The sequence below is a fragment of the Moritella sp. PE36 genome (assembly GCF_000170855.1).
Classification (GTDB): Bacteria; Pseudomonadota; Gammaproteobacteria; order Enterobacterales; family Moritellaceae; genus Moritella.
Genome location: NZ_ABCQ01000009.1, coordinates 1 through 57671, shown reverse-complemented (window position 1 = coordinate 57671; position 57671 = coordinate 1). Strand labels below are relative to the sequence as shown.

Genomic DNA, 57671 nt, shown 5'->3' with positions numbered 1-57671 from the left:
GGTGAATACGCCAGCTAGTATTAAGCCGATGAACAACCCCGCCTCTGAAGCGCGTCAGCCTTTTCAACCAACGCTCAGCCGCCAAGGCGTTAGGCATATCCAAAATCAAAGTGGTTTTATGCCGAACTACCATCAAATTAGGCAAGATCCACAAAAAATGGCGGATATTAAACAGGTCTATGACTATTGGTTTAGATCTAAACGTTTACAGCAATCACAATATATTGTGCCAAAGCAAGCCCATTTTGAGAAGTTACACAGCCTATTAATGTTACATTCTATTGCAGAGCTCAAGCGTGCGGTAGATGGGGTTGACCATCGCCGTGACTTGGTGAATAAGGGCCGTAATTTTAATGATATTTTTACTAACTCGGGCAATATTGAGAGCCTGATTAGTTTAGCGGATAGCATGGAAGTCAGCCAAGCTGATTCTCCAGCGTTACGCATTTTTAATTATTGGCTTGAACGTACCCAGACTGCAGTCGGCATTAATTTACGTATGACCGCAGAGCAACGTGATAAGTTATTACTGCGCTTGGAAGTATTCTCCGAAGCTGATCTTAAATTAGCGATTGATGGTGCCCAGGTTGACCCCTATTATCAATCGGTTAACTTTGCTTTTGGTCTATTATTTAAAGATGATACGAGTGTGCATAGCCTGATATCGTTAGCATTGAATGGTAAGCAAACTGTGTCGAGAGCCAGTCGTAAAGATAGCAACTTAAATAAAGCCTTAGCTGATATGGGGATCAGTAAGTTAACCGTAGGCATGACAGCGCAAAACGGCGGACAATCACGACCTTTGATGAATGAGCGAACGGTAACACAAGCGCCATTAAAAACATTACCAGCACACTTTATTGATCCGGGTTTTACCGACGGTGATGATTAACGCATTTAAACACTAAATTTTAATAGTAGGGCGTATGGAACAAACAATTAGTTTAACTCAGCCACAAACAGAAGCGATTGCAACTATGTACACCATGCTTGCAAGTAGTTTTCCGTCATTTAATTATGATTATGATTCGGCACAATTTAATATCTGGAAGCTGACATTTACCAAATATGCGCCAGAAGCGGTTATCAAGGTCGCAGAGCAGATCCCAACACTGCGTCGCAGCAATGGTTTACCTTATGATTTCCCGCCGAGTTTACCTGTGGTCGCGGATATGATCATGCGCGAGTCTATCGTATTAATGGGCCATTCCGACCATGATAAAGCTTATGAGCGTTTGTTTAAATTTAAACGTAAGAGTCCGGCGGAGCGTGCTGCGACTGGGGATAATTTTGTGTATACCCTATATCGCCAATTAAACAATTACATGGCGATGGACGCTGATAAATTCCGCCCTATTTTTACCCGTGAATATTTGAAACTGGCAGATGGTGTCACCAAAGGCACCACGGTGTTAGACGAAATACCACTGGCGATTGAGAGTAAATAAGCATTGCTGGCTAGTGTATGCACTGGCCTTTGATGTCGGCGATTCGAACTAATCTGATACTAAGCCTGTCTAGAGCAGGCTCCCCCCAACTTTGTCATCTTTTGTTATATACCTTTAATTGAGACCAAAAATATATTAACAAGTGTTACTCGGTAATATTTAATATGTTGTAACAACAGAAATGCTCTATCATTTTAATATAGTGTAATGATCAATCAGATTAAGTGATATGGATCAATACCAGAGCGCACCGAGCTAAGACTAATCTTCTATAGTTGCTCGTATCCTATCTCTAATATGTAACTTATTTTATTGAGGATATTCATGAAGCAATCCCGCCCTTTGAATCACCAAAGCGGAAAACCAGGTTATACCGGTTTGAAACGAATATTTAAAGCGACTGGATATTCTATGCAAGGGCTACATGCAGCGATTAAATATGAACCTGGAGTAAGACAGGAATTACTGTTATTGCTGATATTGACGCCTGTTGCATTAATGCTGGAGGTGGCTAATGTTGAGAAGATATTATTGGTTGGAAGCCTCGTATTAGTGTTGATTGTTGAATTATTGAACTCTGCAGTTGAAAGCACGGTTGATCGCATTGGCAGTGAATACCATGAGTTAAGTGGCCGTGCTAAAGATATAGGGTCTGCCGCGGTATTTGTGAGCCTCTGCCTTGCTACATTTGTATGGTTTATGATTGTGGTTTTATAGTGATAATTATAAAAGGGACCTGCATATGATTTGGAATGGCATTACTAAGGTAGATTCGAATATTTTAAAAGGTTTGGGTATCTTAATGATTGCTATTCATAATTTCATGCATCGTTTTCCTACCCCTAGCGAAAATGAAATGGAATTTACGTCGGGAAAAGTGCTCAATTTATTTGATATTTTATTCACTGAGCCCGCTGGTATTATTCGTGCACTATTTAGCTATTTCGGTCATTTTGGCGTGCAGATATTTATCTTTTTAAGTGCTTATGGCTTAATGAAAAAATACGCTAAAAATGAAAATAAGCTGTTATATATAAAATTTATTATCGAGCGCGTTGTAAAAATTTATCCGATGTTTTTACTCGCAATCGTGTCATACTTTGTTTTTATGTTTACCTTTAATGTTGTTTATAATGGTATGGGGTTTGCTGAATGGTTTGTCCCTCTTTCAAAACCACTTATTTTAAAATTATCTCTGTTATATAACTTTTATCCTAATCAAGGTTTATCGATAGTTGGACCCTGGTGGTTTCTATCGTTTATCTTTCAATTTTACTTAATATTTCCATTTATACTGGCTATGTTCAATCGGTTTGGAAATGTATTTTTAATCGCTATTAGCTTAGTCTGTATAACTATTTCGTTGCTGACTAACGGTTATTTATATAGTGATGTCAGTGTGTTCATTACCGTTATTGGTCACATGCCGGTATTGTGTTTAGGGATTTATTTAGCGCAAGATAAGCCGGTAAATTTACCAAATTGGTTGTTTGGTATTTCAATTGCAGCATTCGCCGCAGGCAATTTTAATGAATATGCCTTCTTAGTGAGTCATTTCTTTTTTTGTATTATCTTGCTCTTTGTTTTTAGTTTTATATTGAAACACATTGAAGAGGGCAGTTTGGTGTTCAAAACATGTATGTTTTTTGGCACGATCTCAATGCCGTTATTTTTGGTTAATGGCTTCTTAAGAACGCCTTGGGAAAGTATGGCCCGTGGGATAAACAATGAATTAATAACCATTGTATTATGTTTATTGTTTATGACAATCGCGTCGCTTTATTCGGTGTTTTTGTTGAAGGTTAATAATAAATGTCATGCTATATTAAAACGGTAAATCTTCGACGTCATGCCTTATACCCTCTGCTTTTGATTTACTGATTGTGCATCTTGAAGTCGCTTGGCTATATAACCTCGTGTCACTTTCAAACACGGCACCAAGAACGAGAACTGCTCACCTGACTGATTTGTCGTGGTAGCGACTATTCTTTGCTTATGTTTAAAATATCTATTTGGTAAAGTATATTATTTCTGAAGAATCATTCAGCACATATTTTTCTTGCTTAATGCCTGGGTAGAAAACAGATTTAGTATAATCAATTTGTGTTGCAGTAATGCCTAACCATTCTGCGAAAGTATGTGGGAAATCTCTCATGTAATATGTTGTATTTTGAACGTCACTGTTGGTTTTGCTACTGGAAATAAATATAAGGGGTACTTCAAGTGCTTTTCTCTGAAATAAATTCCCCACACCATGTGTTTTATATGGTTTGTTTTCTATATCCACTAGCCCGTGATCTGAAAAATAGATGACTTCATAATCTAAAGAAGTCGATTTGAGCAGAGAAATTACTTTATTCATAAATATGCTCGTGTTTAAGATACTATCATCATAACAATTTTGGTCATTGCTCAATTTTGCTCTATAGGAATCGTCTAATTTTATTGCGTTTTTTGTTCTTTCACAAAAGTCGAAATGAGAACCAATCATATGAAGAAAGTAAATATTATTTGCATTACCATCTAAATGCGTTGCTAAATCCTCGATTAACACTAAATCAGAATTTGCTTGTTCATAATTCTGATTGTGAAATATGGTTAAATCTGTTCTTTTCGCAATATTAGTGATGGGGCTATCATATACCCCAATCTGACCTTGATTAGAAAACCAGAATGTATTGAAACCAGAAAGGTTTGCTAAGTCGATAATGTTTAAGTTGTTATTAATATTAAGTTTATTATTGATGGCTAAAATTCTGCTTAAGGCCATACCAGTTTGGGGGGCCGGTGCAACAGGATCTGAAATTAAGGTCATACCCCTTGTTTCTGTTAGAGGTTTAGTCGTCTTCCTATGATATCCGTATGAGAATAAAGACGATTTTTGTACTGACTCACCAATAATGACTACATAATTTTTACTCTTGGATGCATTTGCAACCGTGATATTTTCCCATTCTACTGTGATCGGGCTATTTTCAATTTCTTTCAATTGTGAATATGAGTGTGATAAGGGAATGGGTTTTAATAAGGGCATATTAAATAAAATGTAATAAACTCTACTCATAGGGGTACGCACAACTTCTCCCGTAGCAGAAATCGATAATATAGAGTTGTTCTTAGCTTGAGATGACGATATACCAATTAATAAGGTTAGTGTGGAAATTAGAATTAAATTTTTTTTAAACCCGAATGAATGTTGGTTTATTTTAAATAAAATAACCGGCGTTATAATAAGTTGTAGAAATACAATTAATGGAATGTCAAAAGAATTAAACATTTCCATACTTTCTTTCGTATTTGTTTCCATGATGCTGGTATAACTACCAAGTTCAAAACGACCATATTTAATACTAACGAATAGCGTTATTGATGAAATGGCACTGATAATAATAAATAACAACAAATTTAGATATTTTGATTTGAAAATGGAAGATATGATTAAAATGAAAATAGTGCTAATGCTGGCTTTAAGTGTAACGCCAATAATGTATTTCATATTTTCATAGTTAAAAACGTTGCTTAAATACTTCACATCTACAATTATGAAAACATAATATATATAAATCAATGAAATATAAACCGTTAAATATATTATACTTTTAGATGAATTAAGTGCTTCTTTTTTTAACATTTAATGTATAACCAATGTAACGATATGTATACATAATATTAGGCGATAAAAGTGGAAGTGAAGCTTAGAATGTGAACTGGCGTTGTTGACTAAATCAGGGAACCTTTCGTAAATCTTGTGATCCGATCATTATCACTGATTTAAAAAGGTTCATCTGATGAGTAAGTCGAAGAACAAAATCACAAACTGGCCAGAGTATAATCGTGCGTTAACTCAACGGGGCTCGATTACATTTTGGGTAGACGAATCCGCCATATTGCCATCGATTCAACGGGCTTAAAAGTGTTTGGCGAAGGTGAATGGAAAGTTAAGAAGAGGGAAAGGAATTAAGTAATCGTTGTTGAATTTTATTAACATCAGGTAAAGAGCTTGGTGTAACAGATAGCGCCTCGTTCAATGAAGTACAAACTGGAAAATCACTTCTCCCAGACCCCAGATAATAATCTTGGTATTTCTCAATTCCTTCTCCATTATTATCTTTTAATAAAACAGCTGGAATGCCAAACGACTCAGCGATGATAAGACCATGTAGCGAACTAGAAATTACTTTTTTTGTTCTTACTATTTGAGACATAAATTTGGGGACGGAACCTTTTGTTTCTAAAATGAATTCAGCGTTGAATTTATGTTTATCTTCATTGTAATGGGGGATCATAAGATACTCAATATCTTTGACTTCCGATGCAGCAAAATATTTAGACGATAATAGGCCAGGGTCACCGAATACCTCAGGAACATATATTCCTCTATTTTCTAAAAACATTTTTGTTAAAGGACCTCTAACAGCCCTAACATCTAACTGAGTGAAGTTATAGTCCGTATCTTGTTTATTTGAATTATAACCAGAGCCCCAAATGACATCACCATCGCTTGCATTATCCAAAATAGATCCTATCGCAAGCATTTTTTTATCAACTTTAAGTTTTTCATTTTTTTCACGCATAACATGCCAAACTATATATGCGGATAAAATATCACCTACGTTAAACGCCCTCTGAATTACTCTATATTTATTACCTGGATTCCACCAATATAAAAAATCTGTATCTTTTAAAATCGTTTTCAACTCCCTGTTTAGAAATGGCAACATGTAATATCCATCCTTTAATATCGTTATGATTATGAAGTTATATTTAATATTAGGCGATAAAAGTTGAAGTGCAGCTCAGAGCGTGATCTTATTAATTGAATGCAGAAATTACAGCAAAGTTAGCACTATCCAGTGCGTAGTACCTCATTCTGGTTGGCTTTCAACTTGGAAACGGAATCGTTACATCTAACCTGTTACAAATAAACATTATTTTTATGTTGTGCTAACCTCACTTTTGTATATTCCTGCTTTACTTATTATGTTGCTTCAGCATTAGGTCAATAAGCAGGGATGTTTAATGATAGATCTCAATACGTCTAACCCACGTTTACAAATACTACTCAGTTTGATACTAACCCTTGTGGTTGGCCTATTGTGGTATAAAACCAAAATGTGGTTAGTGCCTGCGGTATTTGTGGTTACGCCGTTAGTGTTGATTGCGTTGTTAAGGTTCCCATTTTATATTGTCATTACCTTTATTATTTTTTCCTACTTTCGTATTCATGAAGCCTTTCCGGTACTCATCCCTTTACATATTCCTTTAGCATTTTCGCTAGCGTCTTTTTTCGTACTGGGTTGGCATATATTCTTAAGCAATAAAATTAAAATTTACTGGTCGACAGAACTGACCTTAGTCTGTCTATTCTTAGGTTGGGCCACGTTTGGGATCATGTTTGCTTATAATAAAGCTGCCGCGTTTAGCACCTTTAGTGGCGTATTAAGTAAAGTCTGGGTGATGACGATCGCGATCTGTTGGCTGGTACGTACTATCCATCATTTTCGTATTGCTACTTATTTATATGTGGTCGCTGGCGTGATGGTTGGCTTAAAAGCAATTAGCAATAAACTACAAGGGATTGGGCTTGTTGAGGGGACGCGGGTAACTATTTCTCGAGATATAGGCTCGTTAATTGGCGACCCTAATGATTTGTCATTAGTGTTGATGTTCCCCATGTCGTTTACCTTATCTAACTTGCTACAGCCGAAAATAGGTAAATTCCATCGCGCATTATTAGCGGTTGCGTATGTTATTTTATTTTGGGCAATTATCGCAACGCAAAGTCGTGGTGGGTTAATGGGGATCATGGCTGTGACGGGCTTTTTTGCCTTTAAACGGATCAAAAATAAGATATATATATTAGCAGGCGGCGCTATGTTATTGCCTATTTTATTAGTGATGGCGGGGGTTTCCGACCGCTCGTCAGGTGGTGCTGCAGAAGGAGGGGTTGATGAATCCGCAATGGGTCGTATTTATGCGTGGATGGCCGCATGGGGTATGGCGGTAAATAACCCCTTTACGGGCGTGGGCATAAATAATTTCTACCTTAATTATTATTTTTTTAGTCCGCATTGGGATGGTAAAAACCATGCTGTTCATAGTACTTGGTTTCAGGTGTTAGCTGAAACGGGGTTTGTCGGATTAGGACTGCTTATTACCCTTATTACGCTGCTGTTTAGACGGTTGTGGCGCACTGAAGTAGAGAGCCGAGTGTTACCTATTAATGAACGTAATACTATCGTAACCTGTAACGATGGTATTTTTGCTGGGTTGATAGCATTTTGTGTGGCAGGGACATTTTTGACACAAGGTTTTACCTGGCCCCTGTATATCTTATTATCGATGACCGTGGCTTTAGCTAAAATCTTGTCGGAAAGACTCGCCGATGAAGATCTAACTAAAGTAGTCAAAGATGCTGCAAATTAGTGATAAAATTAACCTCATGAGTTAAATAATACGGGGGTTTGTGCTATGTTTTACCTACTGTTTTTTATTGAGTCTATCTGCATTGCCTGACTATTCTTTTTCTACCTTCGCACAACTATTAGGGGCGAATTGTCGCACCTTATCATTTCGTCCAGAAGGTGCTGTGTTTACCACTAAACAGCAACAAATTTACCACTATACTTGGGCAACATTTGAGCCTCGGCTGAAACATTATCGGGGATCATTTTTTGATACTTTAGTGGTGTCTTGGGAAAATCAACGGGTGCGGTTAAATGGCATTGCCAAGGCTGAGGTTGCTGGACTTATTGATGATTTGTATTTCTATGCATTAACGGGAAAAGAAGCCGATATCCTCGAATTATATCAGCAACTGACACAGGTGATCGAACGGGGGTATATACCCTATTCAAAATGGATTTTTTTACAAACCCAGCTAGCACCTTGGGCTGATTGGTTGGAAATATTACCGAAAATTAATAAAGTCCCTGCAGCACTTAAATTACCCTTAGCACGTTTACGTTTTTGGCAGCAAAGCCAGGTCGAAAATTTAGATAAATATAACCAAGCAGTGATGAATAAGCACAAGGAACGTTATAAAAGCTTGTTTGATGGCCTTGAACGCCACCCTCTGACAGAGCAACAACGTGATGCCTGCATTGTCGCTAATGATGCAAACTTGGTGTTAGCGGGCGCTGGGTGTGGGAAAACCAGCGTAATGCTAGGGCGCTGTGCTTATTTATTAGAGTCACAGCAAGCAACTGCCGATTCAATCTTGATTTTAGCCTTTGCCAAAGATGCGGCGCAAGAGATGAAGACAAGACTTGCCGAGCGCTTACCCAATGCCAAGATAACCGTGAAAACCTTCCATGCCTTAGCGTTAGATATTATTAAGCAGGTGGATAATGAAAGGCCGAAAGTCAGTAAGTTAGCCAGTAGTGATAGTGCCAAGCAGCAGTTTTTCAAACAAATCATCAGCACACGGTTGCTTGATAAAAAGTTACTTGAAAAAGAGCTACTTGATAAAGAATTGCTCGATACTAACTTTAATAACTTGTTTAGCGAGTATTGCTACGCGTATGTAGCTTGGTTAGGCAAACTGCCTGATGATAAACATGACGCCGAGGTGAAACGGTTATTGGCAGGTAAAGGCGGTTATAAAAAACTGTTAGGTCAGCTGGTCGAATTGACTATGCTATATAAAAATACCCTTACAGTTAAATCTGAGCAAAAATTAAATGCGTTACCTGATACCGACTTTGCCGCATTAACGCATGAGATTGTGGAGATACTGCTTACTCATTACCAGCATGAATTAGACGAAAGCAATGAGATAGATTTTGATGAAATGATCATTAAGGCAAGTGATTATGTGCGTAATGGTCAATTTAGCTCTCCTTGGTTACATATCCTTGTTGATGAATTTCAGGATATTTCGCAAGCGCGCGCAACCTTAGTTAGACACTTACAAACCCAACACGATGACAGTAAGCTATTTTGTGTTGGTGATGATTGGCAGGCTATTTATCAATTTGCAGGCAGTGATATTGCGGTGACAACGCGTTTCAGTGATTATTTTGGTATCACCAGTACTTTACCACTTAATACAACATTTCGCTTTAACGATCAGATCAGTGCGGTTGCCAGTAAGTTTGTGATGGCGAATTCAGAGCAAATGCATAAACAGATAACCACGCATACGAAAGCCAAGAAGGCCTGTATACAGGTCAGTTATTATCAGCTTGGTAACGATCATAAAAGTAGTAACAAGCAAGATGATGCAGCGACATTATTGCTGGAAAAGAAACTAACCCAATTAGCGGCGGCTAATAAAGGTGTAAGTAAAGGCGAAGGCCAACAAAAATCGGTGCTATTACTGGCACGTTTTAATTTTCAACTACCTGATAGCAAGACGCTGACGGCATTATCCACGCAATATCCGCAGTTAGATATAAAATCAATGACGGTGCACAGTTCGAAAGGGCAGGAAGCCGATAATGTCATCGTATTAGCAATGGAAGCGGGAGAGCATGGTTTCCCTTGTCATAAACGTCGTCATCCATTTTCGCTAATATTACAACCGGAACCCACTGGTGTCCCTGATGCTGAAGAGCGCCGACTGTTTTATGTTGCGTTAACACGCGCGCGTCAGCAGGTATATTTGCTGTGTAATAAAGACAAACCATCGGCGTTTATTGAAGAGTTGGTGGCTGGCGATTACGCCATCACAATCGCAAAGTAATGCAGGACTGCTGTTGTTAATCGCGCTTAGCTGCCTTCAGCTTCAAGTTTACGCTGGAAGTCTTGCTGTACGATAGTTAATGCTTTCACGACTGTTTCTGTCGGCATCTGGTTTTCTTCCAGTAATTGGATGAGATCTACTGCTAGTTTTATATGTTTTGGCGCGTTTTCTAGCGACATGATAAAGAATCCTTCATTATTTTAGTAACTTATTTAATTGGTTTACTTCTAGGGCTAGAGCTAAACTAGCTAAGGTCTTTCTTTTGTTCATAGCGTTGTAATTGCTGGCGAACTTTTGCTGTCGCGACCTGACAACGCTGTAACCTTTGCTTCGTTTGCTGCAATTGAAGTGGCTCGCGTTGCTGATCTATAATTGCTTGCAAACGGCGTTCATAGTCTATTTGTTGCGCTAGTTTTTGATATAAATAGTGTGATTTCTGCAATAATTTCTTCGCGATCACATCGTAATTCTTCGGCTCTTCTTTTACTTCACCACGTCTAAAATGACACTGTTGTAATACGCCGTTAATCGCTCTAAATTGATGCGCGACCTTTTCTAATAATACTTGTTCTATTGATAACGTATCGTTTGAGGATGATATTGATGGTTTATCAAAACTCTTATCAAAACAATGCTGCAAACGGATCATGCTTTTTTCTAATTCAGCCACGTATTGATGAATATCGTGATTTTTATTGATGAATAACCCCGGATAGAACAAGGCGCGATCACGTAATTTATAGTTGATCGTAGCGGTGTGATTCGAGTTGACTTGCTTACTCAACGCACTCAGCTGTTGAACACGCTGAGCGAGTTGGTTTAGCTGTTGCTGCTGACGGTTTATTGTAGCCATGCTTGATAAGCCAGTTTACAAGCGATAATGATCACCACAGTAATAAATAATGGGCGAATGAATTTAGCACCAAAATGAATAGCGGTATGCGCACCAGCAATAGCGCCTACCATAATACATAACCCCATACTTAAACCCAGATACCAATTGATATGACCAAGATAAATAAAAGTCAGTAGTGAGGTGAAATTACTGGTAAAATTCATTGCTTTAGCAACGCCCGAAGCAAACAGAATATTGAGTTTGTACAACGCCATCGTTGACACGGTCCAAAATGCACCGGTACCTGGCCCTGCTACACCGTCATAGAAACCTATAATATAACCCTGTAAGCCCTGTTTCTTATGCAGCGCGGGATTATCATCGGGCAAGGTTTCACCAGTATGTTCTTGGGTTTTGCTAAAGATAGAGTAGATAGCCGTAAAGATAATAATCACCGGTAATAACTTGTCTAACCAAGCAGTGCTGATGACGTTAACAACGAGGGTACCGCATATTGCCCCGATGGCTGTGAATACAAATGATCGCCACCAAAATTTGGGATTGAACAAACGCTTCTTATAGAAGGTAATAGCTGCAGCGCATGAGCCAAAGCTTGCAGCCAGTTTATTGGTACCTAATGCCAAGTGTGGTGGTAGGCCAGCACTGAGTAATGCGGGCACTGTTAATAAACCACCACCGCCTGCAATAGCGTCAATGAAACCAGCAACTAATGCAACGCTGCATAAAATTATAAAAACTGAAGGTTCTAAACCAAGCTCTAACATCAAAATTCTATATTTCTTTTATAAGGGGGAAGCGAATTAAGTAATGCTGGTCCATAGCGTTTACTAATAACTCGACGGTCAAGTAGCGTGATTCTACCAGAATCTTTCTCTTTTCTCAGCAATCGGCCACAAGATTGGATCAATTTTTTACTGGCTTCGGGTACCGACACTTGCATGAATGGATTACCGCCCGATTTGGTGATCCATTCTGACTGCGCTTCCTCTACTGGCGAGGTGGGTACTGAGAATGGGATCTTAGTGATAATTAAATTGGTGAGCAGGTCACCGGGTAAATCAAGCCCTTCAGATAAGCTGCTAGTACCAAATAAGATACTGGTTTTATTGGCTTTGACATTTTCGGCGTGTTTTTTTAATTGCTCGCTGCGTGAACTTTCTTTTTGTACCAATAGCTCCAGCTGAGTGGTACTACGAATAATTTCTGCTACTTGGTTCATTTGACGATACGAGCTAAACAACACCAATGAGGCTTTTTTGTCTGGTAACAAGCTAGGGAGTTTTTCACCTAATAATTCAGTAAAGCCTGGTTCATTTGGTGCCAGTGCTAAGTTAGGGATATACAGCTCTGCTTGTTCAAAATTAAACGGTGAGTCGAGTTGCAGATGCTGGGTGGATTCATCATTCAATAAGCCAACTTGGCGGCGGAAATAATTAAAATTACCGAGTGAGGTTAATGTTGCAGAGGTTAAGATCGCTGCGCCACATTGCGACCACAACATGTGTTCTAGCTTACTATCAACATCAATCAAGCTGGCAGCAAAGACATGATCGTCTTGGCGGCTGCCGCTTTTCTCAACCCATTTTGCCAGTGGTGTACCTTTGGTTTCTTTAATCAGCATGTTCCACACTTGATGGAGATTTTCGATACGCTGTAAGTAGAAACCAACCTCGGCAATGAGTTTGTTCGCTTTGGCTTGCGGTAATTGATCTTGCTTTAATTGTTCAGCCAGAATATCAATGATTTTAGCAGTTTGACTCACGCCTCGTTTGGTTTCGTGATTCATGTTTGCCGCTAATTCAGCTAATGCTTCAGGCAGTTCACCATCGGCAAACCGCCATGAATCGTTGGTAAATTGGTTGTCATTGGCCGCCATTAAACTGTGGATCTTGGTAAGCTCTTTATTGATGCTATTGATTGAGCTGAGCAGTTTAGTGACCGGATCCGATATCTCACTTGACGCAATGGCTTGGGTGAGTTGGCGCATTGCTACTGCCATGGTTTGTAACCAAGCTTTCGCACCTAACACTGACGCATGTGCTGACGAGAAGTCTCGCGTAATGCGCGGTAAGTGATGGGCTTCATCAAGTACGTAATAGCAGTCTTCAGGCTTGGGTAAAATAATACCGCCTCCGAGCTCTAAATCGGCCAATAATAATGCGTGGTTAACAATGAGTACATCACACTGGTCTAAGGCTTCACGCGCTTTATGAAACGGACAGTTACGGTGTGCACTAAATGATTTACTGCAACTATGACGATCAGATACGACTAATTGCCAGATATCATCGGGGATCTGAGTTGGCCAGCTATCGATATCACCTTTCCATTTTCCTGCAGCATAAGCAGTAAACAAGCGCTTGATAAGTTGTAAGTCGCGCTTTTTCGGTATCGTCGCTAAGTCAGCAAGCAGCTCCATTTGATCGTCGGCTTTGGCAAGCATCGCCAGTTTTTGTTCACAGCAATAACGTTGGCGACCTTTTACCAAGGCAAACTCAAATTGCAGTCCAGATTGACGGCGAAAGAAAGGTAACTCTTTGTGCAATAACTGCTCTTGCAAGGCGATCGTTGCAGTCGATATGACTAACGTCTGTTTCGCTTCGGTAGCGAGTGGGATCCCTGCAATCAAATAAGCCAATGATTTACCTGTGCCTGTTCCTGCTTCAGCAATAATCAAACGGCGGTTTTTATCAAAATTACCGGCGAGGGTTTTTGCCATTTCAGCTACAAGGATATTTTGTGATCGTCGGACTACGAAGTCAGGTAGTGAATCACGGATGTTTTGATAAACATCACGAATAGCTTTTTTACTCTTATCTGAAAGCATGTTTACTCTTATCTGAAGAAAAATCGTTAGCACTGTCTCACGCTATTTTAGCGCAATAATAAAATCTGTATAGATATTACGTCAGTGAACACTGATAAAATTACAGTAGTTTATAAAAATGCTGACCGAAAGCTTATTAAGTACTGACAAAGCTTACAAAACTGACAAATTAGAGACTGAATGTTGTTGCTTGGTTTTATATGATAACGCTGTTATTCACATATCATGGAACAAAGAGGTTTGCTAATTTCATAGTTATATATTGTGATTTCATAAATAAATTTGTTATAACACTGCTTTACTTAATTGATAATGACATAAGGTTTCCTGATACATGTTAGAAGATGACAAAAAACACATTTTAATTGTTGAAGATGATTTAGAGATTTGTCGCCTTCTTGACATGTTTTTACGCAGTAAAGGATACCAAGTATCGCTCAGTAATAATGGCATTGATGGGCTCTCTGACATCGTCCGGTTGCAACCAGACCTCGTGGTATTGGATATTATGATGCCAGGTTTGGACGGTATCGAAGTATGTAAGCAAAGTCGTGAGCACTATAGCGGGCCTATTATCATGCTTACCGCTTGCAGTGAAGAAATATCCGAAATTGCAGCGTTAGATACGGGGGCCGACGGTTATTTACACAAGCCTCTGCGACCACATATTTTGTTATCGCATATCGAAGCATTTTTACGCCGTGAAAACAGAACTAAGAACAACAATAGTGCGCTAAATCATACCGGCAGTTTAACCATCGATACCTTGAAGCGATTGGTGATGCGTGATAGTGAAGAGATCATCTTAACGGGTGCAGAATATGAAATGTTAGAATATTTAGCCAAACAAGCGGGGACAATTGTCAGTCGAGATGAGTGTTATCGTGCATTAAAAGGCGTTGAATTTGATGGCTTGGACAGAGCCTTGGATATGCGTTTATCAAGCTTACGTAAAAAGATAAAAGATGATGTGGCACCGTATCAAATTATCAAAACAATTCGTTGTAAGGGTTATCTGTTTGTTAAGCAATGATATGTTTCCCGAACTGAAGAAATTCATCAGTGAAAATTCGCCGAATACGCTTTTTTTCAAGCTGTATATCAGTGTGACCGCTGTCATTATTGGCAGTATTGTCCTTGTTAGTATATCGATGGATTATTACTACGAGAACCTTGATGATATTACATTTGTCCATGATGCGAGTTTTGCGGCTAAGTTACTTGATGATTTTGTCGAAGATACCGAGCGTTGGAATATGGAAGTTGATCTATTGAGCCGATTTACTGGCTTTACCATTGAAAATATCTCGATGAAACAAGCATTACTCTATCATCAACAACATGAGTTATTGGATGTGGTTGATATAGAACCCAATAAAAATTATCCCCCGTTACCTGCTGGCATAGGCAAGTGGGGGGTATTTGTATACAAGCATGATGAGGAAGATGATCGTCTTGCCGTGGTCCTTCCGCATCATGATGGACTATTGCTCATCATTGATAGTTCTGAAACTATGTACCCGATAGATGGCCCTGAAGATTGGGAAGATGATTATGCTGAGTTATTTTTATTAGGTTTTATCTTTTTAAGTATCGCTTTAGTGCTGTATTCGACCGTTAGAAATATATCCAATCATGTCTATCGGTTAAGTGCTGCTAGTTTAGCGCTGGCAAAGGGGGATCTAGATACCCGAGTCAATGATAAAATTCCCGCGCCTTTGAATCAAATGGCGGCAAGTTTTAATAAAATGGCTGAATCGTTGCAGCATTCACAGCACCAACAACGTGTAATGGCTAATGCAATTGCTCATGAATTACGTACGCCTTTAACGCGTATTCAATTGGTGATGGGTTTATTAAGTGATGAACAACATAGTGAATATACGACAGCGTTACATCATGATTTAAGTCGTTACTCAGTCGAAATGGAAGCTTTGGCTAATGATATTTTGATGTTACAAACGATTGAACATAATCCGTCGTCAATAAATAAGACCATTGATTTAAGCTGTTTGATGAAATCACGTGAAAGTGAATTTCAGCGCCAATACCCTCATGTCTGCATTTCATCAAGTATTGATTTGGTGAGTATTGATGGCAACCCGCGCTACTTTCAGCTTATTGTTGATAATCTTGTAAAGAATGCCTGTTTATACGCAGACTCAAACGTTAAACTCACGCTTAAAAAGTATGCTGATTGTTGCTGTATTATTGTCGAAGATGATGGCGATGGGATTTGCCCACTGCAACGTGAGCAAGTATTAGATGCATTTACCCGTTTAGATAACAGTCGAAGTCGGCAAACGGGTGGTTTTGGTTTAGGTTTAGCGATTGTGAATACGGCGGTTAAGACCATGAAAGGGGAAATAGAAATTAAAACGAGTGAATTGGGTGGGGCGTTGTTTGTGGTGACATTTAAGCACTCAAACTGATGTTGAGTGCTTATACTATAGCTTGTTAATTCAGTATCTTGCTAATAAAGTACCTTGTTCACTGTTAACTAAACAGTACGCAGCTCTCGACGTAGAATTTTGCCAACCGCTGTTTTTGGTAATTCATCCATAAACACAATTTGCTTCGGTACTTTGTAGGCAGTTAAAAATTCTTTGCAGTGAGAAATGACATCTTGTTCTTTAAGGTCTTGGTTGTCTTTAGTTTTGACAATAAAGGCTTTAACGGCTTCACCGGTTTTCTCTAGTGGTACACCAATCACGGCGGCTTCTAAAATACCCGTGTGATTTGATAAGATCTCTTCAACTTCATTAGGATAAACATTAAAACCAGATACGATGATCATGTCTTTTTTACGATCAACAATTTTGTAATAACCATTGTCTAATTGTTCTGCAATATCACCTGTTTTGAAGAAACCATCATCAGTCATGACTTCGGCTGTTGCTGCTTCACTACGCCAGTAACCTTGCATCACTTGTGGACCGCGAACAGATAATTCACCAGCTTGACCGGCCTCGACTTCATTATCATTGTCATCAAGTAGCTTAATTTCAGTACCTGGTAAGGCTGCACCAATAGAGCCGACTAAGGTTTCTCCTGGGCGGTTGAAGGTAACAACTGGCGATGTTTCAGATAAGCCATAACCTTCACAAATGTCGCAGCCAGTCACTTCTTTCCATAACTTGGCGGTTGAACTAGTGAGCGCGGTGCCACCCGAGGTTGTTATTTTTAAATAGCTGAAATCTAATGCTTTAAATTCAGGTAGGGTACATAAACCAACAAATAAGGTATTTAGCCCTGAAATAGCGGTGAATTTCACGTCTTTGATGGCGTTTACAAAGCTTGGCATATCACGCGGATTGGGAATTAATACGGTGTGAGCACCCGTACTGAAGTACAGCAATAAGGTGATGTTAAATGCGTAAATATGATACAGCGGTAATGGCGATATCAGTATTTCTTCGCCTTCTGCGATCTCGTTGGTCAAACGATTCTTCGTTTGAATAGTATTACTTAATACATTGCGGTGGCTTAGCATTGCGCCTTTTGATAAACCTGTGGTACCGCCGGTGTATTGTAAAACGGCTAAATCATCCATGTCGCAAGCAACGGGTACGTAAGGGTTATTTTTACCGAGTGCAATAGCATCAAGTAATGAAATGGTGTCTAGTTGCGTAGAGCCTTGTTCTTGTGGCGCGAGTAAGTCTGCTGCGTGGGTAGTAATAATTGTCTTGATGTTGGTATCAGGTAGTACTTTCTCTGCGACGGGTAGTAGGTCAGATAAGATAACTAATGCAGTGGCTTCAGAGTTGTTAAATTGATGTAACATTTCTCTTGGGGTATATAGCGGGTTGGTATTGACTAATACTAATCCTGCGCGAGTTGCACCATAAGCAACAATCGGAAATTGGGTAATGCTTGGCAATTGGATCGCAATCTTATCACCGGGCTTTAGGTCGGTATGGTTTTGTAAATAAGATGCAAAGGCAGCAGAGAGTTGATCAATCTCTTTAAAAGTAAGGGTTTTACCTAAACAGGTATAAGCAGGTCTATTCGCATATTCTTCACATGTGTCTTGTATCAAATCAGCAATACAATTGATTCCATTCAATTCGATTTTTTCTATAGCAGTATCCGATAACATATAATTCTTCCTATACCATTAAGTTGTGTTGTGAATATAAGGTGACACCTAGTTTCTTATTTTGTTGCAACATACTTGTTACAAAAACCTATTTAACCTAAATTTATTTGAACAAGGAATTTAAACAGTCGTATGATTTATTATATTACTGCTGAATTTTTGGATTGCCACGATCAATACGATATTTTTATAAATAGGTTAACTGGTCGGTTTAGTCGAGGTGCATTTTAAACTTCAGCTGAATAGCAGGTTTAGCCGTTAGCAACTAGGCTTTTATATATCGTTTTAATTTAATTCACGCAGCATATGCTAAATAATAGGTTGTAAGAGGTAATATTTATGGCTAATGGTATGATTAACATCATGTTTATACTGTTTCTGATTTATCCATTGAATAGTTTTTCTAAACAACAAGTGGGTATATTTTTGGGTAGTCCAATGTCAGGTTTTCAGTATCAGCAGGATAACTTACGATTCTCTTTAGGTATTAAAGACTTTGGCTTTGCGGTTGATCAGACTTTCAGTGTTGCAGCATTATTGAAGAAACCTAAATTGGCCCCTCTATATGTTTTTTTAGGGGGACAAATTGTTGATCACCATAAGCATAAAATAGCAGTGCGCTCTGGTATTGGTTTTCAGCAGCCATTTGAGCAAGTTATATTTTATGGCGAACTGGGCCCGAGCTTGTATGTTCTAGAAGATGTGGATATTAAGTTAGAAGCGAGCTTAGGCATAAAAATAGACTTTTAAGCATACTCGCTGCTGAGGCTATTCAGCATTTTATATTTAATGTATCGATATTATAAATCGAGGTACATTAATGCCGGAATGAGGAGAATATTGGCAGCAACGAGATAGCTGGCCAAGGTAAATATTTTTTTTACCTTATTGCAACGATAAATAAAATATTCGTCAAAATGATGCAAATGTTCATTGCGGCGAATGTAATGGAATAGTTGCATTTGTTTGCTGTAATTGCCCTCAGTATTAAAAAACACGCGTCCATTAACACGTTGGTAAAGTAGCGGATCAATGTCTTTCATTCGATATAATAGGCAACGTAACGAGGATACCGCCCGTGCGACATTTATCAGGGTAATAATGGAAAATGCGATAAAGATGAGATCACTATTATTCATATCATACTCCTTAGTGAGTGCTGCCACCGTGTCCAACTGATAACTCACCCTACTTTAATGAGTTTAATATAAATTCTAATTTTCGGTAGCCGTAAACCTGAAAAGGAGCGTTAATATTGTTTAATAGCACTATTTACGGTAAATAATGCTGAATGGAGTTCTGGGTGTGATTGTCGTGCTGCAATCGTGAAACGATAATCTTGTCCTGCTATTGGGTTATACCAGCGTGCTTGGTATATGCCCATATTATGGTCGGTATGAGTGAGGTAGCGGATTTCAATATCATAACCTTCATCCGAAATCGGCATTAGGCCTTTTTTGATGTTTTTCCATTTACCTTGTTGTTTCTGTTGTATTTTAACGAGGGGCAGGTGAAAGGATATTTCAGTGCTATTAACATCAATCCATTCAAACACGACGTAGTTTTCTTGGCTGTTATCTGAGTTCGATATGCCTTGCGCATTCGTTATTATTTTCAGGCTGGGTTGTGCGTGAACAGTCCGTCGGCCTAAGCTCTTTTTTTGATGAGGTAACGCCGAGTTAACGACCACATCATAGCGCCATTCGGGCAGGATTTCATTGATGCTGTTGTTGATGGCATTGTGCTGCATGTCTTGAGCCAAGGCGTTTAATTGGGCACGAAGATAGGCAGTTGTATACTTTCCATAAAGCGTATGCCCGCCTTCATAATATTGCTGGGAGTACTCTTCCTCGGTGGTGCTATAACCAAAGTAACCATTGGCATTACTCGTCACCCAAAGATGTTCGATGGGGTTATTCCTGTTGTTGGTGTTAGTGCTGTTGTAGCTATTGCTAAAAGCGTTTGCCACACTGTTGGCAATACGTCGTCCAGCTTCTGTGGTTACTTCAAAAGGTAAAGGTATGATGGCAGCATCGTTAATCTTGATGAGTTGGAATAAAACGGTATTGGGGAAGCTTTCACTGGGCGCGAATAATTGTTGTGGGTATTTATAACCGAGATAGGCTTTATTGCCCTGGCAACCATCGTTAAAAAACCAACTGCCGCCATGGAAAAATGGGTTTAAGCCAAGATAGGGAGTACGGCGTTCATAGGCTCCTCTGGCTACGGGCGCGCCGACCGCTGGCGACTGACAAAGCGTGATATTAGCAATGGTATTATCGCGTTGAATATTTATCTCTCTTGCTGCTGTGGTCACATTAATGATACTGGTTAGCCGGGGCGAGAGGGAGTTAAACAGACTAATGGCTTCTTCACCTATGCCTTTCCCTAAGTGTTTTGCTGCAGGCCAGTCGACATCAAAATGGCTAAACATATTATCTCCCTGATCCGGTAATGCAGGTGCCATATCGCCTTGAGTACCCGTTGTTAAAGCATGCACGATAGGCCAAGGTGTCTGGTATTGATCTTGAATGTACCATTGCAGATCTTTTTGTGCGTAAGCAAATAGGTCGGCATTGTAAACGTCGACAGCAGGGCTTAATGCCGTTGCATGTACCGAGAAACTGGCAAAGGCGGCAAGGGGTTTAAACTGTCCTGCATTGTCTTTTACATCAATACGAAGCATATATAATGCGGGATTGACGGCGCTAAATATGGATTGCGGATCAGTAGGGTCTATGTCGTCGATATTATCGTTATGTAAATAAGCATTTAAAGAACGGTTGCGATTATAACCGTATATATCACGCCGTCCCGTGGCTATTTTAGCTGGTCGTTGTTGGACGATTGCTTGTTTTATTCCGTCACTAATTTGCTGGGTTAAAAACCTTAAATACTGTTCATCTAAGCCGGCCTGACTAGACATATGTTTATTGTAAAAATCATTTTCAAAATGGTTTGCAGGTGCAGAGTGGGTATGGCTTGCGGTGATGGCAATATCACTTACTTTTAATCCGCTACTGGCTACCGCCAATGCGACCTTGTGGTGTAACAGTAATGACGCTGAAGTCAGGTCTGTTTGCACTAATGCTGTCGCGTTACCCTGACCATCATTAATGTAAATCACCCTGGCTTTGAGCCTAGTCCTGAAACCAACACTGTTATTCGCCATGACTGAATAGCCACCCATCGCCATGCCCGGAGGAGGGGTTATATCAACAGATATTGCTCCCGCTGTTGCGACGCCTGTTGGTGCGATAAATAGGGGGGGTGGTTGTACTAAGTTGAGCTGTGTTGTTGTCGAACATGCAGACAGCAAGAGTGTGATAACGAAGAAAAAGAACGCGGTGATATACGGTTTTATAGTGAAAATCATGTGACTGTCCGTAGCCTTAATTATGCAGATAAAGGCATCCTTGCCTTTGTTGTTCCTGAAATTATAGGAAGACTTAACCCCACTTTCAATGTAATAAAAACCAAGTAGCAGTAATGAACAAACCGTGGTGATATTCGACGTAGTTCATTACATTGAAAAGCATTAGATAAACTAATGCATTACAGCTAAAAAAGTACGGTGTCAATACTGTGTTTTTGCTTGCGATAGTGTGTTTTCAAGATTACTATGCCGCCTGAAATGCAGAGTAAGATATTGCGTATATGGATTTAGCCTGTCACCAATCTTTACATTATCAATCCAACTAGAGTTTATCTCTAATTATTGCGGTTTTTAGCCTTAATTACCGTTTTATATTCGTATATTATTATGAGGGTATGGTTGTGCTACAACAATCGTCTTCTGCCAATATGGCAAAGTTACTATTTCTAATTATTATTCTGACCGCTGTTGGGCAAATGACACAAACGATGTATGTGCCATCAATTGCTGCAATGGCCAGCGATTTTGCTGTTCAGCCCACGTATTTACAGGCTGTTATGGCTGCTTACTTGATCCCTTATGGGTTATCACAGTTTATTTATGGACCATTATCAGATCGCATTGGCAGACGTCCTGTGATCATGGTAGGTATGCTGATATTTTTACTTGGTACATTAGGGGCGTTGTTTGCATCGTCTTTTGAATTGTTTCTATTAGCCAGCTTTATCCAAGGTTCAGGAACGGGTTGTGCGGGCGCAATGTCGCGAACTGTCACACGTGACTGCTACGATGGCGCAGCGCTGCATAAAGCCAATAGCTTAGTGAGCATGGGGGTGATCTTTTCACCGTTATTGGCGCCAGTTGTTGGTGGATACCTGTCAATGGCGTTTGATTGGCATGCAAGTTATGTATTTCTACTGGTTTTTGGCGCGCTGGTCACATTAGCTATGTTTGTGATGTTTGATGAAACATTGCCGAAAGAAAACCGTCGTAATGAACGCGTTTGGACAAGTTATAGTTATGTACTGAGTAACCGTCAATTCCAAGGTTATGTATTTTGCTTGATTGCGACATTTGCGGGTATTGCGGTATTTGAAGCGGCGGCTGGGGTATTACTGGGTAGCGTGTTAAAACTCGATCCCACCACAGTAAGTTGGTTGTTTGTATTACCACTGCCGGGGTATTTATTGGGTGCATGGTTATCAGCCACGTTATCGGCGCGACTTGGTCAACGTCATCTATTCAATATTGGCATGGCGGCACTGATCATTGGTGCCTTGATTATTTTTATACCCGGTATGGCAGGACTTGTTACTGTGGTATCGCTGATCGGTGGTGGGTTTGTGTCGTTTATTGGTGCTGGCATTATATTCCCAGCAGCAACGACCGCGGCTATTCAACCTTTCCCACATCATGCTGGCACAGCGGGCGCTATTTTAGGTGGTATGCAAAATTTAGGTGCGGGTCTTGCGACGCTAGCTGCATCCTTAATGGGCGCAAAGGATCAATTTAACCTTGGTTCTGTGATGCTGGTGGCTGCGGTGTTAGTGGTGATTAGCCTACTTTGGGTGCGTCGTCGCTTCGCTAATGATGCTGCAATGACACCAAGCTTATAAAAGAATACATCGGGAACAGGACGTTCCCGTTTGAATTAATGTTCATGTTCTCGGTAATGAGGATCGGTCCAGCAACGTGGCAGCTCTTCGCCTGATAGGAAAAGCAAATCTGATTTATTAAATGATTCAGGGTCTTGCTGTTCTTCACCAACCTGATAACGACCTAATACAGTATTATGGAATAGATTAGTAAGGTCATCTTGTCCTATCACCTCTATCATATCGTTATTGCCTCTATGTTTAAAAAACATGATTCGCTCCACTCATTAGCTGCTTTCTACTAGTAAAGTATAGCTTGAGATAACCTTTTATCATCTTGATTATCAGTTAAACTGTTAATGCGAGTAATCATGGTAACGGACAACGGATACAGGTGAAATATGACAAAACCTTTCTCACAATCTTGTGAAAATAATAAACAAGCTATTTTAAGTGCACTCACTGGCGAGTTTCCTCAACCCCTGCGAATATTGGAAATTGGTACCGGAAGTGCGCAACATGCGGTGTATTTTGCGGCTCAATTACCACATCTAACTTGGCAAACGAGCGATTTAGCCTGTAATCATGCTGGTATAAACAGTTGGCTAGACAGTGTGTCCTTGGCTAATTTACAACGCCCTATATTATTAGATCTAAACCAACCTTGGCCGATTGAAAACGTGGATGGTATTTTTACTGCGAATACCCTACATATTGTTAGCTGGCCCTTAGTTAAAAATTTCTTTCAGGGCGTTGGTGAGCATTTGTCATCAGGTGGGAAACTGTGTATTTATGGCCCGTTTAATTATCAGGGACAATTTACGAGTCAAAGTAATGCTGATTTTGATGTGTGGCTGAAGAATATCGATGTTGAGCGTGGTATCCGCGATATTGAAGCGATTAGCCAGCTTGCAAATCAACAGGGTCTGATATTAAGGGATGATCACGCTATGCCCGCGAATAATCGGTTATTAGTGTTTGTTAAGTCCTAGCGAACAGATTAACGTGGCACCAATACCAATACCAATACCAATACCAATACCAATACCAATACCAATCGCTTGTAGCCAAATCAATATTTCCATTCGATCCCCCTTAATTGTATGTCGTCTTGAATTTGTTAAATTGGTAAACGCGATACAACTTTAAGTTAATGGTAAATTTATGGAGATTGCAGAGGTGTCTAGTTAATCAGGGGGAGCCCCTTCAACACTGAGATATTATGAAAAGCTTGGACTTATGCGGTCTATTACTAGGAAAGGGTTGCGACGCCAATATGCCCCCGCCATCTCACTTCGCATGTCCATCATTTCAAACGCTGATGACATCGATTAAGCGCTATCTGCCTTATAACCTGTGTCGCATTTCACCATATAAAGGTAAGATCTAGATTGATTAATTTGCCATTGCGAGATAATAAGGAGTTTTCAAGCTGATATTCAACTGATTCATAACTTTCAAATGCAATTATTTACATTTAATTAGATCTCATTAAATTTCACTGCATTGCATCACACTTGATCATATTTGATCACATTTCATTTAATTTTAATTTCATTTCGTGTTTCATTTCATCGGATTGCATTTCATTTTGCGTTTCATTTTGCATTTCACTGTGTCTTATTGAGTTTCACTTCATTGTACTTCGTTGTGACTTATCGATTTTAGACTCATTTCGTTTCATTTCGTCGCATTTCGTCGCATTTAGTTGCGTTTTATCGCGTTGCATTTTGCGTTGCATTTTGCATTGCATTTTACAGAATTACTTTTATTTTGTTCTTTTTTTACAAAACATTCCTAACACTCTACTTTTAATTGTCAATCGTAATAACCAGATTTATCTATGAAAAAATAATTTTATCTATTATTAGAAAAAATGGTATTGCGCTTGCACATGCCCTTGTGCTTGCAAATAGCAATACACAAAGGCGATTCGTTCAAAGGATGCGCTTGTGAACAATTATTTAAATCATTGGAGAAGTAAAATGTTATTCAATAAAAAAGTAGTTATGGCTGTAACAGCAGTATTAGGTTTTGTGTCTAGCAATACATTTGCATTAGGTAATGGAGTGGCGACTACAGACATCGCTCTCAGTACTGTAGTGGATTCAGAATGTACTATCGAAACCAGTACATCTAGTTTTTCACCTAACCTTTCAACGGGTGAAAGTAGCACCCTAATTGCGAGCATTACTGAAATTTGTAATGACTCGAACGGTTACACAGTTACATTTAGCTCTGCCAATAATGGCGAGTTACAACACGCTGGCACCTCAGCAAAGCAAGATTATAAAATCAGTTATGGCAGCATTAATAACAAGCAACTGAATAATAGTAAATCCTCGAGTTATTCAGGTGGGACCTTATTGAATGCAGTTGCTCTGACAATGAATCTCGATGCAATCAGTGGCGTTATTGCTGCTGGTACTTGGTCTGACACTATCACCGTGACGGTAGCTGTTAATGATTAATCTTTATTTGTAGTCCTACTGGCTATACGGGTGTATCTCAGACATTCCCCCTTCAGTTACTTGTGATACGCCCTTCTTACTTAAAGAGGGATATATTATGAAAACACTTACTTATCACTTATTAATGCTTTCTCTGGCTCTGACACTCATTATTCCCATTACGGCACAAGCATTAAAGATGGTGCCTATGTCGGTAAAGATGTCGCCTTCAGGTCGTGGTGCAAACGAGACATTCGTCATTGGTAACAGCGGAGCAAAACCTGTTGCTGTTGAAATGAAGGTATTTATTCGCAGTATGACTGAAGATGGTGAGGAAGTCCTAACAGAGTCAGAAGATGACTTTATTGTATTTCCTGAACAAATGATTGTCATGCCAGATCAATCTCAATCGGTTCGTCTACAGTGGATAGGACAGGAACCCGATAAAGAACTTGCTTATCGATTAGTGGCCGAACAACTGCCTCTTAACTTAGAGGAGGAAGTCGTTGATGGCAGTCGTATCAATGTTATATTCCGCTATATGGCCTCTGTTTACGTTTTACCTAAACGTCGAGTACAAGCAGATATAAAAATAACGGATGCTTATATCGAAGAAAGTAATAGAGACGGTGATATCAAAAATTTAATTATCATTGCGCATAATCAAGGGACGAAACACACCATACTGAGAAAGCCAACACTAACGTTAACAACGGCAACAGAAACGTTTATTTTGAAAGCAGAGCAATTGCCCGGGCTCAGCGGTGCAAATATGCTCGTCGGGCACACAAGAGTATTCAAGTTACCTAAACCAGCAGGATTACACACTGGTTCGTTTGAAGCTGATCTTCAGTTCTACGGCAAAAAATAACCGATATTAATTCGATGAAATCGAATGATTACAATCATAAATATTATTCGTTCATCAAATATATCATCATATTAATCGCCTACATTAGTATGTTGATATCTTTAATATTGAATAATGCTTATACACAAGAAGGTGATCTTTATTTAAAAGCCTTTGGTAAGAAAAAAAATAATGTAAGTCAATTATTAACTGTGCCTCTTATTATAAATGAACGTGATCGAGGCGATATTGATATTGTGTTCGATGGGAAAAAAGAAAACACTCAGATTAAACTCACTAAGTTTATACCCTATATCGAAGAATTACTTAAAGATAAGGTATTAAAAGCAATACTCACTGATTTTTCAGAGAAGGAACAAATTAATTTATCAGCGCTTAAGCCTCACAAACTTTCTGCACGTTATGATAGTAAGAATCTCGAGCTGCATATTAATATACCCGCAGAGCTAAGAAAAACTGAAGTTATCAGTTTTAGAACCACCAACAATGCCTTATCGAGTAGTGATGTAATTAAACCCAGTAACTTTAGTGCCTATATGAATGTGTATTCTGATCTACAGTATGTATGGAAAGGTGACCGTGTTGGACGACAGCCAGCGAATATAGTATTTGATGGTGCATTAAACTATTCTGATTGGGTGCTTGAAAGTGAAGTATTTTATCGCGAAGGTAAATTGAAAAAATTTCAACGAGGTAATGTCACGCTAGTTAAAGATTTGCTTGCACCTAGCCTGAGAGTTGCAGTAATGGATGTCGCACTGCCTAGCACTGATTTCCAAAGTTCTGTCGCTGTCGGAGGGCTAGTTATTGCGAAAAATCATCAAATACGTCCGGATATCATCACTTATCCTTCCAGCCAAAAACAGTTTTTATTGGAACATCCATCTTCTGTTGAAATAATAATAAATTCAAAACATTACAAGACAATTCATCTGCCCGCCGGTAGCTATGATTTGCGCGATTTTCCGGTGGCTCGTGGTGTGAATGACATTATCATTCGAATTAAAGATGATTTTGGCCGAGAGCGTGAACTGATATTCCCGTTTATCTCAGAAACTCAACTGCTTGCAAACAATATGCATGAATATGCATATGGCTTTGGGTTCCCTTCGACCATATCAGAGGCCGAATATGATACACGGCATCTGTTTTTGTCCGGATTTCATCGAATAGGTCTACGTGACAATATGACAGCTGGATTAAACTTCCAGGGAAATGAAACGCAACAATTATTAGGCGGTGAATTCTCGTTTGCATCAAGACTAGGTAATGTATCACTCCGCGGAGCATTAAGTCGCGGTGATACGCAAGGCTATGGGTTTGCCTGTTCGCTTAATTACAGTTATCAGGCACCAATCAACTCCAGTCATCGAGATCGAATATGGGATTTTTATGCCGAGTATAAAACACAAGGTTTTACGTCCCCCAATCAATCTTCGGGAGCAACCGAGCTCGCCCTGAATGTTACTGGGTCAGTGAGTCAACCGCTGGGTAATGATATGTTTGTCTCAGTTCGTGGGAGCTATCAACACATTCATAACGTAAATAAAGTCAGTGTATTATTTCGAAAAAATGTATCTCCTAAATTTAGTTGGGATATAGGATTAACCCGTGCAGATAACTTTAATATCGGCGAAGATTATCAAGTATCCGCCAACATGAGTTTCTATTTTGGTGAAAATAGACAGAGCGTGAAGCTTTCTGCTGACAGTAAATATCAAAGTAAACGGCTTAGGTGGGATAGGCGTTCTGACAAAAATTATGGTGGTTTTGATATTAGTGTCGATGCGATTAAAAAAAATGTGCACACATCGCTGATGGGAAATATACAACATAGTAACAATCGTATTGAGTCCAGTTTAAGACATAATATGGAATGGCCACAAAATGAAAGTCAAACCCAGACAAAACGAACATCTCTCAGTATTGCCAGCGCAGTGGTCTATGCTGATGGTTATTTTGGATTATCTAGGCCGATTAGAGACAGCTTCGCCATTGTCATTCCACATAGCTCAATAGGTGATCAAAATATTGGTGTTAATCCATTTAAGAATTCTTATCAGACTGAATCTGGGCTAATGGGTCCCGCTGTGATTCCGAATTTGACTTCATATCAAACTAGAACAGTAATCGTTGATGTACCTGATTTGCCACTGGGTTATAACCTGGACAACGATCTGCCCAATCTGTTACCAACTTTTCGTAGTGGCACTATAATTCCTTTGGGCGGTGATGCGAATGTACTTCTGGTTGGCACATTATATATTCGTGAAGGTGAAGCTGCCAAACTTGAAACAGGTAAATTAGTGTCGTTAAATGAAACTGATCAAAAAACCTATCCGTTCTTTACTAATCGTAAAGGTAAATTCTATATCAGCAACTTAAGGCCGGGGAATTATCAATTACACTTATTTTCTTTTCCTAAGTTGGTATTAACGATTGAAATACCAACAGATGTCGCAGGAATGCATAATATCGGAAATATAGGGATTTATTGACATGAAATTAATAACTTACAGTTTACCAACCTATCTACAATATTTGTTACTTATTTTTATATCCTTATGCTCCACTAATATACAGGCACAAGGTTGTAAGTTACATTTAGATAATTTGGTCGATGTAGAGATAAAAACAAATACATCATCTGGCAACACTCATTATAATATCGTTCAAGATAATCGTAACGAGACATTCAAGGTCAGAAACAGCGGGGGAAGCTGTTCATTCTTCATTTCCTTTTCCGGAAGTTCACATATCAGGTATTTAAAATCTGCACAAGACAAGATTGCTTATGGTATTTATGATTCTGTACAACGAAATAATCCGTTAATTGGGTTGCCGACAGCAACAGAAAGAAATATACAGAAGGGTGCATTCAAGGAAAATGAAACAAATAAAACCTTTACCTATTTTTACTTTCTTGATGTAGATGATGCTATATCTGCAGGAGAATACAGTGATTCCATGCAGATTGAACTCTATGAAGGCACACTCGGCAATCATATCTTGCATGATACAAAAACAATTGAATTTTTAACAAACATCGAGTCATTTATCAATGTTACTGTACAAGGTGGACAAGGCTCGGGTAAAAAAACCAGACTGCATTTTGGCACGGCCAAACCCGGTATAAGCTTGGGATTTGAAATCAATATCAACGCTAATACCGGCTACGACATGTTACTTGAGTCACAAAACCGGGGAGTAATGCGATTAGACTCTCATCGTGTAGCTAATACTATTCCATACCTTCTATTTAAAGATGGACACCAGCTTGATATTAGCAATAAAGTCCAACTCCCTTATATGAATACAATTCATTCAATACCGGTAGTTCGCCATGACTTTATTGTCACTATCGATGAATTTAATTATGTTTTGAGTGGTGAATACAAAGACACCATTACCATTACAGTAATGGCGAGGTAAAATATAGTGGTCATTTTTCTGTTTAAGAATCTAACTCTGATATAAGTCTTTAGTGCTAGGAACCTAATCTTTCCCCGATCTGCATCAAGCTGCTGTCGAAACCAATATCAAAAAAGCATTAACTTCTTTAATCCTTACTTTAGCGAGTCCGTTGGTCTGGCGCATTCAGGACATAATCACGCTATGCCCGCGAATAATCGCTTATTAGTGTTTGTTAAGTCCTAGCGAACAGATTAACGCCTTTCACAAGAAGTACAACCACGACAAGCTGAGCGTGTTTTGCTACTTCGATCTAAGCGACCGCGTTGAATTTTACAATACGCATTCTTTAAGCAGCGGCGATAATCAAACCAGTCTTGTGGTTTTGTTAAGATCACATAACCGTTAAAGCGCTTAAGTAAATCATCTTGCCATTCATGCATCAAGTCGCTGTCGAAACCAATATCAAAAAAGTGTAATAATTCCGAGATACTCGTTAGTTGTTTTAATTTGTCTTCAATGCTAGTGGCGTGTGTTGTTTGCATGCTTGTAGGTATCTTGAGTGGCTGCGTGACGATGGATTGTGGCAGTGCTCATTTTCTCATGTTGATTGGTGAGCGTAAATGTAAACCATGGACTTGATTGAAGTAGATCAAAATAAACATATCAACAGCGTAATATAACATTATCTAAAAACTTCTTTACTTAATAATGATTATCAAATATAAATAAGAACCATTATCATTTGGTAATCATTATTAAACAGGACGTTTATGACTCAATCTCTCACCACCAAAAAAGCATTAACCGCTTTAACCCTTACTTTAGCGAGCCCGATGGTCTTGGCACATTCAGGACATGATCACAGTGATCCGCTATCAGGCTTAATTCATTTACTTTGGATCGCACCAGTTGTATTAGCCGCAGGCTATGCTGCGTTTTGTATTCGTCGTGCTAATCGTATCAAATCAACAAAAAAATAAGGGGGAAGTATGTTATTTAAATTAGTGTCGGCAATGGATAAGAAATTGTCATTTAGTCCTGTATCAGCGCATTGTGATATTCCATGCAAGATCTATGATCCTATCTCAGCGCAGTTAGCTGTACTCACTATGATACGTATGGTTGATTTATTGGATGAGTTCGGCTGTAAAGATTCGTTTAGTTTAAATGATCAAGCGCAATTTGCTCGTTTGATCACCGAGAAAGAAGTGCATGGTTTAAAAGTGAAAGAAGAGATCCGGGTTATTTGGGGCGATTACATTAAACAGCCGCAATTAGAACAGTTCCCTGAGCTACACGAATTGACTCATGGCATTATGCTCGCTGCATCTAAAGCTAAGCAGAATATCGATAAAGCTGCAACGCTGGACTTGTTAGCAAAAGTAAATCGATTTGCCGAGATATTTTGGACAACAAAAGGTATCGCCACATTTACCGCTACATCCCCGTACCCGCCAGCGCAACAACTTGTTTATCCTAAACTCGATTGCTAGGTTTTCATATTAGCCGAGTGCGGGGGACGAGTATGTCACCTCGTATTCCTGAAGGCAGTTATGTCTTGGTTAACTGTTGGCGTTCTTCGTTATCGGTAAAACCAGGACAGATTATTAAGATTCGTCATAGCCGTTATGGCGATATTATAAAAACCCTTGCTCATATTGATGACCAAGGGTTTTTATGGTTACGTGGGGAGCATAAAAGCAGTGTATCTATGCTTGATATGGGGCCGATTAAACACAAGCAAGTGATAGGGATTGTTTGGTTTATTATTCGGTCTATACCTAAAATAACATCTGAAGCAGCATCTTAAACCATTTTAAAAGAACTTAATGATAATAATTCTCATTTGTATTGAAAGGTCTTTTATTCCTTGTTAGTATTATCGGTATTGGATTAATAACAAGGAATAAACATGCTTCGTCAGTTTGGTTTTACTACCTCATTACTCTTCTGTTCGCTTTTTTTATCCACGTCAGTTTGGGCCAGTTCTGCTTCAGAGGCGGAACATAAATTTAAAGTGGTCACTACGTTTACTGTGATTGCGGATATTGTCAGAAATGTTGCAGGCGACGCTGCTATTGTCACATCGATAACCAAGCCGGATGCTGAAATTCATAATTATCAAACGACTCCGGGTGATATTCGTCGTGCGCAAGGCGCCGGTCTGATTATCTATAACGGACTTAATCTTGAGTTATGGTTTGATAAATTTTTTCATCATCTGCGCGATGTGCCTAGTGTTGTGGTCACAGAGGGCATCGTGCCGATGGGCATAGCGAAGGGACCTTATTCGGGAAAACCCAATCCTCACGCTTGGATGTCTGCTGATAATGCCTTGGTTTATGTTGAAAATATTCGTCAAGCTCTGGTTCAATATGACAGTACGAATACTGCTATTTATAACCAAAATGCCAAACGTTACGGTGCACAGATCCTCGCTGCGGTTAAGCCATTTAAGCAGAAACTTGCAGCCTTACCAAAAGACAAACGCTGGCTCGTCACTAGCGAGGGCGCGTTCAGTTACTTAGCGCGTGATTATGACTTGAAAGAGCTCTACCTCTGGCCAATCAATGCCGATGCACAGGGCACTCCACAGCAAGTTCGGAAAGTCATCGATGAGATCAGAGCCAATAATATTGTCGCAATTTTTAGTGAAAGTACGGTATCAGCTCGGCCCGCTCAGCAAGTCGCGCGTGAAACAGGTAGTCGCTATGCTGGTGTATTGTATGTCGATTCTTTAAGTGCGATGGATGGACCGGTACCAACCTATATTGACTTGCTTAAAGTCACGCTCAGTACCATAGCAGAAGGACTAAATCAATAATGATGGGATTAGAAGTTAACGATATCAGTGTCACTTATCGAAACGGTCATACCGCATTGTTTAATGCGAGTTTTAGTTTACCTAAGGGTTCTATTACGGCGTTGGTGGGCATCAATGGTAGCGGTAAATCAACCTTATTCAAGGCGATAATGGGGTTTGTTACTTTGGCTAAGGGGTCGGTAAGCATTTTGGGCTTGCCGGTTAAAAAGGCGTTAAAAAACAACTATGTTGCTTATGTTCCACAGAGTGAAGAAATTGATTGGAATTTTCCGATTCTAGTCGAAGACGTGGTCATGATGGGACGTTATGGGCATATGAATATGCTACGTATCGCCAAGCCTAATGATCACGATAAGGTCAATATGGCGCTTGATCGCGTCAGTATGGGCGAATTTAAACACCGTCAAATTGGTGAGTTATCTGGTGGTCAAAAAAAACGGGTGTTTTTAGCGCGTGCATTAGCACAGGAAAGCCAAGTTATTTTACTTGATGAACCCTTTACTGGGGTCGATGTAAAAACCGAAGAGCAGATCATGGCGTTATTACGTGAATTACGCGGGGAAGGCAAAGTGATTTTAGTCTCAACGCATAACCTTGGTAGTGTGCCGGAATTTTGCGACAGAACCGTGTTGATTAATCGCACCATATTAGATGCTGGTTTAACCAAAGATGTGTTTACACAAGATAATTTGCAAAAAACCTTTGGTGGGGTATTACGTCATTTCATTCTCGCGGGTGATGAGTTACATGAAGATGATGATAGAAGGCAAGTGACTGTTCTTTCTGATCACGAACGTCCGGTGGTACTTTATGGAGAGAGCGAGCAAAAACCAGTGGTGAGGGAAAGATGCTAGACACATTACTCATGCCATTTAGTTATGACTACATGGTCAATGCTATTTTTATTAGTGCGCTGGTGGGCGGTGTGTGTGCTTTTTTGTCTGTATACCTTATGTTGAAAGGTTGGTCATTAATTGGTGATGCATTATCACACGCTATTGTGCCCGGTGTTGCCGCTGCGTATATGTTAGGTTTGCCGTTTGCGTTAGGGGCTTTTTTCTCCGGTGGTTTAGCAGCAACAACTATGTTGTTTTTAAACCAACGTACCAAGTTAAAAGAAGACGCAATCATCGGCTTAATCTTTACCTCATTTTTTGGCTTAGGTCTGTTTATGGTATCGCTTGCCCCGACATCGGTGAATATTCAAACCATCGTCTTGGGTAATATTTTGGCTATTACCCCTGCAGATACAGTGCAGTTGTTGTTAATCGCCGGTATTTCACTGTTCATATTAGTATTAAAGTGGAGAGATTTAATGGTGGTATTTTTCGATGAAAATCATGCTCGCAGTATTGGTTTAAACCCGAATGCATTAAAGATCCTCTTCTTTACGTTACTCAGTGCGTGTACTGTCGCGGCGTTGCAAACCGTGGGGGCATTTTTAGTGATTGCCATGGTGGTGACGCCTGGGGCAACTGCTTATTTATTAAGTGACCGGTTTTCTCGGGTTATCATGCTCAGTGTATTTATCGGGGCGACAAGTTCGTTTGTGGGGGCTTACCTTAGTTATTTCATTGACGGCGCCACAGGCGGGATCATTGTGATATTACAGACCTTAGTTTTTGTGATGGCGTTTGTATTTGCACCCAAGCATGGCTATCTTGCCGCAAGATTTAAGGCGAGACGAACACTGTCTAGCAATGCGCTATCAACTCATATTTCTGACAATATATCTTTATAGACAAGGACGCTATGATGGTTACATTATTCGATACGTTATCTGAAACACTACTCAATGTGGTATTAGAACCTTTTTCATTTACTTTTATGCAGCAAGCATTTGTCATTGTACTGCTCGTAGCGATCCCAACTGCGCTGTTGTCGTGCTTTCTAGTATTAAAAGGCTGGTCATTAATGGGTGATGCTATTTCTCACTCTGTCTTGCCCGGTGTGGTTATTGCTTATGTATTGGCTATTCCCTATGTGATTGGTGCGTTTGTCGCAGGGATGTTTTGCGCTCTCGCGACTGGTTTTATTAAAGACAACAGCCGATTGAAAGAAGACACTGTCATGGGCGTGGTGTTTTCGGGGATGTTTGGGCTGGGGCTGGTATTAATGACTAAAATAGAAACGGGTGTGCATTTAGATCATATTTTGTTTGGTGATGTACTCGGGGTTACCTGGCATGACATTCTGGAGGTCGGTATTATTGCCTTTCTGGTTGTCGCATTCATGTTGATTAAAGGTAAGGATCTACTGGTTTTTGTGTTTGATCATCAACATGCTAAAGCCATTGGCCTATCGACAACTGTATTACATTATGGTTTGTTATCGCTGTTATCATTAACCATAGTGTGTGCGCTAAAAGCGGTGGGCATGATCTTGGTGATCGCGATGCTGATTGCCCCAGGGGCGATTGCATTTTTATTGACGAGTAAATTTCAAAATATGTTGCTTGTAGCCTTGCTGATTTCGCTATTGACGTCATTTTTCGGCGTTTATTTAAGTTTCTACCTCGACAGTGCACCTGCACCAACGATCATCATGCTGTTGAGTATTACCTTTATCTTGGTGTTTATTTACAGCAGTTACCAAGCGAAGGTAACTGCATCAAAATATTTACGCAGTGATGAGGTCGGGGAGTTAAGCTGTTTGTAAATCAGCAAGCCATTGCTGCTCAAAATCTTTCATTCGTAGGTGTTTACGAGAGGATTCGTGGGCTTGTTTATGCTGGGCAGAGGTAAATGGACCGGCCTGGCAAAAATGACAGCAATGGTCACCTAATTCGGGTAATAGTGTGAGTCGCGAGCGGAGCGCCTGTGTTAGCTGGTTTGTTGGACGTGGGCTCCAGACGTAGGTAATACCCTTGGTGTCTTTCACATGTTTATCGCGATCCACATTACGAATACGGTATCCAGGGAAGTTTGCAATGTCGAAATTCATTTCACCAAGGTAATTTATACCTGTATTGAGTATTAACGAGTGTTCTATATTCCATTCAGAATATGGCTTTACGTCTTTGCTGGTGATATAGCACAATTGTGGACCTTCCGGGTCTAATAACTGTTCGCTCGCATTAATTAAAAAGTGGCGTAACAGGCGACGATTGAGCGTATTGATGCCCACATTCCTACATTTTTCATTAAACTCTGTTTTGGACGTGAATCCGGGTACTAATGGAAATTGAAAAATAACTAAATCAAAGCTGTGTTTACTGACATGAGACCAAGTCTCGGGTTTGGTAATATCGAATTCAGTTAATACTTGGCAATGACGATTTAATAATTGCTGATGAAAGTCATCACCATACTTTGATTGTAAGGTTGTGAGTGAATCATAAATTGTCGCTGTTAAGTGCTGCGGAGCATGGTGTTGAAATAAAGCATTGGAAAAAGACAGGTCACCATCACCAACGGTTAAAATTCGCCACTGCGGATCAATATACATGGTCAGAAACACTCACTAATATTAGAAAGCAGAACATTATACGGCAGAGCCGCCGAAAATTCACTTAAGCAATGCCAATATTATTATTATTTCTATACTTAGGCTAACCCTCTTGCTTAAGGAATAGCAATGAAACATATCGCGATTGTTGTCCCTGAATTTCCTATTGCCTCTGAAACATTTGTTGTCACTGAAATACAAGCATTAGCGAGGGCGGGGCACAGGGTCACTGTGTTTTGCTTTGTTAAACGGGAATTAGCCATAACATTGCCCAAGTATGTCAGTGTTATTGATATAAACGATACATCAAATAAGCACGTATCCGCATTTGTGGTGAAAAGACCATTAGCACTGGCAAAGGCATTGATTTGTTCACAAAATCAACATGCTATTTCAACCAAATCATTGCTGTTATATGGCGCAAAGTTGGCTTACCTTGCAAATAAGTATCATTGTGAGCACTTTCACTGCCATTTTATGCATTGTAGTTTGGCGTATACGCTGGTTGCTGCCCGCTGGCTTGGTATTAGCACATCGAGTGTCGGTCATGGTCATGATGTATATGTGAATAATGCTGATATTCAGTTCAAGTTATCAGCTTGTGATTTTAGCATTGCGATATGCCAAGACATGGTAGAAACATTTCAGCGGCTGGGAGCTAAGCATACGCATCTCTTACACAGTGGTGTTGATGTTTCTCGGTTTATTACCCATTCAGCACCGAAAAATAAACAACTTGAACTTCTCTTTGTCGGTCACTTAGTCGAAAAAAAAGGCATTGTATATGCCTTACAGGCGCTGGCTTTAATTGCTGAAAACCAGCGCCCTCATTTGGATATTGTTGGTCAAGGACCATCACAAAAACAGCTGTATAATTTGATCAAAAAATTGAAGTTGAAGGCCTCTGTACGCTTACTTGGCTACCGTTCACCCCATTGGATCGGACAGGAAGGTTCGAATTATGATTGTTTTGTTGCTCCGTTTTGCCCCTCGGAAGATGGCGATAGTGAAACGGAACCTATGGTATTAAAAGAAGCGATGGCGATGGGACTACCTGTGATCACGAGCGATGTGATGGGCTGTAGTGAGATAGTGACCAAAGATACGGGTTATATCGTTGCCCCGAAGGATGTTATTGCGCTAAAACTAGCGATTGAAAGCTTTATGCAATGCCAAAGTAATGTCAGGGAACAAATGAGAGTGTTGGCTCGGCAGCGCGTTGAACAATACTTTAACGCTCAAATTCAAGCTCGTCGATTATCGCATTTAATTGAAGGAACCAGAATTAAATGAGTAGCATAAAGGAAATGCTTATTTATGGTCTGGGCATCTTTGTATTAAAGGGCTTAGGGTTTGTGATGATGCCTATCGTGACGCGGATGTTAACGCAAGTTGATTATGGCGAGCTTAATTTTTTGGTTAGTATTGCCTCAATGATGAGCTTATTTCTGACGTTAGGCTTAGGGGATATTTTATTTCGTTTTGCCAGTGGTCAGGTTAAAGCAGATAACGATGCCGTTATGCGTCAATGCTTTCGACTATCACTCTTGTGTTCGATGCTGTTTCTTGCGCTGGCGTTGCCTTTAAGCGGGTTGATCATGACCTGGTTACCGGTGAGTTTAGATTTATTTGACTTGCAATTATTATTGGTCAGTTTGTCTTTATCTTCGCTGCTTACAGTACCTTATTGTTATTTCAGAATGACCCACCGAGCGGTACCTTTTATGGTGTTTTCTATTGCACAGGGTACGCTGCAAACAGTGCTTTCGATTGGCTTACTTATTTCCGGTTATGGCGTCACAGGTATGATGCTATCAAGTGCAATTAGTAGCTCTGTAGTCGCGATTGCAGTGTTAGTTTATTTTCGCGTGCATTTGCAAGGAAGACGCGCCAGTTTTACCTTAGATCATTACCGTTATATCGGCTTTATTATGTGTTCGGGGCTTTTTGTGTATTGCCTGAATGGCGCAGAAAACTGGTTGGTTGTGATCCATTTGGGAAAACAACAATTGGCCATCTTTTTTGCTGCGGGGCAATTTGGATTAATGATATCGGTGGCCTTTGAACCATTTCGAATGTGGTGGTGCGCAAGGCGTTTTCAGGTACACGACACAAATCCGAAACTGGGGGCTAGATATGCCGTACTCGGCGTGCAAATTGGTATGTTATTAGCGGGAGGTATGCTGTTCATGGCGCCTATTATGATGGATATCATGCTACCTGAAAGTTACCGCGAGAGTATCAGCTTGATCCCTTGGATGTGCTTGATTATGGCGTTACGCTTCCACTCCGAATTATTGAATATTGGTTGTTTTTTGAAACAAAATGCGAGATGGGCAACTATTATTGGTGGTTGCTGCGCTTTACATCTATTAATTATTGGCTATTGGGCTGTTGGGGCATACGGGCTAACGGGTTTATTGAATACGATGGGGTTAACGGTATTGATTCGGGGAATACTGTTTTATGTGATAAGTCAGCGATTGGTTTATTTACCTTATTGTAAATCACACCTAATCATATCGTGGCTAATTTTTATTGTGTTACTGATTGTGAACATTACTAAGGTTACAGGTTATCGATTTATTGAATTTACCATTCTCGCGGTGAACACATTACTATTATTATATTTGTATCGTGATTTGTGGCGCGATTTAAAATTTACGGCATGGCGAAGACATATCCCTAACTAATAGGGTAAAAATATTCAGGTATTTGCCATAGGGTTGAGATGACAAGGAGTCATTATATGGAGTTTACTGCGTTATTAGTCGAAGACAGTGTTGCTGTCGGAACCATTTACAGTGCTTATTTACGTAATGAAGGGGCAAATGTTACGTATGTGCAATCTGGGCGAGATGCATTAGTTGAGCTTACCCGTTGGCAGCCTGACCTATTGATTCTAGATATTCAGTTACCGGATATCTCAGGAATGGATATTTTAATGACAGTACAGCAACGCTACCCCGATATTAGTATCATTATGATCACCGCGCATGGCTCTATTGATCTTGCTGTCGATGCGATGAGAGCGGGTGCATTTGATTTTTTAGTTAAACCTTTTGATGCCAAACGCCTGTCAATTACCCTCCGTAACGCCCTTAAGCAGCGACAATTAATTAGCTTAGTCGCGAACTATGAAAGTAGCTTACCGAAACCTAATTTCCACGGCTTTATTGGCGAGTCATTAGCGATGCAAACTGTGTATAAAACCATTGATTGTGTAGCAAGCAGCAAAGCGTCTGTTTTTATTGTCGGTGAAAGTGGCACAGGTAAAGAGGTTTGTGCACAAGCGATCCATGATTGCGGGAACCGTAAAAATAAACCTTTTATTGCGCTTAATTGCGCCGCGATACCGAAAGAATTAATTGAAAGTGAAATATTTGGACACATAAAAGGCGCATTTACTGGCGCGACATCTAATCGAGATGGAGCAGCAACACGGGCGCATGGTGGTACCTTCTTTTTAGATGAAATATGCGAAATGGATCTTGATTTACAAAGTAAGTTATTACGATTCATTCAAACTGGCATATTTCAACGAGTAGGGGGATCACAAGAAGAACATGTTGATGTTCGATTTATTAGTGCGACAAATCGCAACCCTTGGAATGAGGTGACAGCGGGGCGATTCCGTGAGGATCTCTTTTATCGTTTACATGTAATACCAATTGAATTACCGCCATTGCGTATGCGGAACAATGACGGTTTTTTGATTGCGCAACAGTTACTTGTCGATTATAGCAAGGAAGAGAAAAAAGCATTTAAAGGCTTTGATAATAACGCCAAAGAGTTGATTATCAATTACTCTTGGCCAGGTAATGTGCGTATGTTGCAAAATGTGATCCGTCAAATAGTGGTTTTAAACAATAGCGAACTTGTTACCAGTTCGATGTTACCGATTGAGATACAGCAAGCAAACCTGGTTGATGAAAAGCAAAAAAAACCGTCTCTATTAGCCTATGATCTAGATCCCAATCAGCAACCTTGTTATGACACTTTTCCAACCATACTGGCTAATGACAGTGCAATTAAATCGAAAAAAGCGATAGTTATTAATCACATTGAAAAAAACATCATGCCATTATGGCAAAGTGAAAAACAACTGATTGAAAATGCGATAGCACATTGTAATGGCAATATTCCCAAGGCGGCTGCATTGCTGGATATAAGCGCGTCGACTATTTACCGAAAACGCCAGAATTGGTCAGAGATCTCATCAATTAATGTGAATTGATAAATATGAAATTATATTCTATCTTTGCATAACTTTAGCTTTACATGATAATGATTATCAAATATAAATAAGAATCATTATTATTTAGGATGTTGTTATGCAAACGTGGAAAGTGTTAATGGAAAACGGTCGTAGTTGTTTTAACTCAAAACTTTGGCAAGATGCTGAGGTTTGCTATCAACATGCAGTTGAGCAGATAAAGCTAGAATGGGATGAGAAGCCCGAAAATGAAGAACTATTCATGGCTTGGATATCTGCTCAACATAACTTAGCAGCAGTGTATGAAGAACAAGGTCACCATTATACTGCACTACGATATTTAACCATGCCTCATCAGTGGATGATGTCATTACTGCGTGGTGAAACGGCATCTGATGCCTTGAAGGCGCTAGCCACACAAGCAGTCAAAGTTACCTTAATGCCGTTATTGGATTTTAGCCATCGCCACCCTATATGTGACTCTTGCTTTGATGCTTTACAGGTATCACCTGAATGGCTTGAAGATCCTCATCCAACCATTCATTAATCTTAGGTTCATTCAGTCACCATCTGTTTATGGAATAGGGGAGAGAAACTATGTATTTATTATGGACTGTACCTGTGATGCTTGTGTTTTTTTATATCGTGATATGTATCCGACGCGCGAATAGAATTAAGCCAAGGTTACGGTAGTTGTAGGTTATTGATTGTAAAGTTGAGTGGAAATGTGAGGTATTTAGTGATTATCAGGCCTGTGACTTACCAGACCTGATAGGCTGAAGTTTATCCAATAAAGCTGATATAGCCTTGTAGAATAATCAAGTTCACAATATCAATGAAGAATGCGCCAACAATAGGCACAACCATAAATGCTTGTGGTGAGGGACCGTAGCGTGATACCAGCGAGCCCATGTTCATCACCGCGGTTGGTGTGGCACCCAGACCAAAGCCACAGTGACCACCGGCAATAATAGCGGCGTCGTAGTTTGAACCCATTACTTTAAAGGTCACAAAATACGAGAAAAGCGCGAGTACCACAGCTTGCACCGCTAAAATGATAAGAAGTGGTAAGGCTAAATCAAAAATATTCCATAATTTAAGATTCATCAATGCCATTGCTAAGAACAGCGATAAAGCGACTGTGCCCAGAATATCAACCGCTTCTGTATTCACTTTATAGCTTTTGGTTACTTCTGTGGTATTGGTAATGATCACGCCTAAAAATAGCGCATAGACAAAGTCTGGAATGCGTAACCAACTAATGTTGAGCAATGAAACTGCTTGTTCGACATACCCAGCACCGACCACACACGTTAATAGAATAAACAGTGTTTCGATGATACTTTTACCGGTAATACGATCTTCTTCTAATTCATTATAAGTCACCAACTCAGGGAATTGTTCGTGGTGGTTGGTACCAATACCATAGTCGGATACTAAGTTATGCTTGGTGATGAGGCGTTGGGCAATTGGCCCACCGATAATGCCACCAATCACTAGACCGAACGTCGCTGCCGCCATTGCCAGTTCTAGGGTGTTTATTCCGTAAATGTCGTAAAATGTTTGCGACCAAGCGGCACCTGTGCCATGACCACCTGATAGGGTGATTGAGCCAGCAATTAAACCAAGGATCGGTTCAAGCCCAAGCATGGTGGCTAAGCTCACACCTATACCATTTTGAATAATAATATAGAGAGAGGCGATGGCTAAGAAAAGGAATACTTTCGAGCCGCCTTTTAATAGCTGAGTATAACTCGCTGCTAAACCTACGGTACTAAAGAACATCAGCATTAGTGTGCTTTGTAAGGGCAGAGAGAATTCAAGCGTGATATTTTGAAAGTGTAAAATGGTGATGGTAATTGCAACGATTAACCCACCGACTATCGGTTCTGGGATATTAAAGCGCTGTAGTGCGGGGACTTTTTTATTAACTATATGCCCTAAGAACAGCACTAAAAATGCAATTAAAAAAGATTCGAGTTCACCAATTGAATAAATAGTATTCATATTACCTCTTGGTTATTTATCAGCCTGATAAGTATTGCTTAATCTGAAATGAATGTGAATAAGCAGATCAAAATGCTGATTTTATGATTGAAGTTGATATTTAATACGGAGTAAAAAGTGTGGATGAATGATTCCTGACCCTTGATATTCACAGTCTCATGATTGATGACCGAATGGTTTACTCTGCGCGTTAAATACTTATTAAATACTTATTAAATACCTGTTTAATATAAACATATAAAATATAAACATATATTAAATACAGAGGTGCCATACCTAAGTACATATACAAACGTTTACCCTGTGAATGGCTAGGTTTGCAGTTTAGCTATCTATTATGGATAGGTTAATTGAAATATAGCGCCTGAATATAGCATGTTTTCATGTTTATTCATTATTTATAGTTAAATACCGGTATTTGAACTAATTTAATTACTAATGATAACTAGAAAAATCGGTGATAAACCAACGTCTACCACTAATAAATATAAAATACTTTATTCCTTATCAAGTTTCAGATTATTCAATATAAAATAAATAAAAATACTAATGAGAATGATAGTAATTCTCATTTGATCTTGTTATATTGACGCCACTTAAACATTAATGACGCTGTAGGGAACTCTCGATGTCTTGGAACAAGAAGTATTTAACCACATCTATTTTATTAGCTTTATCAATGCCGGCAATGGCTGAATCAAATAACAACACGGCTGATGCGACTACCGTGGTGTCTGCGACACGCTCAGAACAATTACTGACAGATGTTGCAGCGTCAGTCAGTGTTATTTCCGCTGATGATATTGAAGAAAATCTAGTGAAAAATGTAGGTGAAATCTTTGACTATACGCCGGGCATAACAGTCGAAAGTGATCCTCGATACGGTATTCAAAGTATCAATATTCGCGGCATGGAAGGAAACCGCGTTAAGATTGTTATTGATGGTGTATCACAGGCAAATCGTTTTGATTCTGGTCAGTCTTTCATTCAATCAGGGCGATTAGATATCGACCCTGATATGATCAAATCAGTTGAAGTAGTAAAAGGTCCAGCATCGAGTTTATATGGTAGTGATGCTATTGCAGGTATTGTTGCCTTTGAAACGAAAGATCCAAGTGATTTTCTCGATGCAGGTGATAATAGCGGTGGTCACCTAAAATTAGGTTATCACTCGGTTGATAGTAGTTTCTCTCAATCAGTGGCATTAGCTAATCGTACTGGTAATTTAGAATCACTTGTGGCTTATACCCATAGAGCTGGTGAAGAAGAGCAAAACTTTGGTGAGCCAGATCCGCAAGAAACAGAAAAAAATAATATTTTAGTAAAACTTCAATATCAAATTAACGAAAATAACCGTATTGAATTTACTGGTGAACAAGTACTTTCTGATATAGATAGTGATTTACCACTAGATAGTACTTGGGATGAAAACTATGACGCTGAAGATCAGCATGAACGTCAACGTATTGGTGCAAAATATATTTTAACTGCAGATAACGCACTATTTGATTCTGTAGCACTGCAACTTGATTGGAAAAAAAGTAAACAAATATCTCAAACCATGCGTGGTAATACAGCGAATAAAAGTGAGTTAAAAGATTACCTCTATGGTGAAGAAGGCTATGAAGGTAGTGCTAAATTTGATAAATCATTTGCATTAGCAGGGATGGAACATTATTTAACATATGGTTTGTCTTATGAATATCGTGATATTGAGAATATCAATGTTACCTACAAGACGGATAGCGCGGGAGATACCACAAACACATTATATTATTATATGCCTGCCGCGGAAGAGATTAAGTGGGGCGCTTACCTACAAGATCAAATCGTTTTGCTCGACGGTGATTTAGTATTAACGCCAAGTGTTCGTTTTGATAGTTTTAGTACTAATCCTGATAATAGTGTACCAACCGATAAGCATAACAATGTGAGTGGTTACATCCCAACAGATTATAAAGATTATTCAGACTCTGCCGTCACGGGTAAGTTTGGTGCATTATATAGTTTAACGGAGGATACAAAAGTATTTGCACAAGTTAGCCAAGGTTTTAGAGCTCCAGATTTTCAAGAGCTGTTCTATTCATATAGCAGTGGCACTATGCCGTATAAGAGTGAGCCGAATCCTGACTTAAAAGCTGAAACAAGTATTTCTTATGAAACGGGTTTACGCGGTAACTTTAGCGCTGGTAATTATGAATTTGCGCTGTTTTACAGTGACTATGATAACTTTATTGATACGGTAACGCGTTATGATGATCCTCAATATAGCTGGGGCATCACATCGTATGACAACCTTGAAAAGGCAACTGTTAAAGGTGCAGAGTTAGGTGCTAACTTATGGTTAGATAGCTTAATTGGCGCATTTGACGGGACGACTTTACGCTTGGCTGCAGCTTACACTGAAGGTGAAGATCAAGATGGTTTAGCGCTTAATAGTGTTGCTCCTTGGAATATGGTAGTCGGTCTTAACTACGATAGCCCAAGCACAAACTGGGGTACGTCACTGAAGACTGTATATACGGCAAAGAAAGGCGTTAGCGACATTAACTCAACGGATACGGGTAATAAAGACCAGATTGAGAACCCAAGTTCAACAGTGGTTGATTTAACTGCTTACTACAAGCCAATGGAAGACTTAACATTACGTGCAGGTGTCTATAACCTCACAGATGAGCAGTACTGGTCATGGAATGATGTGCGCGGCTTAACAACACAAGATAATGATTTATCGCAAGCGGAACGTAACTACGGTGTGACTGTTAAATATGATTTTTAATTAGTCTCTCGTATTTAGTTTAAATTGATTTTTTACATTATAATCCGCTGGACTTTGTTCCGCGGATTTTTTCGTATTACTCCTGTCTTATCTAGAGGTTTAATCCTTGCTTGACCCATTACCATAAGGCCGATATCTTATTCGTATAATTAAGTAATTACATGCTCTAGATGGATATCAGAGCTCAGATAAATGGAATCTATTTTGCAACGATTGAACTATAAAAAACTTGGTTTAGTGTCTTTATTTCTGTTCGTTAGTTACCAGACTCAAGCTGTCACACAAAGCGAGTGTATTGCAAAGCAAGTCGCAAATAGCGCATCAGAAGTGACGTTAGGAGAAATTAGAGCTATATGTAAAGCGCAGAGCACTATTGACGAAGATGGCTCAATCATTATCCGTGGTAAAAAAGTGAAAGCGGGAGTGCTGACTCGGCGGATAGTTGAAGAACGGCAAAATGATACATCTGAGTTTGTACTTACTCCTCATCGAATGAATTATATTTTACCTGTTTACAGTACCAATCAAATCAATCCTGACGCTTATAGTCAAGCTCAAGCCATAAATGATGGTTATAAAACAGTCGAGTCTAAATTTCAATTGAGTCTTAAATTACCGTTAAGTTACCATTCGTTATTCGTTGACGGTGACCGTATCTATGCTGGATTTACGATCGAAGCTTGGTGGCAAGTGTACGCCAATGAGATTTCGAGTCCCTTTAGAGAAACAAACTACAGACCCGAAATGTTCTATGTTGCGCCATTAGATTGGCATCCTAATGATGCAAATACAGGCGTCATGGTCGGGTTTGAACATCAATCTAATGGCCGCTCAGGTAGCCTCTCTCGATCATGGAATCGTATTTATGCCGAATTCATCTACGAGCAAGGCAATTTAGTCTGGCGTATTAGACCTTGGTATCGTTTACCAGAAGATTCTAAAGCAGATCCTACAAGTCCTAAAGGCGATGATAATCCTGATATAGATGACTATATGGGGAATTTCGAATATGGTATTGGCTATGATTTTGGCCAGTATGAATTGAGTGCGGAGATGCGTCAGAATTTTGCGACCAGTAACGGTTCTGTGCAAATAAATCTGACCACACCTTTGTATGGTAAGTTGAAAGGGTATATCACAGTATTTAATGGTTATGGTGATAGCTTGATTGATTATAATCACAGTCAAACCCGTTTTGGTGTTGGCATCGCGCTTAATAACATGTTTTAAATTGCGCTCTTTTTAATTGGCTGTTTAAATTTAAAACGAAGGGCGTGGAAAGTGTTCATGCGCCGTAAGTCGGCTTGCATGTTGAAACTAACTGCTGCATACTCTCTCACATCGAAATAATAGACGGTCTGGCTAACAATATTTAGCGAGATAAGTCGATAGTTAATGGCGGTTGTAGCTCAGTTGGTAGAGCCCCGGATTGTGATTCCGGTTGTCGAGGGTTCAAATCCCTTCAGTCGCCCCATATTAAGAAGCACTGAACGTGAATACGTTCGGTGCTTTTTTTTATCAAAAATATAGAGTATTACTCGAATCGTCGTTACTGCTTTTGATATCACGTGTAATGGGATTTAACTTCCAAACGCGCAATTTTAATCCCTGAAAATAGTCGTCACTTTACCTTTTTCGGCATCGTAATTTATCACTATCTTGGCTTTATTCTTGTTGGTCTCGCTGTCACCTAAACTACGTAATACGTAAGTACATTGGTTACTGTAGCTATTACCAGGCTCTGTGCCTTTATGGCGGTAAGCTTCAAAGTCACTGCCATCGTCATCAAGAGATACTGAAGGTGGATCAGCTAATAACTCTTCCCATAATGAGACGCAACCTTGCTGGCCTTTACCTATATTGTGCGGGTTTGTCATTACTCCCTGGGCATTACCTTTGTCGATCCCGATGGGAAACCCGCTTGGATTGACGTCGAGTTCCCCGTTGCCATAACCTGGGATATCAACCATGTACTCACTTTTCCCCAGTACTTGGTAGCGAATTTGTACAAAGCTAACAGCTTGTTGATAAGCGGCTGCAATCGCTTTAACGCGGCTTATTTCCGCATCTTCACGGAAGTTTAAAAATTTAGGGATCGCGATAGCAGCCATCACAGCCAAAATTATAATAGTGATAGCTAATTCAATAAGGGTAAACCCATTTGCCGTTCTTGATTGAGATGTCATTCCGTATCTGTGTCTTATCATTAGTTTAGTTATTTTTTATGATTATATCGTATTAACTAGCTAACACCCATAATATAATAATCCGAATGTTCATGTTTATTCGTTATATTTGTTAGGTTTTAATGGGTTGCATGTAGTGAAATGTAATGTGTTAGTGTTAATTTATGAGATCTCCACCCATATTTGATTACTCCCTAAGTGTTAGTATTTGGTCGTATTTACCTTTCTTTACTTATCCATACTATAAGAGATTAAGTTATGTGGAATCGACTAAATAAATCTATGATGTGTTGCCAAATGCTGTTTGGTTTATCTTTCTACGGCGTAATGGTTGTTTTAACCCGTTTCTTTTTAGAAGATTTAGGGTATAGCGAAGCTGACACCATGATGGTTGTTGGTGCTTTTTCTTCTATCGGCCCGTTGTTTGCGATTGCTGGTGGTTTCATTGCTGATAAGTTCTTAGGTGCTTATCGCTCTCTAACGATTGCTTATCTTGGCTTTGCTGTTGGTTATACCTTACTTGTTTTAGGTGCATCGTCAGGTAATGTACCGCTGAGTCTTGTTGGTATTGCACTGGCAAGTTATGCGCGTGGTCTTATGTCACCTTCATACCCTAGCTTGTACAAGCGAACGTTTGCGAGTCAGGAAGACTTTGAAAATGGTTACTCAGTTAACTATTCTGTGAATAATATTGGTGCCTTCTTAGGTCAGTACTTATTCCCGATGTTGGTGCTTATGGTTGGGTTTAATGGCAGCTTCATGTTGTCAGCAACGATGGCCGCTATTGCTTTCATTATTCTAGTTGTTTCACGCAAACCATTATTAACAGTGGGTGCCGAGATTGACCAAGCGCTAGTAAGCACAAAAAACTGGATTGCCTTTACAGCGCTGTCATTAGGTATGATTGGTTTAGTCTTTTTCATGTTCTCTAACATGGGTATCGGCCAAAACATCGTATATGCAATTGGTGCTGCTGCGATCCTTTATTTCATCTCATTGATGCTTAAAGCTGAACGTGCTGATGCATTAAAAATGGGTACTATTCTTATCATGACGGTATTAACGACAGCGTTCTTTGTTTATTACGGTCAAATGATGACATCAATGACGATGGTCACAATCAATACCATGCGTGGTGATCTGTTTGGTTTCATTCCAATTGCACCGGAAGCGGCAATGGCAATGAATCCACTGTGGTGTATTGTTGGTGGTCCAGTGATCGCATATGTATTCTCGTCACTTGAAAAACGTAACATTAACTTCACGACTGCGACGAAAGTGGGTTTCTCATTTATTCTAACGGCGATTGCGTTTGGTATTCTTACCATGGCAGTACTAAACGTGGGTGAAGATGTGATTATCCGCCCTGAAGTCTTCCTGGCTATTCACTTCTTCCAAGCATTTGCTGAAGTCATTGTGGGCAGTATGGTTGTCGCATTTATCTTGTCTGTCGCACCGAAGCACATTGAGAACTTCTCGGTGAGTCTGTTCTCTGTGGCTATTGCCATGAGTGGTATTGTTGGTGCGGTATTCTCTACTTCGATTGCGATGGAGAAGGGCCAGGTGATCACCCAAGAGATCGTCCAAACAGTTTACGGTGACTACTTCAGCTTGTTGACTGGATTAGCTGTAGTGATGGTAGTGGTCGCATTTATGGCTTCGTTTGTTATTCGTAAGATGCTTGAGAAGAGTAAAGAAGCAGAAGCGATGACACCAGCAGAAGCGTAATAACACATTGTTTTAAATAATACGGTAGGGCTATGACCTAAGCTATAGACCTACGAATTTACTGACGAAAAGGAGGCTTCTAAATTGATATTAGAAGCCTTATTTATTATTTCACCGCTAACTTCGCATTGTCCAGATCTGGCTACGTAAACATATCTTTTACCATTACTTCATAGTTCCTAATTTATCGTATAGTGAAACTAAGTTCACTTCTAGGTTTCTATTCTGAAGCGCTTTTTCTATTTTATTTCTAACATTGGAAGGTACTTGATTGAAATCAGATTCTTTACCGACTAGAGCAATAGATAAATACATGTAAGTCAATGCTGCCATGTCAATATCACTGGAATCATTGAACACCAAGGCTTGAGCTAATGAGTACAATTCTTCTTTAGCTGAGCAATCAACAAGATTCTTAGCTTTATAATAAAAGACCCCTTTTGCAACTGCTTCTCTAGGAAGTCCGATTAATTGCTCCAAAGAGATGGCTGGCTTTCTTTTTTCTATTTCAACACAGCTCTTCACTTTAGCTTCATACGCAAGGTAATGTTCGGGTTGCACTGCACATGCACTAGAACTTAGTAATGCAGTTGCTATCACAAATTTAGCTAGTTTCATTGTATACACACCTCCAGAATTTTTTTTCAGCGGCAGTCAGTTTAGATGACTTAAATATCACCATCTCACCTGCTATGTGATCTACTCTATTTCTTAACATTGGGGTAGATGAAGACATTGCAGAACCCAGTAAATCAAAATCTGTAGTATAGATCTTATAAGAAGCTGAAACAGGACCGTTTTTGACAAAAATATCACTCAGAATAGAAACACCTAAAGTAACACTTAAAATCTGAGCGCTTCTACTTATATCTCTGATATTTTTAATAGCCTCTTTACTTTCTGGGCCAAATACCACACCTTCTACTTGACAAGTCATGACGCATCTTTGTTTTTTTAATTTAAAAGAACAACAATATCATAAGGATAGTAGTTGAGAGTACTAGATAAGCATTAATCTAATTCAGTTATGTTTTACTTGAGTCAGGTCAATAATGAGAAAGCGTAAGAATATAAATACTTAACAAGCCAATTCTTAGAGCCTCTAACGGTAGAGTCTCCCAACCTAACTCACTTCTGCGGATACAAATTTAATATGTAGTGCTATGGCGGCAGCTGCGGTACAAAGTGAGCAATGAACAATCCAAAACACCGTAATAATAATTTCATTCATTATAGATTCGAGCATTCAAAGGCATTAGCAAACACGCAATAGTGTAAGTTATATAGATTTGGGAATCAGAGACGTTCTACTATAAGACGATGGAGCAAGTATGGTTACTGTGAAAAGGCTTCAGGCAGGGCAATATTCTGTATCTGATGGAAGATAGATAATTAAAGATGATATGTATTAAATAGCGAACAAGAACATGATTTTGGTCAATTAACGATTTTATCGGCCGAAAAATAATACGCTACTGATGGCGCAACTCCTTTTGGTGACCACTATATGGCTTCAAGTCATGGACGGAGGCAAAGTAAAAAGGAGTTTAATGCCGGAGGTGAAAAACGGAAACCCTGGCCCTACAATTTTATATTTTTTAGCTATGGCAGCTATATGTGTATTTTTCCTAGTTTTTAGAGGCTATTGAATATGATACTTTGGGAAAGTATCGCCTAACAAATTGCAGCACTTTGAAGCATAAGCTCTAAGCCGTTTCTGTCCTGACAGGAAGATAAGAGTAACAAATCGCAATACTGTGGAAGGTTGTTTTCATTATATAAAAAAGCACTGAACGTATTCACGAACAGTGCTTTTTTATTACTATCACTTACATATAAATAATAACGCTTATTTTCTTAACCTTTATAAATCTTAGGGTTAAACGCATCACGTAACCAGTCACCAAGCAGGTTAATTACCAGAACAAGTGTTACCAGTAATACACCCGGGAAGGCTGTGATCCACCAAGCACCAGAGAAAATATACTTAAAGCCGGTACTGATTAACGCACCTAACGAAGGTTGGTCAACCGGTAAACCTAAGCCTAAGAACGACAATGCTGCTTCTGACATAATGGCATTGGCAATCTGCACTGTTGAAATCACTAGGATAGGGGACAAGCAGTTTGGCAGAATGTGTCTAAACATAATGCGCATTGACTTTAAGCCCATCACTTGTGCGGCTTCAACGTATTCTTTTTGTTTCTCGGCCAATACCGATGCACGAATAGTACGCGCATACTGAGGCCATTCGGCAATACCAATGATCACCACGAGCATGACCACCGCATATTGACTAAAGAACTCACTACCAAAGCTGGCTTTAAAGATCGCCGAGACAATGATTGCTACCATCATGGTTGAAAATGACAACTGTACGTCAGCAAAGCGCATCAGGAAGCTATCAATACGGCCACCGAAGTAACCTGCCGACAGACCAATCACAATACCTAAGACTAATTGTACTGCAACGGCTAAGAAACCGATTGTCAGTGATAAACGCGAACCATAAAGCATGGTTGATAAAATATCACGGCCTTGATCATCTGTACCTAATAGGAAACGTTCGTCACCCTCTTCTAACCAAGACGGCGGTAACTCTGAATCCATGATATCAATAGTGGTAATATCATACGGGTCTGTTGGCGCGATTAACGGTGCCGCTAATGCAGCGATCAAGAACGTCATAAAGATCGCAAAACTGAACATCGCGACCTTATCTCTTAAGAAATAATAAATAAGATCTGAATTTTTAAAGCGTTCCCAGCGAGTAGGAACATGAGATGAAGTAATTGTGTTCATACCTATTATCCTTTACCTGTAATGTTTACGGTAGGGTTAATCACCCCATATAACAGGTCAACTAGGGTATTTGTTACCACAAAGATTAAACCAACGAAGATGACATACGCAGTGATTAGAGGTGTGTCTACACGGTTAATCGCTTCTAAGAATAGGAAACCTGTCCCTGGCCACTGAAATACCGTTTCGGTCAAAATTGTGTAAGCAATCATAGTACCGATTTGTACACCACCAACCGTGATAACTGGCAGCATGGTATTTTTAAGCGCATGTATATAATAAATTTTGTTTAGTGATAAGCCTTTCGCTTTAGCAAACTTTATGTATTCCGAGCTCAATGCTTCTAGCATTTCAGAGCGAACCAAGCGGATGAAAAGTGGCAGCATGATAGACGCAAGTGAAACACTTGGTAAGATTAAATGCAATAAACCATCTTTAGTAAGGAAACCTGTTTCCCAGCCCATGATATTGACCGTTTCACCACGTCCATAAGAGGGTAGCCAACCTAGTTCGATGGAGAAGATGTACATCAGTATGATAGCAGTAAGGAATACCGGTACAGAGATACCAATGCTACTGACAGCCATAATTATTTTAGTGAGTGTACTTTTGGGATGAATAGCTGAGTAAACTCCTAACGGAATTGACACAAAAACGATAATTAATGCTGCGCCAAACACCAATTCAAGTGTTGCTTGAAGTTTATCTAAGATAACTTCTGCTGCAGGTCTTTTAAAGAAATACGAAGTGCCGAGGTCACCTTGCACTGCATTAATAATAAAACGACTATATTTAGTCATGTAAGGATCATTAAGACCTAGCTCATCACGAAGTGTTTGTCGTTCTGCTTCAGATACAGATTGACCAACTAATTCACGTAATGGATCGCCTAGATTATCTTGAATGGAAAATGCTACCAAACTGATCACGAACATTACTATCAAGGCTTGAAACAGGCGTTTGATCAGAAATGTAAACATTCCTTGTCTCCCAAAGTATTATTAAATCTATAGCCTTTATAGCTATATTTTTTTGTAAAAATAATCGGTGTTTTTATCAGAGTATAGTGATAAAAACACCGCATAGTCACGGTATGAAATACCGATAAGTTGTCGTAGTTTATTTAGCCGTAAAGCTTATTTAACTACTAGGTCACCAAAGTATGGGAAGTTTAGTGCGTTTACAATCGGATCAATTTGTAGATTCGATTTTGCGCCCCAAGCTAGATCTTGCCAATGTAGTGGCACGAAAGCTGCTTCGTCATACAAGATGTTTTCAACACGTTGCAGCATAACACCACGTTTTACTGAGTCTGTTTCTGCGTTTGCACTGTTTACTAATTTATCAACTTCAGCGTTTGAGTATTGACCGCAGTTGTAAGCACCACGACCTGTTTCTTCATCACGTGTCATTGTTAAGAATTCAGAGAAGTTCGCTGAATCTTCAGTATCGGAATGCCAACCAATCATCATCATGTCAGCTGCGCAAAGATCAAATTCAGGCCAGTATTGTGCTTTTGGCATTGTTTTTAGGTCAACTTTAATGCCAATTTTAGATAGCATTGAAGCAGACGCTTGTGCAATTTTCGCATCGTTAACATAACGATTGTTTGGCGCCATCATTGAAAGTTTAAAGCCATTTTCATAACCTGCATCTTTCATTAACTGTTTAGCTTTTTTCAAGTCATAACGTGGCACTAGGTCAGCGTCATAGCCAGCGTAACCTGCAGGACCTTGTTGGCCAGCGGTTGTGCCGAAGCCTTTCATGATTTTCTTCACAATTGCTTCGTTATTGATTGCATGTACGATAGCTTGACGTACGCGCACATCTTTAAGCGCTGGGTTGCTGTTTTGATTCATTTGGAACGTGATAATACGCGTACCAGATACTGTTACCAGATCGATATTTTTTGTTTTTGAAACACGTTTTTGATCGTTTGGTGCAACAGGGTGGATCATGTCAACGTCGCCAGAAAGTAGTGCAGCAACACGTGTCGCATCTTCTTTAATTGGCACAAGCGTTAGCTTGTCTACGTTACCTGGTGATTTAGTATCCCAGTAACCGTCGAAACGTTCGAATACAACTTTTACACCTTGCTCACGAGAAGCAATAGTGAAAGGACCTGTACCAGATACGTTTGTTGACGCATATGAACTACCGTGTTTAACGATGGCAGATTTGTCTTTACCGTTCGCCTGACCAGAGTAGAACTTCTTATCCATTGGGAAGATATAAGTTGCTGTCTGTAGAACCAATGGGTACGGTTCTGAAGACACGATTTCTACCGTGTAGTCATCAATCTTAGTCATTTTCTCATATGGAGAGAAAACATTTTTGAAATCAACTGATAATTTTAGACGGTCGAATGTCCATACAACATCATCAGCAGTTAGTTGGTTACCAGAGTGGAATTTTACGCCTTTACGTAGGTGAAAACGGAAAGTTGTGTCATTTACACGTTCCCATTTTTCTGCAATACGGCCTTCAAAATCGAAATCTTTGGTAAAACGAACCAGCGGATCAAACAGCATGTGCGACATCTGTAGTGTACCACCAGATAGTTGCTCATGCGGGTCAAGCGATACCGGATCTGCATCATAAGCAACAGTAATGTCTGCTGCTGCAGCGCTAAAGCTTAGGCCTGCGGCCATTAGGGCAATGGCTAGTTTGGTCTTTAAGGTTTTCATTTGCATAACTCCTTCATGCTGGGACGTGACTCCCGAATGTGTTGTGTTTTTTTTGTTCTTATTAAACGGTTGTTTCTTCGTTTTTCTAATAATAACTAGCTTGCTAACTTGTCACGCAAGCCTTTAAATTCAGGCATTAACGAAATAAGATGTTGGCTGTATTCATGCTGTGGATTCGTAAATAAGTCTTCCGTTGCAGCCACTTCAAGCAGTTTACCTTTTTGCATTACACCGACGCGATCACTCACTTGACGAATAACCGGTAAATCATGACTAATAAACAGCATAGTTAGATTGAGTTCGTCTTGTAAATCTTTAAGTAGATTAAGAATTTGTGCTTGTACTGATACATCAAGTGCTGATGTTGGTTCGTCACAAATTAATAAACGCGGACGTGTTGCCAGCGCGCGGGCAATCGAAATACGTTGACGTTGGCCACCAGAGAATTCGTGTGGGTATTTTACCCCAGCCATTCTACCGAGTCCGACATGATCAAGTAGATCATGTACAATTTGACGAACTTCAGTTTCTGATGATGCCAGTTTGTGGAAACGGATAGGTTCTGAAATGATATCAAAAACCTTCATTCGCGGATTCATCGACGTATATGGATTTTGGAACACCATCTGCATTTGACGACGGATCGGGCGACGTTCTTTTTCAGATTTCAATGCGGTTAAATCAATGCCTTCGAACGTGATATTACCTTCATTCGGGGTATAAAGTCCGGCGATAATACGTGCAATCGTTGATTTACCTGAACCAGACTCACCCACCAGACCAAAGGTTTCACCTTCGTTAATATGGAAGCTTACGTTGTCAGATGCTTGTACGTATTCACGTTTGCTTTCAAAGAATGAATCTTTAGTCACAAAGCGCAGACTTACATCATTCACTGTCAGTAGTGGACCTGTGTATTCACGTTGATCCTGACTTTGACCTAACCAGTGGTTTTTAATATCGATTTGCTTCATTTCTTCGGCTTCTTCGATATAGCTAACCAGTGGGAAACGGTCTAATTTGATATCAGAGCGCGGTACCGCAGAAATAAGGCTACGGGTATATTCATGCGAAGGATCGCTCAGCACTTGCTTGGTTGGACCAAATTCAACAAGATCACCACGGTACATCACGGCAATTTTATCTGTTACATTCGATACCACACCCATATCGTGGGTGACGAGCATACAACCCACGTTTTTCTTAATACATAAGTCACGGATCAGTTTTAGAATTTGATCTTGAATTGAAACATCAAGTGCTGTTGTTGGTTCATCGGCAATGATTAAGTCGGGTTCACAAGACAATGCGATAGCGATAACCACACGCTGTCTCATACCACCAGAGAACTGATGCGGATATTGTTTAATACGTAATTCAGGCTCAGGTATACCCACTTGTTCCATTAAGGTCAGTGCCCGAGAGAACGCTTCTTTTTTGCTTACATCAAGATTGGCTAGAATAGTTTCTGTAATTTGACGTTCGATGGTAAAAAGTGGATTTAGCGATGTCATTGGATCTTGGAAGATGAAGCCGATTTTTGAGCCACGTACTTTGCGCATCTCTTCGGGTGTTAACCCCGATATTTTTTCACCTTCAAGATATACTTCGCCGCTAGCAATAACACCTGGTGGGCTTAATAGATCAATAACAGCATTACCTACCGTTGATTTACCTGCACCAGATTCGCCAACTACACCAACGATTTCACCACGTTCGATAGAAAAAGACAATGATTTCACTGCTGCGTGAACACCATGTCGAGATGGATATTCGATGCGAAGATTTTTAACTTCTAATAAAGACATTACCAGACCCTTATAACTCGATGATTCCGCATCCAGTCTGAAAAATTGATTCCATTCATTATCAGCAGTACATGTCACTGATATGTTACGTGACTATAATCTTACAAATAAACTGCGATAAAGCAACATAAAAGGGATAAAAATCTAGATTCCGTAACTTTATTGCACTAAAACGCAGGTTATCCATAGTATTTTTAGATTTTTCAAAAATAGTTACGCGCACAATTATAGACTTTTTACGCAAAATTAACTAAAAAGTAATACTGTTACTATTTTGTAACACCCTGATTTAAGGCTTGGTAGATCCAGTTCATGACCGGGCCACTGGCTTGATCTCGACGTTTAACTATGCCCATTTCAATCAATAAAGGGTCGGTAATATGAACAGTGGATAATTCTGATAAAGCGCCTTTATACCAATGTATATTAGCGATATGCTCAGGCACTAACGCCCAGCCAATACCCCTGATAACTAATTCGGTAATGTAATAATAACTGTCGATATGCCAATGATTCGGTGAAATCGCCTTAGCCTGTGTTATGCCCATACGATCACGAATGACTAGTTGTCTAAATTGGTTCAACTGCTCGATTTTAGGTTCAGGGACCTTTGCTAGAGGGTGCTCAGGAGCCACAATCAAAGTTTGACTAAATTTACCAATCGACATGAATTCGAGCGAATCTAACAGTGCTTTTAAGTGGAATAAAATCCCGAGATCTGCTTTTTTCTCATCAACCCATTTAGCAATGTCGGCTTGTGAACCGCTGATCATATTGATCTTAAGTAGGGGAAACTGCATGGCGATATCTTCAAATAAATGTTGAAACGCCATGAGTGGAGCTGCTTCATCCATGGCGATAGTTATTGATATCTCTTCACCACCAGAAACGGTTAGCGCACGTGATTGCAGGCGTTGGCATTGCTTCAATACGGCTTCAGCTTCGGCGTACATATCTTCGCCTGCTGGTGTCAGTATCGGTAGTCGTGCACTGCGATCAAACAAGGTTACATCAAGGTCAGCTTCTAAATTAGCGATTGCGGTACTGACTCGTGATTGTGCTTTGCCCAAATGGCGTGCAGCGGCAGAGAAAGATCCGAGTTTTACTGCGGTTACAAATGCTTCTAATTGATCGACTGTCCAATTCACTTTATTTCTCGCTTTATCTGAGTGGTTGCTAGGTGAGTTATAATCTACAGATTACCGATACTATCAAATATAAATACTGCCTTCTATCCGAAAATCGGATGGATGCTAACTTTCACCAATAGCAAAAACAAGCATAATGCATAGGAATAAATATATTCAATATTAAATAGAGGTTTTTGTGAGAGCATCACCGTTACAATCAAGATCGTTAGAGCAAAACAAGACCGAGTTAACATCGGATGCTGAGATTAAACGTTCTTTTTGGCGTTATGCGATCCCGTCGATTGCCGCGATGTTGGTTAGCGGGCTTTATCAAATTATCGATGGTATTTTTGTCGGTCATTATGTCGGTGTAGAAGGGCTTGCGGGTATTAACATGGCGTGGCCGATTACCTTTGTTGTTTCAGGACTGGGTTT

At 39.7% G+C, this 57671-nt stretch carries 52 protein-coding genes, 1 tRNA gene and 1 pseudogene (1 of these 54 running past the window's edge); 33 read left to right on the top strand and 21 right to left on the bottom strand.

Annotation, left to right across the window (positions count from 1 at the left end):
* The 4 genes from PE36_RS07780 to PE36_RS07765 form a co-directional block, all read left to right on the top strand.
* On the top strand, positions 1-892 hold the 3' portion of the coding sequence (locus PE36_RS07780; protein ID WP_232286551.1) for a hypothetical protein. 530 nt of this gene lie to the left of the window's left edge; the window shows 892 of its 1422 coding nt (coding positions 531-1422); its start codon lies beyond the left edge, outside the window; its stop codon occupies positions 890-892.
* Between the two features lie 34 nt (positions 893-926).
* Positions 927-1448: a hypothetical protein gene (locus PE36_RS07775; protein WP_006031440.1), complete on the top strand. Its 522-nt coding sequence runs from the start codon at positions 927-929 to the stop codon at positions 1446-1448.
* Positions 1449-1772: 324 nt separating this feature from the next.
* Positions 1773-2165, top strand: a complete 393-nt coding sequence (locus tag PE36_RS07770; RefSeq protein ID WP_006031439.1) for a diacylglycerol kinase — start codon at positions 1773-1775, stop codon at positions 2163-2165.
* A 25-nt stretch (positions 2166-2190) separates the two neighbouring features.
* Positions 2191-3285, top strand: a complete 1095-nt coding sequence (locus PE36_RS07765; protein WP_006031438.1) for an acyltransferase — start codon at positions 2191-2193, stop codon at positions 3283-3285.
* A gap of 171 nt (positions 3286-3456) precedes the next feature.
* Here the strand turns inward: PE36_RS07765 and PE36_RS07760 are convergent, their stop codons facing one another.
* Positions 3457-5079, bottom strand: coding sequence for a phosphoethanolamine transferase (locus tag PE36_RS07760; protein ID WP_006031437.1), 1623 nt, complete (start codon positions 5077-5079; stop codon positions 3457-3459).
* 157 nt (positions 5080-5236) lie between these two features.
* On the opposite strand from PE36_RS07760, the pseudogene PE36_RS24710 reads away from it, so the two are divergent.
* A pseudogene (locus PE36_RS24710) lies at positions 5237-5335 on the top strand (IS5/IS1182 family transposase); the annotation flags it as partial.
* Between the two features lie 51 nt (positions 5336-5386).
* On the opposite strand, the gene PE36_RS07755 reads toward PE36_RS24710, so the two are convergent.
* Positions 5387-5983 carry a polysaccharide pyruvyl transferase family protein gene (locus PE36_RS07755; protein ID WP_369751262.1) on the bottom strand — a complete coding sequence of 199 codons (597 nt, stop codon included), beginning with the start codon at positions 5981-5983 and terminating at the stop codon, positions 5387-5389.
* Between the two features lie 484 nt (positions 5984-6467).
* Here PE36_RS07755 and PE36_RS07750 point away from each other — a divergent pair, with 484 nt between their 5' ends.
* Entirely contained in the window at positions 6468-7874 is a 1407-nt protein-coding gene (locus PE36_RS07750) for an O-antigen ligase family protein (RefSeq protein WP_006031435.1), read from the top strand.
* Between the two features lie 67 nt (positions 7875-7941).
* Positions 7942-10134, top strand: a complete 2193-nt coding sequence (locus PE36_RS07745) for a UvrD-helicase domain-containing protein (protein WP_006031434.1) — start codon at positions 7942-7944, stop codon at positions 10132-10134.
* Positions 10135-10160: 26 nt separating this feature from the next.
* Here the strand turns inward: PE36_RS07745 and rsmS are convergent, their stop codons facing one another.
* The 4 genes from rsmS to dinG all read right to left on the bottom strand — a co-directional run bounded on the left by rsmS (position 10161) and on the right by dinG (position 13817).
* Positions 10161-10313 (bottom strand): pleiotropic regulatory protein RsmS, encoded by a 153-nt coding sequence (gene rsmS / locus PE36_RS23965; RefSeq protein ID WP_006031433.1) that lies wholly within the window; start codon positions 10311-10313, stop codon positions 10161-10163.
* Positions 10314-10378: 65 nt separating this feature from the next.
* Positions 10379-10987 carry a primosomal replication protein PriC gene (gene priC, locus PE36_RS07740; protein WP_006031432.1) on the bottom strand — a complete coding sequence of 203 codons (609 nt, stop codon included), beginning with the start codon at positions 10985-10987 and terminating at the stop codon, positions 10379-10381.
* Positions 10975-11754, bottom strand: a complete 780-nt coding sequence (locus tag PE36_RS07735) for a TSUP family transporter (protein ID WP_006031431.1) — start codon at positions 11752-11754, stop codon at positions 10975-10977. Before PE36_RS07735 ends, priC begins: the two co-directional genes overlap by 13 nt.
* Entirely contained in the window at positions 11754-13817 is a 2064-nt protein-coding gene (gene dinG, locus PE36_RS07730) for an ATP-dependent DNA helicase DinG (protein ID WP_006031430.1), read from the bottom strand. The genes PE36_RS07735 and dinG overlap by 1 nt, the downstream gene beginning before the upstream one ends.
* A gap of 334 nt (positions 13818-14151) precedes the next feature.
* Between dinG and PE36_RS07725 the strand changes: the two genes are divergently transcribed.
* Together PE36_RS07725 and PE36_RS07720 are read left to right on the top strand one after the other, a co-directional pair.
* Positions 14152-14850 carry a response regulator transcription factor gene (locus PE36_RS07725; RefSeq protein WP_006031429.1) on the top strand — a complete coding sequence of 233 codons (699 nt, stop codon included), beginning with the start codon at positions 14152-14154 and terminating at the stop codon, positions 14848-14850.
* Positions 14837-16249: an ATP-binding protein gene (locus PE36_RS07720; protein ID WP_157517768.1), complete on the top strand. Its 1413-nt coding sequence runs from the start codon at positions 14837-14839 to the stop codon at positions 16247-16249. The genes PE36_RS07725 and PE36_RS07720 overlap by 14 nt, the downstream gene beginning before the upstream one ends.
* A 68-nt stretch (positions 16250-16317) precedes the next feature.
* Here PE36_RS07720 and PE36_RS07715 read toward each other — a convergent pair whose 3' ends face one another.
* A complete protein-coding gene (locus tag PE36_RS07715; protein ID WP_006031427.1) occupies positions 16318-17916 on the bottom strand; it encodes an AMP-binding protein in 1599 nt (532 codons plus the stop codon).
* 339 nt (positions 17917-18255) lie between these two features.
* Here PE36_RS07715 and PE36_RS07710 point away from each other — a divergent pair, with 339 nt between their 5' ends.
* On the top strand, positions 18256-18666 hold the full coding sequence (locus tag PE36_RS07710) for a hypothetical protein (RefSeq protein WP_006031426.1): 411 nt from the start codon (positions 18256-18258) through the stop codon (positions 18664-18666).
* 50 nt (positions 18667-18716) lie between these two features.
* Here the strand turns inward: PE36_RS07710 and PE36_RS07705 are convergent, their stop codons facing one another.
* Positions 18717-19055: a universal stress protein UspB gene (locus PE36_RS07705; protein ID WP_043994254.1), complete on the bottom strand. Its 339-nt coding sequence runs from the start codon at positions 19053-19055 to the stop codon at positions 18717-18719.
* A 110-nt stretch (positions 19056-19165) separates the two neighbouring features.
* Positions 19166-21292, bottom strand: coding sequence for a neutral/alkaline non-lysosomal ceramidase N-terminal domain-containing protein (locus PE36_RS07700; protein WP_083797988.1), 2127 nt, complete (start codon positions 21290-21292; stop codon positions 19166-19168).
* A 395-nt stretch (positions 21293-21687) separates the two neighbouring features.
* On the opposite strand from PE36_RS07700, the gene emrD reads away from it, so the two are divergent.
* Positions 21688-22908 carry a multidrug efflux MFS transporter EmrD gene (gene emrD, locus PE36_RS07690; protein ID WP_006031422.1) on the top strand — a complete coding sequence of 407 codons (1221 nt, stop codon included), beginning with the start codon at positions 21688-21690 and terminating at the stop codon, positions 22906-22908.
* Between the two features lie 35 nt (positions 22909-22943).
* Here the strand turns inward: emrD and PE36_RS07685 are convergent, their stop codons facing one another.
* Positions 22944-23159, bottom strand: a complete 216-nt coding sequence (locus PE36_RS07685) for a hypothetical protein (RefSeq protein WP_006031421.1) — start codon at positions 23157-23159, stop codon at positions 22944-22946.
* A gap of 129 nt (positions 23160-23288) precedes the next feature.
* Between PE36_RS07685 and PE36_RS07680 the strand changes: the two genes are divergently transcribed.
* The 6 genes from PE36_RS07680 to PE36_RS07660 all read left to right on the top strand — a co-directional run bounded on the left by PE36_RS07680 (position 23289) and on the right by PE36_RS07660 (position 29640).
* Positions 23289-23879, top strand: a complete 591-nt coding sequence (locus PE36_RS07680; RefSeq protein ID WP_006031420.1) for a DUF938 domain-containing protein — start codon at positions 23289-23291, stop codon at positions 23877-23879.
* 220 nt (positions 23880-24099) lie between these two features.
* Positions 24100-24222, top strand: a complete 123-nt coding sequence (locus tag PE36_RS24985; protein WP_369751261.1) for a hypothetical protein — start codon at positions 24100-24102, stop codon at positions 24220-24222.
* A 650-nt stretch (positions 24223-24872) separates the two neighbouring features.
* Positions 24873-25358 carry a hypothetical protein gene (locus PE36_RS07675; protein ID WP_006031417.1) on the top strand — a complete coding sequence of 162 codons (486 nt, stop codon included), beginning with the start codon at positions 24873-24875 and terminating at the stop codon, positions 25356-25358.
* A gap of 97 nt (positions 25359-25455) precedes the next feature.
* Positions 25456-26208, top strand: coding sequence for a fimbria/pilus periplasmic chaperone (locus PE36_RS07670; protein WP_006031416.1), 753 nt, complete (start codon positions 25456-25458; stop codon positions 26206-26208).
* Positions 26209-26222: 14 nt separating this feature from the next.
* Complete coding sequence (locus tag PE36_RS07665; RefSeq protein WP_006031415.1) at positions 26223-28706, top strand: fimbria/pilus outer membrane usher protein; 2484 nt, start codon at positions 26223-26225, stop codon at positions 28704-28706.
* 1 nt (position 28707) lies between these two features.
* The gene (locus PE36_RS07660; RefSeq protein WP_006031414.1) at positions 28708-29640 is read left to right on the top strand and encodes a hypothetical protein; all 933 of its coding nucleotides are present in this window, start codon (positions 28708-28710) and stop codon (positions 29638-29640) included.
* A gap of 233 nt (positions 29641-29873) precedes the next feature.
* Here the strand turns inward: PE36_RS07660 and PE36_RS07655 are convergent, their stop codons facing one another.
* Positions 29874-30164 carry a nitrogenase-stabilizing/protective protein NifW gene (locus PE36_RS07655; protein WP_006031413.1) on the bottom strand — a complete coding sequence of 97 codons (291 nt, stop codon included), beginning with the start codon at positions 30162-30164 and terminating at the stop codon, positions 29874-29876.
* A 228-nt stretch (positions 30165-30392) separates the two neighbouring features.
* Between PE36_RS07655 and PE36_RS07650 the strand changes: the two genes are divergently transcribed.
* The 7 genes from PE36_RS07650 to PE36_RS07620 all read left to right on the top strand — a co-directional run bounded on the left by PE36_RS07650 (position 30393) and on the right by PE36_RS07620 (position 35104).
* On the top strand, positions 30393-30602 hold the full coding sequence (locus PE36_RS07650) for a hypothetical protein (protein WP_006031412.1): 210 nt from the start codon (positions 30393-30395) through the stop codon (positions 30600-30602).
* A gap of 9 nt (positions 30603-30611) precedes the next feature.
* Entirely contained in the window at positions 30612-31115 is a 504-nt protein-coding gene (gene sodN / locus PE36_RS07645) for a superoxide dismutase, Ni (protein WP_006031411.1), read from the top strand.
* Positions 31116-31132: 17 nt separating this feature from the next.
* On the top strand, positions 31133-31432 hold the full coding sequence (gene sodX / locus PE36_RS07640) for a nickel-type superoxide dismutase maturation protease (RefSeq protein ID WP_255348859.1): 300 nt from the start codon (positions 31133-31135) through the stop codon (positions 31430-31432).
* A 102-nt stretch (positions 31433-31534) separates the two neighbouring features.
* Positions 31535-32446, top strand: a complete 912-nt coding sequence (locus PE36_RS07635; protein WP_006031409.1) for a metal ABC transporter substrate-binding protein — start codon at positions 31535-31537, stop codon at positions 32444-32446.
* Positions 32446-33300: a manganese/iron ABC transporter ATP-binding protein gene (locus tag PE36_RS07630; protein ID WP_006031408.1), complete on the top strand. Its 855-nt coding sequence runs from the start codon at positions 32446-32448 to the stop codon at positions 33298-33300. Before PE36_RS07635 ends, PE36_RS07630 begins: the two co-directional genes overlap by 1 nt.
* Positions 33294-34187 carry a metal ABC transporter permease gene (locus PE36_RS07625; RefSeq protein WP_006031407.1) on the top strand — a complete coding sequence of 298 codons (894 nt, stop codon included), beginning with the start codon at positions 33294-33296 and terminating at the stop codon, positions 34185-34187. The genes PE36_RS07630 and PE36_RS07625 overlap by 7 nt, the downstream gene beginning before the upstream one ends.
* Before the next feature lie 11 nt (positions 34188-34198).
* A complete protein-coding gene (locus tag PE36_RS07620; protein WP_006031406.1) occupies positions 34199-35104 on the top strand; it encodes a metal ABC transporter permease in 906 nt (301 codons plus the stop codon).
* Here PE36_RS07620 and PE36_RS07615 read toward each other — a convergent pair.
* Positions 35090-35893: a class I SAM-dependent methyltransferase gene (locus PE36_RS07615; RefSeq protein WP_006031405.1), complete on the bottom strand. Its 804-nt coding sequence runs from the start codon at positions 35891-35893 to the stop codon at positions 35090-35092. The two genes, PE36_RS07620 and PE36_RS07615, sit on opposite strands and share 15 nt — an antisense overlap.
* 129 nt (positions 35894-36022) lie before the next feature.
* Here PE36_RS07615 and PE36_RS07610 point away from each other — a divergent pair, with 129 nt between their 5' ends.
* The 4 genes from PE36_RS07610 to PE36_RS07595 all read left to right on the top strand — a co-directional run bounded on the left by PE36_RS07610 (position 36023) and on the right by PE36_RS07595 (position 40656).
* The gene (locus PE36_RS07610) at positions 36023-37186 is read left to right on the top strand and encodes a glycosyltransferase family 4 protein (RefSeq protein ID WP_006031404.1); all 1164 of its coding nucleotides are present in this window, start codon (positions 36023-36025) and stop codon (positions 37184-37186) included.
* Entirely contained in the window at positions 37183-38586 is a 1404-nt protein-coding gene (locus PE36_RS07605) for a lipopolysaccharide biosynthesis protein (RefSeq protein ID WP_043994247.1), read from the top strand. The genes PE36_RS07610 and PE36_RS07605 overlap by 4 nt, the downstream gene beginning before the upstream one ends.
* A 56-nt stretch (positions 38587-38642) precedes the next feature.
* Positions 38643-40130: a sigma-54 dependent transcriptional regulator gene (locus tag PE36_RS07600; RefSeq protein ID WP_006031402.1), complete on the top strand. Its 1488-nt coding sequence runs from the start codon at positions 38643-38645 to the stop codon at positions 40128-40130.
* 97 nt (positions 40131-40227) lie between these two features.
* Positions 40228-40656, top strand: a complete 429-nt coding sequence (locus PE36_RS07595; RefSeq protein ID WP_006031401.1) for a hypothetical protein — start codon at positions 40228-40230, stop codon at positions 40654-40656.
* A 236-nt stretch (positions 40657-40892) separates the two neighbouring features.
* On the opposite strand, the gene gltS is transcribed toward PE36_RS07595, so the two are convergent.
* Positions 40893-42116 carry a sodium/glutamate symporter gene (gene gltS, locus PE36_RS07590; RefSeq protein WP_006031400.1) on the bottom strand — a complete coding sequence of 408 codons (1224 nt, stop codon included), beginning with the start codon at positions 42114-42116 and terminating at the stop codon, positions 40893-40895.
* Between the two features lie 628 nt (positions 42117-42744).
* Between gltS and PE36_RS07585 the strand changes: the two genes are divergently transcribed.
* From PE36_RS07585 to PE36_RS07575, 3 genes are all read left to right on the top strand, one after another.
* On the top strand, positions 42745-44895 hold the full coding sequence (locus PE36_RS07585; protein ID WP_006031399.1) for a TonB-dependent hemoglobin/transferrin/lactoferrin family receptor: 2151 nt from the start codon (positions 42745-42747) through the stop codon (positions 44893-44895).
* Positions 44896-45087: 192 nt separating this feature from the next.
* Complete coding sequence (locus tag PE36_RS07580) at positions 45088-46125, top strand: phospholipase A (RefSeq protein ID WP_006031398.1); 1038 nt, start codon at positions 45088-45090, stop codon at positions 46123-46125.
* A 168-nt stretch (positions 46126-46293) separates the two neighbouring features.
* Positions 46294-46369, top strand: a tRNA-His gene (locus tag PE36_RS07575).
* A gap of 127 nt (positions 46370-46496) precedes the next feature.
* On the opposite strand, the gene PE36_RS07570 is transcribed toward PE36_RS07575, so the two are convergent.
* Positions 46497-47081 carry a Tfp pilus assembly protein FimT/FimU gene (locus PE36_RS07570; protein WP_006031397.1) on the bottom strand — a complete coding sequence of 195 codons (585 nt, stop codon included), beginning with the start codon at positions 47079-47081 and terminating at the stop codon, positions 46497-46499.
* A 258-nt stretch (positions 47082-47339) separates the two neighbouring features.
* Here PE36_RS07570 and PE36_RS07565 point away from each other — a divergent pair, with 258 nt between their 5' ends.
* A complete protein-coding gene (locus tag PE36_RS07565; RefSeq protein ID WP_043994244.1) occupies positions 47340-48809 on the top strand; it encodes a peptide MFS transporter in 1470 nt (489 codons plus the stop codon).
* Between the two features lie 165 nt (positions 48810-48974).
* Here PE36_RS07565 and PE36_RS07560 read toward each other — a convergent pair whose 3' ends face one another.
* From PE36_RS07560 to PE36_RS07530, 7 genes are all read right to left on the bottom strand, one after another.
* Positions 48975-49427, bottom strand: coding sequence for a hypothetical protein (locus PE36_RS07560; protein ID WP_006031395.1), 453 nt, complete (start codon positions 49425-49427; stop codon positions 48975-48977).
* The gene (locus PE36_RS07555; RefSeq protein ID WP_006031394.1) at positions 49414-49746 is read right to left on the bottom strand and encodes a hypothetical protein; all 333 of its coding nucleotides are present in this window, start codon (positions 49744-49746) and stop codon (positions 49414-49416) included. The genes PE36_RS07560 and PE36_RS07555 overlap by 14 nt, the downstream gene beginning before the upstream one ends.
* A gap of 920 nt (positions 49747-50666) precedes the next feature.
* Entirely contained in the window at positions 50667-51611 is a 945-nt protein-coding gene (locus PE36_RS07550; RefSeq protein ID WP_043994242.1) for an ABC transporter permease, read from the bottom strand.
* A 5-nt stretch (positions 51612-51616) separates the two neighbouring features.
* Positions 51617-52591, bottom strand: a complete 975-nt coding sequence (locus tag PE36_RS07545) for an ABC transporter permease (protein WP_006031390.1) — start codon at positions 52589-52591, stop codon at positions 51617-51619.
* 156 nt (positions 52592-52747) lie between these two features.
* Entirely contained in the window at positions 52748-54298 is a 1551-nt protein-coding gene (locus PE36_RS07540; RefSeq protein ID WP_006031389.1) for an ABC transporter substrate-binding protein, read from the bottom strand.
* Positions 54299-54393: 95 nt separating this feature from the next.
* Entirely contained in the window at positions 54394-56106 is a 1713-nt protein-coding gene (locus PE36_RS07535) for an ABC transporter ATP-binding protein (protein WP_043994239.1), read from the bottom strand.
* A gap of 269 nt (positions 56107-56375) precedes the next feature.
* On the bottom strand, positions 56376-57254 hold the full coding sequence (locus PE36_RS07530; RefSeq protein WP_006031387.1) for a LysR family transcriptional regulator: 879 nt from the start codon (positions 57252-57254) through the stop codon (positions 56376-56378).
* A gap of 178 nt (positions 57255-57432) precedes the next feature.
* Between PE36_RS07530 and PE36_RS07525 the strand changes: the two genes are divergently transcribed.
* A partial coding sequence (locus PE36_RS07525) for an MATE family efflux transporter (RefSeq protein ID WP_006031386.1) occupies positions 57433-57671 on the top strand: 239 nt, incomplete at its 3' end.

Bases quoted from the DNA above. Each gene is read 5' to 3' on its own strand.
- PE36_RS07775 (WP_006031440.1), top strand. From the start codon at position 927: ATGGAACAAACAATTAGTTTAACTCAGCCACAAACAGAAGCGATTGCA.
- PE36_RS07770 (WP_006031439.1), top strand. From the start codon at position 1,773: ATGAAGCAATCCCGCCCTTTGAATCACCAAAGCGGAAAACCAGGTTAT.
- PE36_RS07765 (WP_006031438.1), top strand. From the start codon at position 2,191: ATGATTTGGAATGGCATTACTAAGGTAGATTCGAATATTTTAAAAGGT.
- PE36_RS07760 (WP_006031437.1), bottom strand. From the start codon at position 5,079: ATGTTAAAAAAAGAAGCACTTAATTCATCTAAAAGTATAATATATTTA.
- PE36_RS07755 (WP_369751262.1), bottom strand. From the start codon at position 5,983: ATGCTTGCGATAGGATCTATTTTGGATAATGCAAGCGATGGTGATGTC.
- PE36_RS07750 (WP_006031435.1), top strand. From the start codon at position 6,468: ATGATAGATCTCAATACGTCTAACCCACGTTTACAAATACTACTCAGT.
- rsmS (WP_006031433.1), bottom strand. From the start codon at position 10,313: ATGTCGCTAGAAAACGCGCCAAAACATATAAAACTAGCAGTAGATCTC.
- priC (WP_006031432.1), bottom strand. From the start codon at position 10,987: ATGGCTACAATAAACCGTCAGCAGCAACAGCTAAACCAACTCGCTCAG.
- PE36_RS07735 (WP_006031431.1), bottom strand. From the start codon at position 11,754: ATGTTAGAGCTTGGTTTAGAACCTTCAGTTTTTATAATTTTATGCAGC.
- dinG (WP_006031430.1), bottom strand. From the start codon at position 13,817: ATGCTTTCAGATAAGAGTAAAAAAGCTATTCGTGATGTTTATCAAAAC.
- PE36_RS07725 (WP_006031429.1), top strand. From the start codon at position 14,152: ATGTTAGAAGATGACAAAAAACACATTTTAATTGTTGAAGATGATTTA.
- PE36_RS07715 (WP_006031427.1), bottom strand. From the start codon at position 17,916: ATGTTATCGGATACTGCTATAGAAAAAATCGAATTGAATGGAATCAAT.
- PE36_RS07710 (WP_006031426.1), top strand. From the start codon at position 18,256: ATGGCTAATGGTATGATTAACATCATGTTTATACTGTTTCTGATTTAT.
- PE36_RS07705 (WP_043994254.1), bottom strand. From the start codon at position 19,055: ATGAATAATAGTGATCTCATCTTTATCGCATTTTCCATTATTACCCTG.
- PE36_RS07700 (WP_083797988.1), bottom strand. From the start codon at position 21,292: ATGATTTTCACTATAAAACCGTATATCACCGCGTTCTTTTTCTTCGTT.
- emrD (WP_006031422.1), top strand. From the start codon at position 21,688: ATGGTTGTGCTACAACAATCGTCTTCTGCCAATATGGCAAAGTTACTA.
- PE36_RS07685 (WP_006031421.1), bottom strand. From the start codon at position 23,159: ATGTTTTTTAAACATAGAGGCAATAACGATATGATAGAGGTGATAGGA.
- PE36_RS07680 (WP_006031420.1), top strand. From the start codon at position 23,289: ATGACAAAACCTTTCTCACAATCTTGTGAAAATAATAAACAAGCTATT.
- PE36_RS07675 (WP_006031417.1), top strand. From the start codon at position 24,873: ATGTTATTCAATAAAAAAGTAGTTATGGCTGTAACAGCAGTATTAGGT.
- PE36_RS07670 (WP_006031416.1), top strand. From the start codon at position 25,456: ATGAAAACACTTACTTATCACTTATTAATGCTTTCTCTGGCTCTGACA.
- PE36_RS07665 (WP_006031415.1), top strand. From the start codon at position 26,223: ATGAAATCGAATGATTACAATCATAAATATTATTCGTTCATCAAATAT.
- PE36_RS07660 (WP_006031414.1), top strand. From the start codon at position 28,708: ATGAAATTAATAACTTACAGTTTACCAACCTATCTACAATATTTGTTA.
- PE36_RS07655 (WP_006031413.1), bottom strand. From the start codon at position 30,164: ATGCAAACAACACACGCCACTAGCATTGAAGACAAATTAAAACAACTA.
- PE36_RS07650 (WP_006031412.1), top strand. From the start codon at position 30,393: ATGACTCAATCTCTCACCACCAAAAAAGCATTAACCGCTTTAACCCTT.
- sodN (WP_006031411.1), top strand. From the start codon at position 30,612: ATGTTATTTAAATTAGTGTCGGCAATGGATAAGAAATTGTCATTTAGT.
- PE36_RS07635 (WP_006031409.1), top strand. From the start codon at position 31,535: ATGCTTCGTCAGTTTGGTTTTACTACCTCATTACTCTTCTGTTCGCTT.
- PE36_RS07630 (WP_006031408.1), top strand. From the start codon at position 32,446: ATGATGGGATTAGAAGTTAACGATATCAGTGTCACTTATCGAAACGGT.
- PE36_RS07625 (WP_006031407.1), top strand. From the start codon at position 33,294: ATGCTAGACACATTACTCATGCCATTTAGTTATGACTACATGGTCAAT.
- PE36_RS07620 (WP_006031406.1), top strand. From the start codon at position 34,199: ATGATGGTTACATTATTCGATACGTTATCTGAAACACTACTCAATGTG.
- PE36_RS07615 (WP_006031405.1), bottom strand. From the start codon at position 35,893: ATGTATATTGATCCGCAGTGGCGAATTTTAACCGTTGGTGATGGTGAC.
- PE36_RS07610 (WP_006031404.1), top strand. From the start codon at position 36,023: ATGAAACATATCGCGATTGTTGTCCCTGAATTTCCTATTGCCTCTGAA.
- PE36_RS07605 (WP_043994247.1), top strand. From the start codon at position 37,183: ATGAGTAGCATAAAGGAAATGCTTATTTATGGTCTGGGCATCTTTGTA.
- PE36_RS07600 (WP_006031402.1), top strand. From the start codon at position 38,643: ATGGAGTTTACTGCGTTATTAGTCGAAGACAGTGTTGCTGTCGGAACC.
- PE36_RS07595 (WP_006031401.1), top strand. From the start codon at position 40,228: ATGCAAACGTGGAAAGTGTTAATGGAAAACGGTCGTAGTTGTTTTAAC.
- gltS (WP_006031400.1), bottom strand. From the start codon at position 42,116: ATGAATACTATTTATTCAATTGGTGAACTCGAATCTTTTTTAATTGCA.
- PE36_RS07585 (WP_006031399.1), top strand. From the start codon at position 42,745: ATGTCTTGGAACAAGAAGTATTTAACCACATCTATTTTATTAGCTTTA.
- PE36_RS07580 (WP_006031398.1), top strand. From the start codon at position 45,088: ATGGAATCTATTTTGCAACGATTGAACTATAAAAAACTTGGTTTAGTG.
- PE36_RS07570 (WP_006031397.1), bottom strand. From the start codon at position 47,081: ATGACATCTCAATCAAGAACGGCAAATGGGTTTACCCTTATTGAATTA.
- PE36_RS07565 (WP_043994244.1), top strand. From the start codon at position 47,340: ATGTGGAATCGACTAAATAAATCTATGATGTGTTGCCAAATGCTGTTT.
- PE36_RS07560 (WP_006031395.1), bottom strand. From the start codon at position 49,427: ATGAAACTAGCTAAATTTGTGATAGCAACTGCATTACTAAGTTCTAGT.
- PE36_RS07555 (WP_006031394.1), bottom strand. From the start codon at position 49,746: ATGACTTGTCAAGTAGAAGGTGTGGTATTTGGCCCAGAAAGTAAAGAG.
- PE36_RS07550 (WP_043994242.1), bottom strand. From the start codon at position 51,611: ATGAACACAATTACTTCATCTCATGTTCCTACTCGCTGGGAACGCTTT.
- PE36_RS07545 (WP_006031390.1), bottom strand. From the start codon at position 52,591: ATGTTTACATTTCTGATCAAACGCCTGTTTCAAGCCTTGATAGTAATG.
- PE36_RS07540 (WP_006031389.1), bottom strand. From the start codon at position 54,298: ATGAAAACCTTAAAGACCAAACTAGCCATTGCCCTAATGGCCGCAGGC.
- PE36_RS07535 (WP_043994239.1), bottom strand. From the start codon at position 56,106: ATGTCTTTATTAGAAGTTAAAAATCTTCGCATCGAATATCCATCTCGA.